The 57,671-nt window shown below is 57.7% G+C and carries 51 protein-coding genes (1 of these 51 only partly in view); 22 read left to right on the top strand and 29 right to left on the bottom strand.

Annotated features, from left to right (window positions below):
* The first annotated feature begins 114 nt into the window (after positions 1-114).
* Positions 115-1,155, top strand: a complete 1,041-nt coding sequence (locus G5367_RS18110) for an NAD(P)H-quinone oxidoreductase (protein WP_421244704.1) — start codon at positions 115-117, stop codon at positions 1,153-1,155.
* A gap of 268 nt (positions 1,156-1,423) precedes the next feature.
* On the opposite strand, the gene G5367_RS18105 is transcribed toward G5367_RS18110, so the two are convergent.
* The gene (locus G5367_RS18105; protein ID WP_041201823.1) at positions 1,424-2,095 is read right to left on the bottom strand and encodes a DNA-methyltransferase; all 672 of its coding nucleotides are present in this window, start codon (positions 2,093-2,095) and stop codon (positions 1,424-1,426) included.
* A gap of 536 nt (positions 2,096-2,631) precedes the next feature.
* Positions 2,632-4,623 (bottom strand): transketolase, encoded by a 1,992-nt coding sequence (gene tkt / locus G5367_RS18100; RefSeq protein ID WP_421244705.1) that lies wholly within the window; start codon positions 4,621-4,623, stop codon positions 2,632-2,634.
* Positions 4,624-4,972: 349 nt separating this feature from the next.
* On the opposite strand from tkt, the gene metK reads away from it, so the two are divergent.
* The 7 genes from metK to ruvX all read left to right on the top strand — a co-directional run bounded on the left by metK (position 4,973) and on the right by ruvX (position 10,636).
* Positions 4,973-6,124, top strand: a complete 1,152-nt coding sequence (gene metK / locus G5367_RS18095; RefSeq protein WP_005338519.1) for a methionine adenosyltransferase — start codon at positions 4,973-4,975, stop codon at positions 6,122-6,124.
* Between the two features lie 68 nt (positions 6,125-6,192).
* Complete coding sequence (locus tag G5367_RS18090) at positions 6,193-6,720, top strand: SprT family zinc-dependent metalloprotease (protein WP_421244706.1); 528 nt, start codon at positions 6,193-6,195, stop codon at positions 6,718-6,720.
* A 74-nt stretch (positions 6,721-6,794) separates the two neighbouring features.
* Positions 6,795-7,499 carry an endonuclease gene (locus G5367_RS18085; RefSeq protein ID WP_127006408.1) on the top strand — a complete coding sequence of 235 codons (705 nt, stop codon included), beginning with the start codon at positions 6,795-6,797 and terminating at the stop codon, positions 7,497-7,499.
* Positions 7,500-7,618: 119 nt separating this feature from the next.
* Positions 7,619-8,350 carry a 16S rRNA (uracil(1498)-N(3))-methyltransferase gene (gene rsmE / locus G5367_RS18080; protein ID WP_127006407.1) on the top strand — a complete coding sequence of 244 codons (732 nt, stop codon included), beginning with the start codon at positions 7,619-7,621 and terminating at the stop codon, positions 8,348-8,350.
* Positions 8,351-8,464: 114 nt separating this feature from the next.
* Positions 8,465-9,415, top strand: coding sequence for a glutathione synthase (gene gshB, locus G5367_RS18075; protein ID WP_111899961.1), 951 nt, complete (start codon positions 8,465-8,467; stop codon positions 9,413-9,415).
* Between the two features lie 200 nt (positions 9,416-9,615).
* Positions 9,616-10,170, top strand: a complete 555-nt coding sequence (locus G5367_RS18070; protein ID WP_005349793.1) for a YqgE/AlgH family protein — start codon at positions 9,616-9,618, stop codon at positions 10,168-10,170.
* A 43-nt stretch (positions 10,171-10,213) separates the two neighbouring features.
* Entirely contained in the window at positions 10,214-10,636 is a 423-nt protein-coding gene (ruvX, locus tag G5367_RS18065) for a Holliday junction resolvase RuvX (protein ID WP_005343821.1), read from the top strand.
* Between the two features lie 57 nt (positions 10,637-10,693).
* Here the strand turns inward: ruvX and dtpB are convergent, their stop codons facing one another.
* From dtpB to G5367_RS18050, 3 genes are all read right to left on the bottom strand, one after another.
* Positions 10,694-12,199: a dipeptide/tripeptide permease DtpB gene (gene dtpB / locus G5367_RS18060; protein WP_421244707.1), complete on the bottom strand. Its 1,506-nt coding sequence runs from the start codon at positions 12,197-12,199 to the stop codon at positions 10,694-10,696.
* A gap of 697 nt (positions 12,200-12,896) precedes the next feature.
* On the bottom strand, positions 12,897-13,859 hold the full coding sequence (gene yidZ, locus G5367_RS18055; protein ID WP_421244708.1) for an HTH-type transcriptional regulator YidZ: 963 nt from the start codon (positions 13,857-13,859) through the stop codon (positions 12,897-12,899).
* 18 nt (positions 13,860-13,877) lie between these two features.
* The gene (locus G5367_RS18050) at positions 13,878-15,050 is read right to left on the bottom strand and encodes an MFS transporter (RefSeq protein WP_421244709.1); all 1,173 of its coding nucleotides are present in this window, start codon (positions 15,048-15,050) and stop codon (positions 13,878-13,880) included.
* 359 nt (positions 15,051-15,409) lie between these two features.
* On the opposite strand from G5367_RS18050, the gene G5367_RS18045 reads away from it, so the two are divergent.
* The 3 genes from G5367_RS18045 to G5367_RS18035 are packed head-to-tail and all read left to right on the top strand — an operon-like array spanning position 15,410 to position 19,336.
* Positions 15,410-16,339, top strand: coding sequence for an AAA family ATPase (locus G5367_RS18045; protein ID WP_421244710.1), 930 nt, complete (start codon positions 15,410-15,412; stop codon positions 16,337-16,339).
* A complete protein-coding gene (locus tag G5367_RS18040; protein ID WP_421244711.1) occupies positions 16,339-17,334 on the top strand; it encodes a DUF58 domain-containing protein in 996 nt (331 codons plus the stop codon). Before G5367_RS18045 ends, G5367_RS18040 begins: the two co-directional genes overlap by 1 nt.
* Entirely contained in the window at positions 17,321-19,336 is a 2,016-nt protein-coding gene (locus G5367_RS18035) for a transglutaminase TgpA family protein (protein WP_421244712.1), read from the top strand. The genes G5367_RS18040 and G5367_RS18035 overlap by 14 nt, the downstream gene beginning before the upstream one ends.
* Positions 19,337-19,397: 61 nt before the next feature.
* Here G5367_RS18035 and G5367_RS18030 read toward each other — a convergent pair whose 3' ends face one another.
* Complete coding sequence (locus G5367_RS18030) at positions 19,398-20,828, bottom strand: alanine/glycine:cation symporter family protein (RefSeq protein WP_041234090.1); 1,431 nt, start codon at positions 20,826-20,828, stop codon at positions 19,398-19,400.
* 701 nt (positions 20,829-21,529) lie between these two features.
* Here G5367_RS18030 and tal point away from each other — a divergent pair.
* Positions 21,530-22,480 (top strand): transaldolase, encoded by a 951-nt coding sequence (gene tal / locus G5367_RS18025; protein ID WP_139443195.1) that lies wholly within the window; start codon positions 21,530-21,532, stop codon positions 22,478-22,480.
* 159 nt (positions 22,481-22,639) lie between these two features.
* Complete coding sequence (locus G5367_RS18020) at positions 22,640-22,822, top strand: DUF3545 family protein (RefSeq protein WP_337072520.1); 183 nt, start codon at positions 22,640-22,642, stop codon at positions 22,820-22,822.
* Positions 22,823-23,110: 288 nt separating this feature from the next.
* On the opposite strand, the gene accA is transcribed toward G5367_RS18020, so the two are convergent.
* From accA to rpsB, 17 genes are all read right to left on the bottom strand, one after another.
* Positions 23,111-24,061 (bottom strand): acetyl-CoA carboxylase carboxyl transferase subunit alpha, encoded by a 951-nt coding sequence (gene accA / locus G5367_RS18015; protein ID WP_005343800.1) that lies wholly within the window; start codon positions 24,059-24,061, stop codon positions 23,111-23,113.
* Between the two features lie 15 nt (positions 24,062-24,076).
* Complete coding sequence (gene dnaE / locus G5367_RS18010) at positions 24,077-27,556, bottom strand: DNA polymerase III subunit alpha (protein WP_421244713.1); 3,480 nt, start codon at positions 27,554-27,556, stop codon at positions 24,077-24,079.
* 38 nt (positions 27,557-27,594) lie between these two features.
* A complete protein-coding gene (gene rnhB, locus G5367_RS18005; RefSeq protein ID WP_227341172.1) occupies positions 27,595-28,185 on the bottom strand; it encodes a ribonuclease HII in 591 nt (196 codons plus the stop codon).
* Between the two features lie 119 nt (positions 28,186-28,304).
* Complete coding sequence (gene lpxB / locus G5367_RS18000; protein ID WP_216979322.1) at positions 28,305-29,444, bottom strand: lipid-A-disaccharide synthase; 1,140 nt, start codon at positions 29,442-29,444, stop codon at positions 28,305-28,307.
* Positions 29,437-30,228: an acyl-ACP--UDP-N-acetylglucosamine O-acyltransferase gene (gene lpxA, locus G5367_RS17995; protein ID WP_216979323.1), complete on the bottom strand. Its 792-nt coding sequence runs from the start codon at positions 30,226-30,228 to the stop codon at positions 29,437-29,439. Before lpxA ends, lpxB begins: the two co-directional genes overlap by 8 nt.
* Before the next feature lie 5 nt (positions 30,229-30,233).
* Positions 30,234-30,695, bottom strand: coding sequence for a 3-hydroxyacyl-ACP dehydratase FabZ (gene fabZ / locus G5367_RS17990; protein ID WP_005338559.1), 462 nt, complete (start codon positions 30,693-30,695; stop codon positions 30,234-30,236).
* A gap of 24 nt (positions 30,696-30,719) precedes the next feature.
* A complete protein-coding gene (lpxD, locus tag G5367_RS17985) occupies positions 30,720-31,739 on the bottom strand; it encodes a UDP-3-O-(3-hydroxymyristoyl)glucosamine N-acyltransferase (RefSeq protein WP_005343790.1) in 1,020 nt (339 codons plus the stop codon).
* A 3-nt stretch (positions 31,740-31,742) separates the two neighbouring features.
* Positions 31,743-32,255, bottom strand: a complete 513-nt coding sequence (locus G5367_RS17980; protein ID WP_005338563.1) for an OmpH family outer membrane protein — start codon at positions 32,253-32,255, stop codon at positions 31,743-31,745.
* A 149-nt stretch (positions 32,256-32,404) separates the two neighbouring features.
* Complete coding sequence (gene bamA, locus G5367_RS17975) at positions 32,405-34,936, bottom strand: outer membrane protein assembly factor BamA (RefSeq protein WP_216979324.1); 2,532 nt, start codon at positions 34,934-34,936, stop codon at positions 32,405-32,407.
* Positions 34,937-34,970: 34 nt separating this feature from the next.
* Positions 34,971-36,323, bottom strand: a complete 1,353-nt coding sequence (gene rseP, locus G5367_RS17970; protein WP_421244714.1) for a sigma E protease regulator RseP — start codon at positions 36,321-36,323, stop codon at positions 34,971-34,973.
* Positions 36,323-37,516, bottom strand: coding sequence for a 1-deoxy-D-xylulose-5-phosphate reductoisomerase (gene ispC / locus G5367_RS17965; RefSeq protein ID WP_005343786.1), 1,194 nt, complete (start codon positions 37,514-37,516; stop codon positions 36,323-36,325). Before ispC ends, rseP begins: the two co-directional genes overlap by 1 nt.
* A complete protein-coding gene (locus G5367_RS17960) occupies positions 37,516-38,373 on the bottom strand; it encodes a phosphatidate cytidylyltransferase (protein ID WP_041234088.1) in 858 nt (285 codons plus the stop codon). Before G5367_RS17960 ends, ispC begins: the two co-directional genes overlap by 1 nt.
* A gap of 27 nt (positions 38,374-38,400) precedes the next feature.
* Complete coding sequence (uppS, locus tag G5367_RS17955; RefSeq protein ID WP_005343784.1) at positions 38,401-39,177, bottom strand: polyprenyl diphosphate synthase; 777 nt, start codon at positions 39,175-39,177, stop codon at positions 38,401-38,403.
* 72 nt (positions 39,178-39,249) lie between these two features.
* Positions 39,250-39,807 carry a ribosome recycling factor gene (gene frr / locus G5367_RS17950; RefSeq protein ID WP_005343783.1) on the bottom strand — a complete coding sequence of 186 codons (558 nt, stop codon included), beginning with the start codon at positions 39,805-39,807 and terminating at the stop codon, positions 39,250-39,252.
* A gap of 48 nt (positions 39,808-39,855) precedes the next feature.
* The gene (gene pyrH / locus G5367_RS17945; RefSeq protein WP_005343782.1) at positions 39,856-40,590 is read right to left on the bottom strand and encodes a UMP kinase; all 735 of its coding nucleotides are present in this window, start codon (positions 40,588-40,590) and stop codon (positions 39,856-39,858) included.
* 71 nt (positions 40,591-40,661) lie between these two features.
* The gene (tsf, locus tag G5367_RS17940) at positions 40,662-41,543 is read right to left on the bottom strand and encodes a translation elongation factor Ts (RefSeq protein WP_005343781.1); all 882 of its coding nucleotides are present in this window, start codon (positions 41,541-41,543) and stop codon (positions 40,662-40,664) included.
* Positions 41,544-41,647: 104 nt separating this feature from the next.
* Positions 41,648-42,376, bottom strand: a complete 729-nt coding sequence (gene rpsB / locus G5367_RS17935; protein ID WP_005343780.1) for a 30S ribosomal protein S2 — start codon at positions 42,374-42,376, stop codon at positions 41,648-41,650.
* Between the two features lie 372 nt (positions 42,377-42,748).
* Between rpsB and map the strand changes: the two genes are divergently transcribed.
* From map to G5367_RS17915, 4 genes are all read left to right on the top strand, one after another.
* Positions 42,749-43,537, top strand: coding sequence for a type I methionyl aminopeptidase (gene map / locus G5367_RS17930; RefSeq protein ID WP_216951883.1), 789 nt, complete (start codon positions 42,749-42,751; stop codon positions 43,535-43,537).
* 84 nt (positions 43,538-43,621) lie between these two features.
* Positions 43,622-46,270, top strand: a complete 2,649-nt coding sequence (gene glnD, locus G5367_RS17925; RefSeq protein ID WP_421244715.1) for a bifunctional uridylyltransferase/uridylyl-removing protein GlnD — start codon at positions 43,622-43,624, stop codon at positions 46,268-46,270.
* Between the two features lie 174 nt (positions 46,271-46,444).
* Positions 46,445-47,272 (top strand): 2,3,4,5-tetrahydropyridine-2,6-dicarboxylate N-succinyltransferase, encoded by an 828-nt coding sequence (gene dapD / locus G5367_RS17920; RefSeq protein WP_005338581.1) that lies wholly within the window; start codon positions 46,445-46,447, stop codon positions 47,270-47,272.
* A 126-nt stretch (positions 47,273-47,398) separates the two neighbouring features.
* Positions 47,399-47,782, top strand: a complete 384-nt coding sequence (locus tag G5367_RS17915) for a DUF3461 family protein (protein WP_005338583.1) — start codon at positions 47,399-47,401, stop codon at positions 47,780-47,782.
* Positions 47,783-48,051: 269 nt separating this feature from the next.
* On the opposite strand, the gene ptsG is transcribed toward G5367_RS17915, so the two are convergent.
* The 6 genes from ptsG to G5367_RS17885 all read right to left on the bottom strand — a co-directional run bounded on the left by ptsG (position 48,052) and on the right by G5367_RS17885 (position 54,508).
* Entirely contained in the window at positions 48,052-49,482 is a 1,431-nt protein-coding gene (gene ptsG, locus G5367_RS17910; RefSeq protein ID WP_005338586.1) for a PTS glucose transporter subunit IIBC, read from the bottom strand.
* Between the two features lie 423 nt (positions 49,483-49,905).
* Positions 49,906-50,877, bottom strand: a complete 972-nt coding sequence (locus tag G5367_RS17905; protein WP_216951886.1) for a MalM family protein — start codon at positions 50,875-50,877, stop codon at positions 49,906-49,908.
* 91 nt (positions 50,878-50,968) lie between these two features.
* Positions 50,969-52,330, bottom strand: coding sequence for a maltoporin (locus G5367_RS17900; protein ID WP_108612675.1), 1,362 nt, complete (start codon positions 52,328-52,330; stop codon positions 50,969-50,971).
* A 541-nt stretch (positions 52,331-52,871) separates the two neighbouring features.
* Positions 52,872-53,312, bottom strand: a complete 441-nt coding sequence (locus G5367_RS17895) for a flavodoxin (RefSeq protein ID WP_236344960.1) — start codon at positions 53,310-53,312, stop codon at positions 52,872-52,874.
* Positions 53,313-53,402: 90 nt separating this feature from the next.
* Positions 53,403-54,176: a tRNA pseudouridine(65) synthase TruC gene (gene truC / locus G5367_RS17890; RefSeq protein WP_041234083.1), complete on the bottom strand. Its 774-nt coding sequence runs from the start codon at positions 54,174-54,176 to the stop codon at positions 53,403-53,405.
* The gene (locus G5367_RS17885) at positions 54,173-54,508 is read right to left on the bottom strand and encodes a YqcC family protein (RefSeq protein ID WP_005338596.1); all 336 of its coding nucleotides are present in this window, start codon (positions 54,506-54,508) and stop codon (positions 54,173-54,175) included. Before G5367_RS17885 ends, truC begins: the two co-directional genes overlap by 4 nt.
* Positions 54,509-54,784: 276 nt before the next feature.
* Between G5367_RS17885 and G5367_RS17880 the strand changes: the two genes are divergently transcribed.
* The 5 genes from G5367_RS17880 to G5367_RS17860 all read left to right on the top strand — a co-directional run.
* Positions 54,785-55,825 (top strand): DUF3549 family protein, encoded by a 1,041-nt coding sequence (locus G5367_RS17880; RefSeq protein WP_005343761.1) that lies wholly within the window; start codon positions 54,785-54,787, stop codon positions 55,823-55,825.
* Positions 55,826-55,930: 105 nt separating this feature from the next.
* A complete protein-coding gene (locus tag G5367_RS17875; protein WP_337072509.1) occupies positions 55,931-56,230 on the top strand; it encodes a DUF3301 domain-containing protein in 300 nt (99 codons plus the stop codon).
* Positions 56,231-56,304: 74 nt separating this feature from the next.
* Positions 56,305-56,541, top strand: a complete 237-nt coding sequence (locus tag G5367_RS17870) for a DUF2789 family protein (RefSeq protein ID WP_337072508.1) — start codon at positions 56,305-56,307, stop codon at positions 56,539-56,541.
* A gap of 83 nt (positions 56,542-56,624) precedes the next feature.
* Positions 56,625-56,921, top strand: coding sequence for a DNA-binding protein (locus tag G5367_RS17865; protein WP_216979330.1), 297 nt, complete (start codon positions 56,625-56,627; stop codon positions 56,919-56,921).
* 3 nt (positions 56,922-56,924) lie between these two features.
* On the top strand, positions 56,925-57,671 hold the 5' portion of the coding sequence (locus G5367_RS17860) for a Zn-ribbon-containing protein (protein ID WP_216979331.1). It continues 39 nt past the right edge of the window; 747 of the gene's 786 nt are visible here — the first part of the coding sequence; it begins with the start codon at positions 56,925-56,927; its stop codon lies beyond the right edge, outside the window.

The following is a 57,671-nucleotide window of genomic DNA, read 5'->3' as shown; positions in this document are numbered from 1 at the left end:
ATTTTTGCATTACAGGTGAGGGATAATACTGCGTTTATTCATCAGTAATCTCCACTATCTTGGTGCTCATCCCACTCGGGGAACCTCATATCACCTCGTTACAAGGAGCCGCTGATGCCTAACGCCTATTCCATTCCCGCCACCATGAGCGCGGTAGAAATTACCCAACCCGGTGGCCCCGATGTCTTGCAACTGACCACCCGCGCCACACCAGAGCCCAAGCCCGATGAGGTCTTGATCCGGCACTATGCGACCGGCATCAATGGGCCGGATGTGATGCAGCGCAAAGGGCTCTACCCGCCTCCGGCAGGGGCATCGGATATTCCCGGGCTGGAGGTCGCCGGGGTCGTGGTCGCCAAGGGAGAGCAGGTGGAGCATCTCAAGGTTGGCGACAAGGTCGCCGCGCTGATTTCGGGTGGCGGCTATGCCGAGTACAGCGTCGCCCACCAGAGCAATGTCCTGCCCCTGCCGCCCGGATTGAGCTTTGTCGAAGCCGCGGCGCTGCCGGAAACCTTTATGACGGTCTGGTCAAATATGTTTGAACGGGGTCAGTTTAAAAAAGGGGACATTATCTTGATCCATGGCGGTGCCTCCGGTATCGGCACGACAGCCACCATGCTGGCCAAGGCATTTGGCGCCGCCAAAATCATCACCACGGTCGGCTCACCCGAGCAGCAGGCCGCCAGCATCAAGCTGGGCGCGGATGTGGCCGTGCTCTACAAGGAGGAGGATTTTGTCGAGGCAGTGCATGCAGCCACCGATGGCCATGGCGCCGACATCATTCTCGATATCATTGGCGGAGAGTATGTCGCGCGCAACTATGCGGCGGCCGCCATCAATGGTCGCATAGTCCAGATCGGCATTATTGCGGGCGCCGCCCCCAATCTGGATCTGTTTCCCATGCTGCAAAAGCGGCTGACCCATATCGGCTCCACCCTGCGCTCGCGTACTCCGCAGGAAAAAGCCGAGCTGATTGCCCAGCTGCAAACTCATGTCTGGCCATTTATCGAACGCGGCGAGGTCAAACCGCAGGTTTACCAGACCTTCCCGCTGCATGAGGCCGCCGCAGCCCACCATTTGCTGGACTCAGGCCGCCATATCGGCAAGCTGGTATTAACCATGGTGCCCTTGTCATCAGATAAATTAGGCCCATAGCAGACTTGGTTGAGGTGGGTGCGGTGATATCCAACGCGGAAAGTACCCCGCCGCAGGTGTAATGTTGTGGTAAATAAAAAAGAGACCGGCTGATGGCCGGTCTCTTTTTTAGGTAACAGTAAGAGCATTATTTTTATGCACCGTCTAAAAGAACGCGAACGTTCGATTATGCTTCGCTAATCGAACCTACTAGCTACGTTCAATAATTAAAAACGCACCAGCTTAGGCCGGTGCTTTTTCTGAAACGAAAAGAGAACAACAATATATTTTAATTGTCATTTGAATGATTTTTCATTCGTTCATAGACATGTTCATGGGCTGCACTTGAAATATCACACCCCATAGTCCTCCTTCCAAGGTTTTTGGCTGCAACCAGGGTTGAACCTGAACCAAAGAATGGATCTACAACCAAATCATCATGACTGGAGCTCTGAGATATAAGAGTCTCTAATAATGCAACAGGTTTTTCAGTAGGATAGCCACGATGCACTCGTTTACACTCCAGAACATCAGGTATACCCAAGTCGTTTAGTTTTCTTTTCCCTTTCTCAAAGAAAAGAATAAATTCATACTTGGCCCGATAATGATACCCCATACCAATTGCCATTTTATTCCAAACGATTGGTTTCCAAAATTTAAAACCAACTTTCTCCGCAATTGGTTTTACATAAAACATCGTTTCTTGATCGCAGAAAAGATAGAAATGTGAGTTTTTCTTTAACACTCGATAAAGCTCTAAAAATAAGCTTTCGAAACGTTCATTAGGGAAAATATCAAACCATTGATTACTTGATCCTTCACTTACTTTAAGACGAGTTGTCGTTCCTATTTTCCGATGCTTCTCAAGAGATTCATAAGGAGGGTCAGTAATAACAAGATCAACGCTTGCATCCGCAAGCGTCGACAACCATTTCACAGCATCATCACAAAATAGATTCATTTTATCTGCTTAATAAAGAACTACAGGGTCTACCATTCGAGTATACCGTTGATGGAGCCCCAGGGTCTAATGTCCGGCAATCGACACAATAGCTCTGATCACCCTGAGGATTAGCAGGTGTCCTACGTGCAGGTGTTTGTCCAAAAGCCTCCGGATGACGATGAAATACATGCTCCTGCCCATTGGTAGCAGAGCAACGAGGACATGACTTGTACTCATTACCCAATTCATCATACTTATGTAAAACACCAACATTTAAACGCTGGCCACAACATTGGCAAGGCATATCGAAGCTCCTTATTCTAGCTTTCAAGTCTAAGAGTAAATAAACACTCTAATTTAACAGTATTGACACATAACATATCAGCACTAAGACTCAAACTAACTCCAGCTAAGGGCTATATGAAGCCTCTCACTCTTATTTTGAGATCCTCATCATTGGCGGAGCAATATATATACAGCTGTGTGTTCCGATACACCTAAAAAAGCGCCTCCCAAGGGAGGCGCTTTTCAGTTCAATACAAAGCAATCAGGGATTACAGGGATTCAGCGGTCGCAACCACGTTTTCCACGGTAAAGCCAAATTCCTTGAACAGCAGCTCGGCCGGTGCGGACTCACCGAAGGTGGTCATACCGATGATCTTGCCGCCGAAACCGACGTACTTGTACCAGTAGTCAGCGATGCCGGCTTCGATGGCCACACGCTTGGTGACGGAGGACGGCAGGACGGACTCTTTGTACTCGGCAGACTGGGCGTCGAACACATCGGTAGACGGCAGAGAGACCACGCGCACGGCACGGCCCTTGGCTGTCAGCTGCTCATAGGCGGCAACGGCCAGTTCCACTTCGGAACCGGTGGCGATCAGGATCAGCTCCGGAGTACCGGCGCAATCCTTCAGCACGTAGCCACCCTTGGCGGTATCAGCCAGCTGCTGGGCAGTACGGTCCATCTGGGCCAGGTTCTGACGAGAGAAGATCAGAGAGGTCGGGCCGTCGGTACGCTCGATGGCATGTTTCCAGGCGATGGCAGATTCAACCTGGTCACACGGACGCCAGGTGCTCATGTTCGGAGTCAGACGCAGGGAGGCGATCTGCTCAACCGGCTGGTGAGTCGGGCCATCTTCACCCAGACCGATGGAGTCGTGGGTGTAAACGAAGATAGCGCGCTGCTTCATCAGGGCGGCCATGCGCAGGGCGTTGCGGGCGTACTCCATAAACATCAGGAAGGTAGCGCCGTAGGGGATGAAACCACCGTGCAGGGCGATACCGTTCATGATGGCGGACATGCCGAACTCGCGTACACCGTAGTGGATGTAGTTGCCGGAGGCATCGTCGTTGGTCAGAGACTTGGAGCCGGACCACATGGTCAGGTTGGAAGGCGCCAGGTCGGCAGAGCCACCCATGAACTCCGGCAGCACCTTGCCGAACGCTTCCAGAGAGTTCTGGGACGCTTTACGGGTCGCAATCTTGGCCGGGTTGGCTTGCAGGGTTTCGATGATCTTGGCGGATTCAGCAGCCCAGTTGGCCGGTAGTTCGCCAGCGGTGCGGCGCTTGAATTCGGCAGCCAGAGTCGGGTGAGCGGCTTCATAGGCGGCGAACTTGGCAGCCCAGTCGGCTTCCAGTGCAGCGCCCTTCTCCTGAGCGTTCCACTCGGCAGCGATATCGGCCGGGATAACGAACGGCGCGTGATCCCACTTCAGGAATGCGCGAGCAGCGGCGATCTCGTCGTTGCCGAGCGGTGAGCCGTGGCAGTCGTGAGAACCGGATTTGTTCGGAGAACCGTAACCGATGATGGTGCGGCAGCAGATCAGGGTCGGCTTGCCGGTCTCGGCCTTGGCGGCTTCGATGGCGGCATTGATGGCTTCCGGGCTGTGACCGTCAACAGCCGGGATAACGTGCCAGCCGTAGGCTTCGAAGCGCTTGACGGTGTCGTCGGTGAACCAGCCTTCTACGTGACCGTCGATGGAGATACCGTTGTCATCCCAGAACGCGATCAGTTTGCCCAGTTGCAGGGTACCTGCCAGAGAGCACGCTTCGTGGGAGATACCTTCCATCAGGCAGCCGTCGCCCATAAAGGCATAGGTGTAGTGGTCAACGATGTCGTGACCCGGCTGGTTGAACTGCTCAGCCATGGCTTTTTCGGCGATCGCCATACCAACGGCATTGGTGATGCCCTGACCCAGCGGGCCAGTGGTGGTTTCAACGCCCGGTGCATAGCCGTACTCCGGGTGACCCGGGGTGCGAGAGTGCAGTTGGCGGAAGTTTTTCAGATCGTCGATGGAGAGGTCATAACCGGAGAGGTGCAGCAGGGAGTACAGCAGCATGGAGCCGTGGCCGTTGGAGAGAATGAAACGGTCGCGGTCGGCCCACTTGGGGTTGTTCGGGTTATGTCTGAGGTGGCTACGCCACAGCACTTCGGCGATATCCGCCATTCCCATGGGGGCGCCCGGGTGACCGGAGTTGGCTTTTTGAACGGCATCCATACTCAATGCACGAATGGCATTGGCAAGCTCTTTACGAGAAGGCATCTGAATCTCCTGCGATTGCTTCATTTGATGGCCAAGATTAAGGCGCGTTATTGTCCCAGCAGGGCGCGCGGCGTGCAAATATTATCTGGATGAATAAAGTGGCTTTGGGAGGACAATCGCTTTTCTTGCCCTCTATTGACCAAAGCAACCAGAGAAAAACGTTTGATTTCCATCCCTTTCGGGATAGGAGAGCACCGCTTGTGACCCATTGGACACTGCGCGACAAAATAGTGCTGGCAATCAGGGGGGGCGCTAATTAAAATAGACGTCCAGATGTAGATACCTCTACACCATCCCATTCATCCGGTTATTGCTATGGCGATAACCCAGACAAGCTGAGACTCTTATCATGGCAAAGCTGTTTACTTCCGAGTCGGTCTCCGAAGGCCATCCCGACAAGATTGCGGACCAGATCTCCGATGCGGTACTGGACGCCATCCTCAAGCAAGATACCAAGGCACGCGTTGCCTGTGAGACTCTGGTCAAGACTGGTATGGTCATGGTGGCCGGTGAAGTAACCACCTCTGCCTGGGTTGATATCGAAGAGATCGTGCGTGATACCGTACGTGAAATCGGCTACACCCACTCCGACATGGGCTTCGATGCTGACTCCTGCGCCGTGCTGAACGCCATCGGCAAGCAGTCCCCGGATATCAACCAGGGTGTTGACCGCAGCGATCCGCTGGAGCAGGGCGCTGGCGACCAAGGCCTGATGTTCGGCTACGCCACCAACGAAACCGACGTGCTGATGCCGGCCCCCATCACCTACTCTCACCTGCTGGTGAAGCGTCAGGCTGAAGTGCGCAAGAACGGCACCCTGCCGTGGCTGCGTCCGGATGCCAAGAGCCAGCTGACCTTTGCCTACGACGACGCAGGCAAGATCATCGGTGTCGATGCCGTTGTACTGTCTACCCAGCACGCTGAATCCATCAGCCACAAGGATCTGGTTGAAGCGGTACGCGAAGAGATCATCAAGCCGGTGCTGCCGGCCGAGTGGGTCAACAAGGACACCAAATACTTCATCAACCCGACCGGCCGTTTCGTTATCGGCGGCCCGATGGGTGACTGCGGTCTTACCGGTCGCAAGATCATCGTCGACACCTACGGCGGCATGGCCCGTCACGGTGGTGGCGCCTTCTCCGGCAAGGATCCGTCCAAGGTTGACCGCTCCGCAGCCTACGCCGCCCGCTACGTTGCCAAAAACATCGTGGCCGCCGGTCTGGCCGATCGCTGTGAAATCCAGATCTCCTACGCCATCGGCGTGGCCGAGCCGACCTCCATCAGCGTCGAGACCTTCGGCACTGCCAAGGTCGCCGAAGAGCTGCTGGTCAAGCTGGTGCGCGAGCACTTCGAACTGCGCCCGTATGGCCTGATCGAAATGCTGGATCTGAAGCGCCCGATCTACCAGGCTACCGCTGCCTACGGTCACTTCGGTCGTGACGAGTTCCCGTGGGAGCAGACCGACAAGGCCGAACTGCTGCGTTCCGCCGCTGGCCTGTAAGGCTCGCTGTTGTGATAAAAGGGGAGCCTGGCTCCCCTTTTGCTTATCCGCCATTTGACGAGATGTTGATGTCTGCCACTCCTGCCCAGCTTGTCGCCCTGCTGCAACAACGTGTAGAAGCCTGCTTTGTGCAGGCCGAGGCGCGCCTTGGCCGCACCTTCCCACGCCCGCGGATCTACTGCAATATGCGGGGCCGGGCGGCGGGATCGGCGCGACTGCAAACCTGGGAGCTGCGCTTCAATCCCGCCCTCTATCAGGCCAACCAGCAGGCGTTTCTGGATGAGGTGGTGCCCCACGAGGTGGCCCATCTGCTGGTCTATGCCCTGTGGGGTGAAGGGCGCGGCAAAAACCGGGTGCTACCCCACGGCCGCCAGTGGCAGTCGGTGATGCGGGAGGTGTTCGGCCTTGAGCCCAGAACTACCCACAGCTTCGATCTGGCGGTATTGGCCCAGCGCACCGTGCCCTATCGCTGCCTCTGCCAGCAGCATCAGCTCTCTACTCGCCGCCACAACAAGGTGGTACGTGGCGAAGCCCGCTACCACTGTCGTCGCTGCAAGCAGCCGCTGGAGCGGGAACGGCCGGAGCCAGAGCAGTAAGCCAGCTTGTGTCGCGCCCCTGTGGTAGGGTGCCCGCCATCGTTCGTCAATCACCCTGTTTTGCAAGGAATCCCATGCGTTTCATCTCCTCCCTCGCCCTGACCCTGCTGGCCGGTTTACCGCTCCTCAGCGCCCCCCTGCACGCCCAGACCTTTCGCGAAGCCAAGCAGGATCTGGTGAAGCTCTATCGCAGTCAGCCTGCTGTCACCACCTTCTACTGCGGCTGTGACATCAATTATCAGGGCAAGAAAATGAGCCCGGATCTCGCCAGCTGCGGCTATGAGCCGCGCAAGCAGGCCAAGCGCGCCGCCCGCATCGAGTGGGAACACGTGGTCCCGGCCTGGGAGTTCGGCCACCAGCTGCAATGCTGGCAGGATGGCGGTCGCAAGAACTGCGAAAAAGCGAGCCCCGAGTTCAACAAGATGGAGGGGGATATGCACAACCTCTTCCCCGCCATTGGCGAGGTGAACGGCGATCGGGCCAACTACCGCTTCTCCGACTGGAACGGCAAGCCGGATCAGTACGGCCAGTGCCAGATGCTGGTGGATTTCAAGGATCGTCGGGTGCAGCCGCCCAAGGGGCCGGTACGGGGTCAGATTGCCCGCGCCTACCTTTACATGAGCCAGCAGTATGGGCTGCGTCTGGCAGCGCAACAGCGTAAACTGTTTGAAGCTTGGGATCGCCAGTACCCGGCAGAAGGCTGGGAGTGCGAGCGCAACCGCCGCATCGGCAAACTGCAGGGCAATACCAATCCCTTTATTGAAAAGCAGTGCCAATAACCCCATTTGACCAGGGAGGGGGATCGCCCCTCCTATCATGAGGCCCTTCCCCACTGCCGCGTGAGCCTTGCTCGCAGCAGGATATGAAGGGTTTCCAAGCAAGAGACTGACAAGCAGCCATGCGCATTCCACGTATCTATGAACCGGCCACCCTGCAAGTTGGCCAGACCATCGCCCTGTCGGAAGACGGCGCCAACCATATCGGCCGGGTACTGCGCATGCAGCCGGGCCAGCAACTCGAGCTGTTCAACGGCGATGGCAATCAATATCCCGCCACTATCTCCAGCGTCGGCAAAAAGTCGGTGGAAGTGACCATCGACAGTTGTGACGCCCAATCGGTGGAGTCACCGCTGGCCATCCACCTCGGTCAGGTGATCAGCCGTGGTGACAAGATGGACTTCACCATCCAGAAATCGGTGGAGCTGGGCGTCACCTGTATCACCCCGCTCTTCTCCGAGCGCTGCGGCGTCAAGCTGCCAGCCGATCGACTGGAGAAAAAGCGCGAACAGTGGCAGAAGGTGGTGATCAGCGCCTGCGAACAGTGCGGCCGCAACGTGGTGCCCGAAGTGCGTATGCCAATGGAGCTGGACGCCTGGCTGGCGGAAGAGACCAAAGAGCTCAAGCTCAACCTGCACCCGCGCGCCGAGTACAGCATCAACACCCTGCCCGTTCCCGAGCATGGCGTGCGCCTGCTGATTGGCCCGGAAGGGGGATTGTCGAGCGACGAGATCGCCCGTACCGTGCAGGAAGATTTCAAAGAGATGCTGCTGGGGCCGCGGGTGCTGCGCACCGAAACCGCCGCCCTGACTGCGATCACTGCGCTGCAGTGCCGCTTTGGCGATCTCGCTTGATACTATCGGCCGCATCAATCAGCCTCATGGCTGCATCGACGCCGCCGCAAGCGGCCGATTACGCTGCGCTAATCGACCCTACAACCCTATCGAGCCATTAAAAAGGAACAGCGGATGACCATTAAACTCGGCATCGTGATGGACCCCATCTCAGCCATCAACATCAAGAAAGATTCCAGCTTTGCCATGCTCGAAGAGGCGCAAAAACGCGGCTATGAGCTCTTCTATCTGGAGATGAAGGATCTCTACATGGAAGCCGGTCGCGCCTTTGGCACCATGCGCCCGCTCACCGTCAAATATGACTATGCCGACTGGTACACCCTGGGCGAGGTGGTGGATCAGCCCCTCTCCAACCTCGATGTGATCCTGATGCGCAAGGATCCGCCGTTCGACACCGAATTTATCTACGCCACCTACATGCTGGAGCGGGCCGAGGATGAGGGTTGCCTTATCGTCAACAAGCCGCAGAGCCTGCGTGACGCCAACGAGAAGCTCTACACCGCCTGGTTTGCCGAGCACACTCCGACCACGCTGGTCACCCGCCGCGCCGACAAGCTGCGCGCCTTCCACGCCAAGCACAAAGACGTGATCTTGAAGCCCTTGGACGGCATGGGCGGCGCTTCCATCTTCCGCATGAAGGAAGATGACGCCAACGTCGGCGTGATTATTGAAACCCTGACCGCCCACGGCAGCCAGTACTGCATGGCGCAGACCTATCTGCCCGCCATCAAGGATGGCGACAAGCGGGTGTTGGTGGTGGACGGTGAACCTGTTCCCTACTGCCTCGCGCGCATTCCGGCGCAAGGTGAGACCCGTGGCAATCTGGCGGCCGGTGGCCGTGGTGAAGCACGTCCCCTGAGCGAAGCCGACTGGGCCATCGCCCGCGCGGTGGGCCCGACGTTGAGAGAGAAAGGCCTCATCTTCGTCGGTCTCGACATCATCGGCGATCGGCTGACCGAGATTAACGTCACCAGCCCGACCTGCATTCGCGAGATTGAAGCCGCCTTCGATGTGCACATCACCGGTATGCTGATGGATGCCATCGAGCGTCGGCTGGGCAAATAATCGCCTGGCAGGCTAACCGGCCTGTTGAGGGGTAACCGCCCCCGACAAGCCCGGAAACAGAGAGGGTGGCCCGGCGCCACCCTCTCTGTTTCAAGACAATCCGGAAAGGGGCGGGATCTCGCCCAGCCCAAAAAGCGGTTTTTCCCATGGGGATCAACTGCCATAATTGATCTCAAATACCTTTGCACTATTTGGCCTCTATGCAAACACTGCAAAATCACTTCCTGCTTGCCATGCCAAGCCTGACGGATCCCTACTTCGAGCGTTCGCTGGTCTATCTGTGCGAGCACAACGAAGAGGGCGCCATGGGACTGGTCGTCAACATTCCGGTGGAGATGTCGCTGGAAACCATGCTAACCCAGCTCCAGCTCAATCCGCCCAACAACCCGGAGCTCAAGCAGCCGGTGCTGCAAGGGGGGCCGGTTCACGCCGATCGCGGCTTCGTGCTGCACAGCTTCCGCCCCGGTTTCAACTCCACCCTGCAAGTGGGGGATGAGATGATGGTGACCACCTCCAAGGATATTCTGGAAACTCTGGGTACGAGCGAGGCTCCTGCCCATTGGCTGGTGGCCCTTGGCTATGCAGGCTGGAGCGCAGGTCAGCTGGAGCAGGAGCTGGTGGATGGCGCCTGGCTGGTGATCCCCCCCAATCCGGCTCTGGTGTTCAAGACCCCCATTCACAAACGTTGGCAGCAAGCTGCCGCCAGCATAGGGGTGAACCCGGTTCACCTCTCCAGCGACATCGGCCACAGCTGATCGGCTGGCCCGCTCCGCTCTCTATTTCGAGGATTTATCAGTTATGTCATCACGCAGCATCATGGGCTTTGACTATGGCACCAAGAGCATTGGCGTCGCCATCGGTCAGGAGCTGACTGGCACTGCCCAGCCTCTGCGCGCCCTCAAGGCCAACGACGGCATCCCCAACTGGGACGAGATTGAGAAGCTGCTCAAGGAGTGGCAACCGGACCTGCTAGTGGTCGGTCTGCCACTGAACATGGATGGCACCGATCAGGAGATCACGGTACGGGCCCGCAAATTCGGCAACCGGCTGCATGGCCGCTTCGGCAAACCGGTGGAGTTCAAGGATGAGCGACTCACCACCACAGATGCCCGCGCCCGGCTGTTTGAGCGAGGCGGCTATCGCGCGCTGGAAAAAGGCAGTGTGGACGGGGTATCGGCGCAGTTGATCGTCGAAGCCTGGATGGAAGAGCAGTACAACTAAGCCATCAACAGCAAGGCAAGGGTCGCCGCCCTTGCCTTGTCTCGCACTATCCCCTCATTACGCCTGTGACTGACCTGGCACCAGCCCTTCGGCCTCTGTCGGCGTCGCATTCATCATCCGGTTGAGCCAGGGCACCATCAGCCCCATCACTACCGCAATCAGCAGGGTCGCCATCCCGATCTTGCCAAATACGCCGGTGTAAATGGGCAAAGTTTGCAGCGGATCCGTCATCCCTTGCGGCACGGCGGTAAAAGTCGCCACATAGCCACCCAGCAGGGACGCCATCGCTTGAGTCAGGAACCACATTCCGAGAATGAAGCCCATCAGGCGTTGTGGCACCAGCGCGGCGACCATCGCCAGCCCCAGGGCGCTGATCATCAGCTCACCCAAACTCTGGAACAGGTAGATAAGCACCATAAACCAGGGGGAGGTAAGCCCCTGCTCATCGGCAAACCACCAGCCGGATGCTGCCGCCGTCAGAAAGCCCAGCGAGCAGAAGAACATCCCGAGGGTGAACTTGAGCGGCATGGTGAGATCCCGCCCCTTGCTGCCCATTCGGGTATAGATCATCGCGAGTACCGGGCTACCCACCACCACCCAGAAGGGGTTGAGCGCCTGGAAGCTGACCGGGTTGACGCTCATGCCCAGCATCTCGTGGTGCATGTTGTTGATGGCAAAGAAGTTCAGAGACGTCGGCATCTGGGCGTACAGCACATAGAAGAGCACCGCCTCCAGCATCAGCACGAAGGCCACATACATCTTGTTGCGGCCCACGGTGTCGAGCCTGAATGCCTCGCGAAAAAAGAAGATCACCACGGCGATGGTCACCGTCATCAGCACCATGTTGGCGATCACCACGTGGTGCATCAGCCAGGCGCAGAAGAAGACCATGGCTACCGAACCCAATATAACCAGCAGCAGCTTGCTGTAATTAAGTGGCAGGTGATCCGGCTCGGAGCCAATATCCTTGACCATATTGCGGCAGGCAAAGAAGGTGAGCAGCGCAATAATCAGCCCCACCCCGCACAGGTTATAGGTCACGGTATAGCCGTAATGATCGGCAATCACCGGCGCGAGCGAGAGGGAAATAAGGGAGCCGATATTAATCGACATATAAAACAGGGTAAAAGCCCCGTCCAGCCGCGGATCTTTTGGCTGGTAGCATTTTGACAGCAGGCTGGCCGGATTGGCCTTGAACAGACAGTTACCGACTGCAATGGTGCCCAGCGCATAGAAAATCAGGTCGGGATTATAGATAGAGAGGCCGGTCATAAAGTAGCCTATCACCAACACGATAGCCCCGAGCACCATGGTGCGCTTGGTGCCGAGTACATGGTCGCCTACATAGCCACCGACCGAGATCAGGCCATATACCAACGCCGAGAAGGCACCGAAAGTAATAAAGGATTGCTCTTGGGAAAATCCCAGTTGCTGTACAAAGAAAACCGCCAGGATCCCCTGCACGCCGTAATAACCGAAGCGCTCCCAGAGTTCGACGAAAAATATCATAAAGAAGGGTTTGGGTTGTTGTAACAACCCGGTCGGTGCTGTTGCTGAACGCATATCAACCTGCCTTTGCTGAGATTTATTTTTATTAATCTGGTGGTGGCTACCGCACTATTTTTTTGCCCGCCATTGCCATAACGGGGAGCACAGTCAGCCTGCCAATCTGGCTATTTTCGGGTGCACAGGCCCCGTTCGATGAAAGGTGTTTTTCATCTAGCCGGTTTCAATTACGGGTTATCGGGGGATGGTGAGTGGCGTCTCCCAGTACAGTTACCGGCTCCGGGTTCTACCTTTGCTGCATCCCTTCACTCAAGCCGGTTTATCAACCTTGATGCTTATTCCCCTCTGCTCCATCACTCATGGCTGGTGGCCATGATATGGCCACAGACGACCTGTGGGGCTGGCTCACGCCGCGCTCTACTGGCAGTCACCTACGCAGGCGATATCTAACCCCACCATTCCAAGGGGTGTCATGCTATATCACTGCAAATACAGGAACTTAATGGTCGATCACACTTTAAAAGTGACCATCAGTGAAGTTTTCTAATGAAACCACATGAATTTTTTTCGTGAAAAGAGCTTCACTCGAGACGTGCAACCAAGGCCAATCTGTGCATAAAGAGAGTTGAATGGCACACAGTTGAACCCGAACTCGGTACTTAAGTCGTGCAAAAGCACACTCATCCGGGCGATACGACAACAAAAAGCCGGAGCAGATGACTCCGGCTGATCGATAGGCACCGTCACGGCCACATTAGCGTGGCGATTCATCGTTGTAGAGTCGCCGGATCTCGTTGCGCAGCCACATCACCTTGGCATCCTGATTGTGCCGCTTGTGCCACAGCAGGATGAAGGCGATCTCCAGCTGGGCGTAGAGCTTCTCGGGTAGCGGCAGCGGCATGGCGATCAGATTGCCGTGATGCCGACTGGCATAACCACCGCAGTAGGAGGGAGCCACCGCAATCAGCTCATGGCTCGACTGGGAGGCAATATGCAGCGCCTGCTCGAAGCTGGAGACCATGATGGGCACCTCCCGCTTCAGCCCCTCGTCCTCCAGCAGGCTGTCGAGGGCCCAGGTATCGTTCGCCTCCCACACCATGCTGATCTGGGGGCAGGCCAGAAAGTTCTCCAGCGACCACTTCTGCTCGAGCAAGGGGTGATCCTTGCGCAGAAAAACCACCGGTCGATCGGTGAACAACTCCTCATGATCGATGTAGTAGGGCAACCGATTGACCTTGGCTTGGGAGCGGCCATGGGTCTCGCGGGCGCAGAAGCCGAGATCCGCATCGCCATTGACGATGTCGTTGAGGGAGTGGTGATCCCACCCCAGCATCCTGACCACCGAGTTGGGGTACTTCTGGTAGATGGTCATGGGCAGATCGCTCAGGAAGCTGATGTAGAAGGGGGACTCCATCACCAACGTGAAGCGGGCACCGTCGGGGATCGCCTCGCTATTGAGCGAGGTGATGCTGTCGGTGAGCTGGAACCAGACCTTCAGCTCCTCCTCCAGAGTCAGGGAGAGGTTGGTGGGCTGCAACCCCTGCCGCACCCGCACAAACAGGGGATCGTCAAACCACTCCCGCAATTTGGCCAGAGACTTGCTCACCGCCGACGGAGTGACACAGAGCTTTTTCGCTGCCCCTGCCACACTGCGCTCCTGCATCAGGTACTTGAACACCACCAGCAGGTTTAAATCGAGTTCACCCAGATTGCGCATATCCCCTCTCATCTTCCATCAGCCCTGCGACCGCGCTTCACGAAGCGCGAGCCATGGTAACAGCCCTTTGACAGCCAGGTAACTGAGCAGTGCCAGCAGCAGAGCGCAGATCAACATCTCGGTCGGGGCAAAGCCAAGTTGGCCCAGCAGCCAGATATAGAGGCCGGAGAGGCTGATCTGCATGATGCAGAGCACCGCGCTGGCGAACGCCACATTGTGTGGACAACCGTCAAGCGCCTCCCCCATCGCCACCCCGAAGCCACAGGAGAAGCCGACACAGACAAGCGCAAACACCGGCAGCAGCAGATGGATATCGCCCCCCGTCTGCCAGCTGCCGAACAGTGAGCACGCCGCCAGCAGATAGGAGAGATGAGACACAGCCAGCACCTTCTGTTTGCCCAGCCAGCGCAACAGCAGAGGGGTCAGAAAAGAAGTAGACATACTCACCCCGGCCATCACCATCATCACGATGGAATACTGCTCGGTGGTGAAACCAAACTCCTTCATCAGGATCAGCGGTGAGACGCTGACATAGACCAGAATGGCGGTCACGCTGGCACTGGTCAGCAGGGATAGCAACATAAAGCGCGGGGAGCGCAGCAGGGCAAAGGGCAGCGCCGCGCTACTCCCCGGTTGCCGGGCCGGACGGGTCTCCTTGAGCAGCAGCAGGTTGACCAGACCGCTGACGGCCGCCACCAGCGCCATCGCCACGAAGATCGCGCGCCAGTCAAAATGGGACAGGATGAGGTAACCGAGTACCGGCGCCAGCACCGGGATCACGCAGATCACCCCGTTAATCATTGAAAGTGCCATCGCCAGCCGCTCCTGACTAAACACATCCCGCAGGACGGTAAAGGTCATGATATAGAGCGCACCGGCCCCGACCCCTTGCCAGAAACGGCCGAAGTAGAACTGGTTGATCCCCTCCGCATTGCCTGCCACCAGCGAAGCAAGGATAAAAATCAGCGCGCCCCCGAGCACCACCCAGCGCCGCCCGTAGCGATCAGCAATCACTCCCCCCAGTAGCACGGTCGCCGCCATACCGAACAGATAGATAGAGAAGGCGGTGTGGATCTGCGCTTCACTCGCCTGCAGGGTATCGGCAATCCGGGGCACGGCGACCAGATAGAGATCGATCCCGACCGGATAGAGGATAATCATCAGAAAAGTGCACAACAGGAAAACAAACATGGGTGCTCCATAACAGATGGCCCTGCCGATACCTGCAAGATGACAGCGACAGGCGAACAGTGGCGGGGCCAAGGTGGCCATAAAGGTAGCAACGCAGCGCGTCGCAATGGGGGCAACTATATGGGCACCTACCGCCCCCACCTAGTGAAGAGATGGCGATCGGTACATTCCAATCAGGAAATATTGTATTGGGCTACGTGCCTGAGCAGCCATATTGAATTGACCAGACCACAGCAATGAACCATGTCGCCTCCCGTTCATAACCATCCCTGCGCTGCATTTTTACCGCCCGTTAGTTATCCGCCTTCGCCCTTGCGGGCGTATTAAGCTGTAGGGGCGACGCAACACAGGGAGTGTGTATGAAGGGAATGAAAAGAGAAGAGCAGATTGCCGGGCTGCTGGCAGCACTGGAGAGCGTCATTCTGGGAAAGCCGCGGCAACTGAAAATCGCGCTGGTGACCCTGCTGGCACGTGGTCATCTGCTGATCGAGGATCTGCCCGGTATGGGCAAGACTACCCTGGCCCACGCGCTGGCGCAGGTGCTGGGGCTTGCATGCAGGCGGATGCAGTTCACCGCTGATCTGCTCCCCGCCGACCTGCTGGGGCTGCAGATCTTCGACCCCCAACAGCAAACATTTCGCTTTCACCCCGGCCCCATCTTTACCCAGGTGCTGCTGGCGGACGAGATCAACCGCGCCAGCCCCAAGGTGCAGAGCGCCCTGCTGGAGGCGATGGCCGAGGGCAAGGTGAGCATCGAGGGACACACTCACCCGCTGCCAACGCCCTTCTTCGTCATCGCCACCCAGAATCCGGCGGATCAGGCGGGCACCTATCCACTGCCGGAGTCCCAACTCGACCGCTTCGCCGTGCGACTCTCGCTGGGTTTTCCGCCGCGAGAGGCGGAGCGCCAGTTGCTGCGCGGCCACCAGCCGAGCGGCCCATTACCCGCCATGCTGGATGCCGCCGAGCTGGCTGCCCTGCAAGCGGAAGGTGATGCTATCCATGTTTCCGATGCCACCCTCGATTACCTGCTGGCGCTGGTGCACCAGAGCCGCTTTGATGGGGATCTGCCACAGTCCCTCTCCCCCCGGGCAGCCCAGACCTTGCTGGCGGTGAGCCGGACCTGGGCACTGGTTGCGGGGCGGCGCTTTGTCACTGTAGAGGATGTGCAGGCGGTCTTTCCTTATGTAGCGGAACATCGACTGCGGGGCAGCTTTGGCGTGCAACACGGCGAAGCCTGTCCCCTGAGCCAGCGGTTGCTGGCCAGGGTCGATCCGGACCATCCCTGATGAGCAAATGGCTAAACCGTTGGCAGCAGTGGCGAGACCGCTGGCAGCGGCGCTGGCTCGATCGCCGCATTCCGCCGGCGCGCCAGATAACGCTGGGGCCGAGAACCCTCTTTATTCTCCCCACCCGCATGGGGTTACTCTATCTGCTGGTGCTGCTCGCCATCTATCTGCTCGGCACCAACTACCAGAATAATCTTGTGCTGCTGGTGGCCTACTGCCTCGGCAGCCTGTTTATGGCCGCCATGTGGCTCACCCACCGTAACCTCCTGGGGCTGGAGCTGCTGGGGGGCACGCTGGTGCTCGGGGAAGCGGGTAGCCAGCTGCCTATCCGTATCTTGGTACAGAGCCCGCGCCCGGTGCAGGCACTTCACTTTAGCCTCAACGAAGGCACCCTCTGGCTGGCACAGGCCGACGCTCTGCCCAGCACAGTTATCCTGCCAGTATCGGGCTCACGCCGCGGGCCACTGCCCCTTGGCCGATTGCGGGTCGAGAGCCGCTACCCCCTCGGTCTGTTTCGCTGCTGGACGCTTCTGGACTTGCAACTGGAGGGCTGGCTCGCCCCCAAACCGGCGTTCGGGGCGCTAAGAGGGGCACATGCGACCGAAAGCGAAGGGCATCAGGGCCAACCCGCTCCAGCCCCTCTCGGTGACTTTGACTCTCTGCGGACACATCAGGCCGGTGAGCCACTGAGCCGGGTCGCCTGGAAGCAACTTGCCCAGGGGCGCGGCCTGCTGACCAAACAGTTCCATGAGCCACAGCAGGATGACACTCACCTCACCTTGCAGCGGATCGCGGGTGGGGATCTGGAGCAGCGGCTGGCAGTGCTGGCCTGGTGGTGCGTCGATTACGGCAAGCGGGGCATCCCCTTTACCCTGACGCTGGCAGGTCAGACGCTGGGGCCCGAGAGTGGTGCCGCCTTTGTGCAGCGCTGCCTGCTGGCACTGGCCCGATTCGATGGCAAGCCACAGGAGAGCTGGTCAGATGCTGCTCGATAACCGCCGCCTGCTGCCAATCATCGCCCTGCAACAGCTGCTGCTGGTCGCGGCGCTCTGGCCCCAGTTGCAACTCTGGGTAGTGGCAGTGGGCGCCATCACTCTCGGCGTCCGGGCCATGATGCTGTGGCACGGCTGGCCGCCCCTGCCTACCCGCTGGTTGGCGCTGCTGGCCATCACAACCGTGGTGTTGCTGGGGTTGCAGTGGCGCACATTGGGCACCCTGCCCGCCCTGATCAATCTGCTCTGGCTCGGCTATAGCCTGAAGATGATCGAAGTGCGGCGCGAGCGGGATATCGAGCAGGTACTACTGCTCGCCTTCTTCCTCATCGCGCTGGCGCTGGTACAACGCCAAAGCATCGGCTGGACGGCCGGAATGACAGTAGCACTCTGGTTAGCAGTGACCGCGCTGGTGGCCGCCATCGCTCCCGAGCAGAAACGGCCTTGGCGCAGTGCGGGGAGCGCCCTGCTGCTGGCGCTTCCCCTGCTCATCACTCTGTTTCTGCTGCTGCCAAGGCTCCCGCCCCTCTGGCAGATGCCCACCACCAGCCGCGCCCTGTCGGGGCTCTCGGAAGAGCTGGCCCCCGGCGATATCAGCGAACTGGTCAACTCCTCGGAACTGGCCTTTCGGGTCACCTTTGCCGATGGCCCGCCCCCGGCCCGCGAGCGCTACTTTCCGGTGATGCGCCAAGAAATTTTCGATGGCCAGCGCTGGTTACTGAGCCCCGAGGTCAGGGCATGGCAGCAGACAGTGCCGGTGCAAACCGGGCTCCCCCTTCTGGCATCCTCTTCTCAGACCAACTCTCAACTGGCAGATAGTCCGTTACCCGCCGGGAGCTACGAGGTGATCGCCGAGCCCCAGCGCCACCGCTGGGCCTTTGCTCTGAGCGAACCGCGCCTGCTGGCGGGACCGGTAATGCTCGCGCCTCTCGACACCCTCTATCGGCAGGGGAGCGGCGAGATGGCGATACGCTATCGCATTGGCCGCGGCGAAGCACAGATCGAGGATGATAGCCAAGCCGCCCAGCGCAACCTGCAACTGCCAGCCGGGGGCAACCCGAGAGCGCGAGCTCACGGCCAAGGGTTGGCAGTGCGCTATCCAGAACGTGCAAAGCTGGTCGCCGCCCTGCTCGCACAGTTTCGCAGCCAATCCTATTACTACACCCTGAGCCTGCCACGACTTGGCAGTGACGGGGTGGATGCATTCCTGTTCGATACAAAGCAGGGCTTTTGCGGCCACTACGCCATGGCGACCGCTTTCGTGCTGCGCGCTGCCGGTATTCCTGCACGACTGGTCACCGGTTATCTCGGCGGCGAATGGAATCCCAGGGGCAACTATCTGGCGGTACACCAGTTCGATGCCCATGCCTGGGTGGAGTATCTCGATGAAGGGGGCTCATGGCGGCGAATCGACCCCACGGCGGCAGTGGCACCTGAGCGCATTGAAGACGGCGTGAGGGAGGCCCTGAGCGACGAGTTTACCGCCGCCGACCCCCTCGCTTTGCAACGTTATCGCAACTGGGCCCTGCTCAATCAGCTGCGCTGGTGGGGCAACAATATCGAATACCAGTGGAGTCGCTGGGTGATTGGTTACGATGCGGGCCAGCTCTGGCAGCAAATCGGTCTGCGCTGGCCTGCACTGGCAGCGCACACTCCCTGGTTGATCCTCGCGAGCCTGATGCTGGTCGCCCTGCTGGTGAGCCTGCCCCTGCTGTTGCCCGCGCGCCTGCCGCCAGCGCGGCGCATCTGGCAGCCCCTGCTCAAACGGGGCAAACGCAGCGGCTACTCACCCCAGCCCGCCGAGAGCATGGGGGCATGGTGCGAGCGACTGGCGCGGCTGCGTCCTGACCTTGCCCATCCTCTGCTAAAGAGTGCGTGGCTCTATCGCCGCTGGCGTTATGCCCCTCTCAGCGACCGACAACAAAGGCGCTGCTGGCGCCAGTTGCAACTGCGTATAAAACAACTCACCCTGCTCTGGGATCAACCGCAGAAGAGCAAGCCATAAAAAGGGGGGAGTCACTGGCTCCCCCCTCAGGTTTTAATCAAGAGGTTTGACTCACCGCTTGTTATTTTTTGGTCGGATTGTCCCAAATTCCCTCTTCCAGCTGGGAGCGGATCTCCGGGTACTTGTTGGCATCAAAGGTGGGCACCTTGCCCAGCTTGAGCTGGTCGTTGTAATCCTTCGCCAGCTTGATGGCTACGCCGGAGAGCAGCAGGATCGCCACCAGGTTGACGATGGCCATCAGTCCCATGGAAACATCCGCCATGGCCCAGACAGTGGGTAACTCGCCCACAGAGCCGAACATCACCATGCCCAGCACAAACATCCGGAACAGCATCAGGCCGCCCTTGTGGTTGTGCTCGAGGAACACCAGATTGGTTTCGGCATAGGAGTAGTTGGCCACGATAGAAGTGAAGGCGAAGAAGAAGATGGCTGCCGCGATAAAGATGTTGCCTCCACTGCCAATCTGGGAAGAGAGCGCACGCTGGGTCAGCTCGACACCGGTCACACCGGAGCCCGGCTCAAACTGACCGGACATCAGGATGATGGCGGCGGTACAGCTGCAGATGACGATGGTGTCCATAAAGACCCCCAGCATCTGTACATAGCCCTGAGAGGCCGGGTGCGGCGGATAGGGGGTGGCAGTCGCCGCCGCGTTGGGTGCAGAACCCATCCCCGCTTCGTTGGAGAAGAGACCGCGCTTGATACCGTTGATCATCGCCTGGGAGATGGCATAACCCAGCGCACCCGAGCCTGCCTGCTCAATCCCGAAGGCAGACTTGATGATCAGCATGAAGACATGGGGCAACTCGGTGATGTTCATCGCTACTATCACCAGCGCCAGCAGGATGTAGGCCAGTGCCATAAAGGGCACCACCAGCTCGGCAAAACGGGCAATGCCACGAATGCCGCCGAAGATAATCAGGCCGGAGAGCGCCACCAGCGCCAGACCGCTGACCCAGTCAGGAATGCCAAACGCCACCTTCATCGCCAGACTGATGGAGTTGGCCTGCACCGCGTTGAACACCAGACCAAATGCCAGGATCAGGCAGAGCGAGAAGACCACCCCCATCCAGCGCATGCCAAGGCCTTTCTCCATGTAGTAGGCCGGGCCACCACGGTAGTTGCCATCCTCATCCTTGACCTTGTAGAGCTGGGCCAGGGTGCTTTCGACGAAGGCGGTCGCCATACCGATAAAGGCAATCAGCCACATCCAGAAGATGGCGCCGGGGCCACCCAGATAGATAGCGACAGCCACACCGGCCAGGTTGCCGGTGCCGACACGGGCGGCAAGGCTGGTACAGAGGGCCTGGAAGGAGGAGATGCCCGCGTTGTCCGATTTACGACTGTTTTTCAGCACGGAAAACATGTGGCCAAAGTGACGGATCTGGATAAAACCCAGGCGGAAGGTGAAAAAGATACCGACCCCGATGAGCAGGTAGATGAGCACGGCTCCCCACATCAGGTCGTTTAGCATCGCAATCAAGGTGTCCATAATTCTCTCGTTGTTATTCACATCCATGGTCAGTCTGCGCTGACCGTTTTCTGTCTGTCGTTTAATTAGCGTTTCGCTAAAGGGGCGGAATCTAGCACAGCGGGAGAGCCCGGAATAGTGATCCCGGTCACGCGAGACACAAAAAACGAACGGTAAAAGCCCATAAAGCTCCATTTAAATCGCAAACTTTCAACAAACTCAATAATTCAATCAGACAGGCCACCATTAAGCCCCATAAGAGAACCATTTTGATATATCCCTGATGAGCTATCCGAAAACGCAAACGCTTGCATGAAATGGCTTTCAGACGGCGACATTTCGCCAAACGTTTTCTCTGTAATTAAATTTCAAGTACGTAGCGAGATAATTTATGTGATCGACGACACAAATATCGATATTGGCTAAAAAAGTTCAGCTGAAAGCAAACCGGAGCGAGGTCGAAGGGAAATGTAAAAAACCTTACTAATCATATAGTTTCACGCCATAAAACGGGATAACTCAACAGCCTGAATGTTTAACAACCAAGCGCCCCTATTGCAGGATGCAGCACATCAGTATTAATTAGGCAGGCAATGACGATGGGCCGCCCCCATCGCGCTTTTCTGAGCCTGAGGCACCAAGATCCTGTAATTTTATTTCAGAACCACCGTCTCAAGCCCGCAACCCAGGGATTACTCCCTCATTAAGAGATGATATTCGCTATGGCCGATAAATTAACCCAGCTGAAAGCCCTGACCACTGTTGTTGCCGACACCGGTGATATCGAAGCCATCAAACGCTATCAGCCCATCGATGCCACCACCAACCCCTCTCTGGTTCTGAAGGCCTCCGAGATCCCCGAGTACGCTCCGCTGATCGAAGACGCCATCAAATGGGCCAAAGCCCAGAGCCAGGACAAGGCACAGCAAATCATCGACGCGGGCGACAAGCTGGCCGTCAACATCGGTCTGGAAGTGCTGAAGATCGTTCCGGGCCGTATCTCTACCGAAGTGGATGCCCGTCTCTCCTTCGATACCGAAGCCAGCATCGCCAAGGCCCGCAAGCTGATCCGTCTCTACAACGAAGCGGGTATCAGCAACGACCGCATTCTGATCAAGCTGGCCTCCACCTGGGAAGGGATCCGTGCCGCCGAGGTACTGGAGAAAGAGGGTATCCAGTGCAACCTGACCCTGCTGTTCTCCTTCGCCCAGGCCCGTGCCTGTGCCGAAGCAGGTGCCTTCCTGATCTCCCCGTTCGTGGGTCGCATCCTCGACTGGTACAAGGCCAAGCACAACCGTGACTACACCGCCAGCGAAGATCCGGGCGTGGTCTCCGTCACCTCCATCTACAACTACTACAAGCAGCACGACTACCCGACCGTGGTGATGGGCGCCAGCTTCCGCAATACTGGCGAGATCCTGGAACTGGCTGGTTGCGACCGCCTGACCATCGGCCCGGCCCTGCTGGAAGAGCTGAGCAAGACCGAAGGGGCCGTGGTACGTAAACTGGACTACACCGGTGAGCGCAAGGCCAAACCGACCCCGATGACCGAGGCCGAATTCCGCTGGGAACTGAACCAGGACGCCATGGCTCACGAGAAGCTGGGCGAAGGTATCCGCATGTTTGCCATCGACCAGGGCAAGCTGGAAACCATGCTGGCAAGCCGCCTGTAATCGATTAATTTTTATGAAAAAAACCGGGCCCCTACCAAGGGGCCCGGTTTTTTTCATGGGCTTTTTTAGCGCAGTCATAGAGTCGTCACGAAAACGTTTTAATTTCAGATTCGTTATGTTATACGGGTGGTGAAAACGATAAAAGCCAAGGAGGGAGCCATGGAAATGTTCAACTTCGATTATGACGAGGTAGTTGAACTCGGTTCACGTAGCCGCGGGACAACGGGAAAAAAACGTAAATGGCGCGAGATCGAAGCGCTGAAAGACAAGCACCGTTTGCAGAAGGAGCTGCAATCCATTGATATCGCCTACGAGGGTCTGACAGACGACATTGATCTGTAAGACTGCCTAATACCTGTAAAAGCGCCCCGTACATCCGGGGCGCTTTTTTATGCCGCAATCGGATGATCACGTGGCTTGTCATGCCATCGCCAGCGATGCCAAAGGATGCTGTAGGCTACTGGCAGCCATCACCAACAGCATGGCATACCAACCATGCACCTCACTCGCGAAGACTGAACTGCGCCATTCCAGGGCGCGTTGGGGCACTCATCTGAATGGCAGATCAACCGCAATAAAAAGCCCCCGTCGATGACGGGGGCCTGGATCTCGGGATTCACGATTGCGAGCTTAGCAGTAGCCGTAGCCCAGCAGACGCTGGTAGCGCTGCTCCAGCAGTTGTTCGGTATCAAGCGGACGCAGAGCGTCCAGATCCTGCTTGATGCGGGCCTTGAGGTTTTTAGCCATCTTTTCCACATCGCGGTGGGCACCGCCGAGCGGCTCTTCGACGATGTTGTCGATGAGTTTCAGCTCTTTCAAACGCTGGGCAGTGATACCCATCGCTTCAGCAGCCACAGAAGCCTTCTCGGCGCTCTTCCACAGGATGGAGGCACACCCTTCCGGCGAGATGACAGAGTAGGTGGAATACTGCAGCATGTTGACGCGGTCACCCACGCCGATAGCCAGCGCACCACCTGAGCCGCCTTCACCGATTACGGTGCAGACCACCGGCACGGTCAGGCCGGCCATGACTTTCAGGTTGCGGGCAATCGCTTCGGACTGGCCACGCTCTTCGGCACCGACGCCGGGGTAAGCGCCCGGGGTGTCGATAAAGGTGATGATCGGCATCTTGAAACGCTCGGCCATCTCCATCAGACGCAGGGCCTTGCGGTACCCTTCCGGACGCGGCATGCCGAAGTTACGCTTGATCTTCTCTTTGGTCTCGCGACCCTTCTGGTGACCAATCACCATCACCGGCTCGCCGTCGAGACGGGCAATACCGCCGACGATAGCCTTGTCATCGGCATAGGCACGATCACCGGCCAGCTCGTCGAAATCGGTGAAGATCTGCTCGATATAATCGAGGGTGTAAGGGCGCTGGGGATGACGCGCCATCTGGGATACCTGCCAGGCCCCCAGATCACCGAAGATCTTCTTGGTCAGCTCTTCGTTTTTCTTCTCCAGCCGGCGGATCTCGTCTTTCAGATCCACGGCGTGATTGCCTTCACTCACATGTTTGAGCTCATCAATCTGCGCCTGCAACTCGGCAATCGGCTGTTCAAAATCCAGAAAAAGACTCATAGGGCCTTAGAACCTCTAATCAAAAACCAACTCGACCCGCTCTCGTCCAAGCAGGACGCGCAAGTCATCTAACAGTTGATCGGTGGGCGTCACCCGCCACTCGGTACCGAGCGTCAATCGCACCCGGGAACCGGGGCGACGATAGTTTACCTGAACCGGACAGACTCCGGCACGGGCGGGCTCCAAAATCTCGCACAAACGCGGAAAAAAGCGATCATCGATACGCTGTTCATCGAGGGAGATGCGGATTGCTCTGGCAAAACGCTCCCTCGCATCATTGATATCCAGTAATTCCCGGGCCGACATTTTAAGGCCACCGGAGAAGTCATCAAAGCTGACCTGTCCAGAAACCACCAAAATGCGGTCTTTTTGCATCAATTCTTCATATTTTTCCAGCGCTTCACTGAACAGGGTCACATCGAGGCGACCGGAACGGTCGTCCAGGGTGAAGATCCCCATTTTGTTGCCACGCTTGGTCACCATGCTGCGAGCGGCAATCACCAGCCCAGCCGCCGTGGTCACGGTATCGCGGGAGGTGGGGTGCAGATCGCACAGGCGACCCGAGGTATAACGACGCAACTCGCTGCTGTACTGGTTGATGGGGTGACCGGTGAGATAGAGCCCGAGGGTCTCGCGCTCCCCTTCCAGCCACACCTTGTCAGGCCAGTGTGGCACGTTGGCAAACGCCTTCTTGACGTCGTCAATCTCTTCGGTGAGCACGCCAAACATGTCGACCTGCCCCACCGCCTGCGCCTTGGCGTGCTGCTCGGCGGCACGCATCGCCTCCTCCAGCGTCGCCATCAAGGCGGCACGGTGTGGGCCGAGCCGGTCCATGGCGCCGGAGAGAATAAGCTTCTCCATCACCCGCTTGTTAAGCTTCTTGATGTCGACCCGGTTGCAGAAGTCGAACAGGTCGCGGAACGGGCCGTCCTGATCCCGGGCGCTCAAGATCGCATCGATGGGGCCTTCACCAACCCCCTTCACCGCCCCGATGCCGTAGACGATATGACCATCTTCGTTGACCGAGAAGCGATAGCGACCGGTGTTCACATCCGGCGGGATCACCGTCAGCCCCATCCGCTGGCACTCGTCCACCAGGGTTACGATCTTGTCGGTGTTGTCCATATCGGCGGTCATCACCGCTGCCATGAACTCGGCCGGGAAGTGGGCCTTGAGCCAGAGGGTCTGGTAGGAGACCAGCGCATAGGCGGCGGAGTGGGATTTGTTGAAGCCGTAGCCGGCAAACTTCTCCACCAGATCGAAGATCTTCATCGCCAGCTCGCCGTCGACGCCATTCTTGATGGCGCCCTCCTCGAAACCGGCCCGCTGCTTGGCCATCTCCTCGGGCTTTTTCTTACCCATCGCCCGGCGCAACATGTCCGCGCCACCCAGCGTATAGCCTGCCAGGGTCTGGGCAATCTGCATCACCTGCTCCTGATAGAGGATGATGCCGTAGGTCGGTTCAAGAATCGGTTTCAGGCTCTCGTGCTGCCACTTCTCGTCCGGATAGGAGATCGCTTCATTACCGTGTTTGCGGTCGATGAAGTTATCCACCATGCCTGACTGGAGCGGGCCCGGTCGGAACAGGGCCACCAGTGCGATCATATCCTCGAAGCAGTCGGGGCGCAGCCGCTTGATGAGATCCTTCATGCCGCGGGATTCCAGCTGGAATACCGCTGTGGTCTCGTAGCGCTGCAGCAGGTCAAACGACTTCTTGTCATCGATGGGGATGGCGGCGATGTCCACCGGCGGCTTGCCCTCTTTGGCAAGACGCGGGTTTATCATGCCGAGCGCCCAGTCGATGATGGTGAGCGTTCGCAGACCGAGGAAGTCGAACTTCACCAGACCGGCGTATTCCACATCGTTCTTGTCGAACTGGGTGACCGGGTGATGGCCTTCGTCATCGCAGTAGAGCGGCGCAAAGTCGGTGATCTTGGTAGGCGCGATCACCACGCCACCGGCGTGTTTACCAGCGTTGCGCACCACCCCTTCAAGGCGGCGGGCCATGTCGATGAGGTCTTTGACCTCCTCATCCTGCTCGTAAAGCTCGGGTAGCTTGGGCTCGGCCTCGAACGCCTTGGCCAGCGTCATCCCCGGATCCGGCGGGATCAGCTTGGAGATGCGATCGACAAAGCCGTAAGCGTGGCCCAGCACCCGGCCAACGTCTCGCACCACCGCCTTGGCCGCCATGCTGCCGAAGGTGATGATCTGGGAGACCGCATCCCGGCCATACATCTCGGAGACGTGCTCGATCACTTCATCCCGTCGGTCCATGCAGAAGTCGACGTCGAAGTCGGGCATGGATACCCGCTCCGGGTTCAGGAAACGTTCGAACAGCAGGTCAAATTCCAGCGGATCGAGGTCGGTGATCTTGAGGGCGTACGCCACCAGAGAGCCCGCCCCCGAGCCCCGGCCCGGACCAACGGGAATGCCGTTGTCCTTGGACCACTGGATAAACTCCATCACGATGAGGAAGTAACCCGGGAAGCCCATCTGGTTGATCACTTTCAGCTCGATGTCGAGACGCTCGTCATACTCGGGACGACGCTCGGCCCGCACTGCCGGATCCGGGAACAGGAACTCGAGACGCTCCTCCAGACCCTCTTTCGACTTGGCCACCAGAAAATCTTCGGTAGTCATGTCGCCGGTCGGGAAGTTGGGCAGGAAGTATTCGCCGAGACGCACCGTCACGTTGCAGCGCTTGGCGATCTCCACCGTGTTTTCCAGCGCTTCGGGGATATCGGCAAACAGCTCCGCCATCTCCTCCTGACTGCGCAGGTACTGCTGGGGGCTGTAGCGACGGGGACGGCGTTTGTCCATCAGGGTATAGCCATCGTGGATGGCCACCCGGATCTCGTGGGCGTCGAAGTCATCGGCGTTAAGGAACACCACCTCGTTGGTGGCGACCACTGGCAGCTCGAACTCGGTAGCAATGGCCACTGCCATGTGCAGATAGACCTCTTCGTCGGGTCGACCGGTACGCAGCAGCTCGAGGTAGTAGGCATCGGGGAAATGGGTCTGGTAGAAGGCGAGGCACTGCTCGGTCATCTGCCGGTTACCCTTGAGCAGGAACTTGCCCACATCCCCTTCACGACCGCCGGAGAGGACGATCACCCCCTTGGCATGCTCGGCGAGCCAGCTTTTGTCGATAACCGGGCGCCCCTGCACGTGGCCGCGCTGGTAGCCGCGAGAGATAAGCAGGGTGATGTTCTGGTAGCCGTCGTTGTCCATAGCGAGCAGAGTGAGGCGGAACTGCTCGTCGCCAAGCTCGTCGCTCTGCACCCAGAAGTCGGCACCGACGATGGGTTTGATCCCCTTGCCGTGGGCAGCACCATAGAAGCGCACCAGACCGCACATGTTCATCTGATCGGTCAGCGCCAACGCCGGCATGTTGTTGGCCGCTGCAGCCCCGACGATGGGGTTGATCTTCTGCAGGCCATCGACCATGGAGAAGTCGGAGTGGACTCGCAGGTGGATAAAACGGGGTTCAGCCATCGTCATCTCCTCTCGCTGCTCAAACTAAATGGCATGGTCTACTCGATCCCCAGTGCGCGGCGCACCGGTTTGAAGCTCTTGCGATATTCGGGCAGCGGGCCACGCTCGGCCAGAATGGCGAGGTGCTCAGCAGTCGGATACCCCTTGTGGCGGGCAAAACCATACTCGGGATGACGGCTGTCCAGCTCGGTCATCTCCGCATCGCGGGTTACCTTGGCAAGGATCGAAGCGGCACTGATGGCGGCCACCAGGCTATCACCCTTGACCACGGCGCGCGATTCCATCGGCAATGCCGGGCAGCGGTTGCCATCGATAAAGACCAGCTCGGGCGTCACCTTCAGCCCTGCTACGGCGCGCTGCATCGCCAGCATGGTGGCATGCAGGATGTTGAGCTCGTCGATCTCTTCCGGAGTGGCGCGACCGATAGCCCAAGCGAGCGCTTTCTCTTTGATCTCGTCAAATAGCGCCAGCCGTTTCTTCTCGGAGAGCTTCTTGGAGTCAGCCAGTCCGACAATCGGGTTGGCGGGATCGAGAATGACCGCGGCGGTGACCACGTCACCCACCAGCGGGCCGCGACCCACTTCATCCACACCGGCAACCAGCTTGTCGTCAGGAATATCGATCATCATCTTGTAGCCTTGAATCAAAACAGGCCCCGTGGGGCCTGACAGGGGTCGACTGGCGCGACATCACCACTCGGAAAACGGATTAACGGGTAGCGCGGCGCAATCGACGGTCCGAAATAGCGTTATCTGCCGAGCAGATCCACCACCGCGTCGGCGGCCTGCGAGTCGGCATTACAGCGGATCAGCTGGTGCAGCTCGGTGAAGGTGTTGACCAGCACACTGTTGTCGTGCTCGAAGTACTTGCTCACCTCTTCCACCAGATTCTCCGGGGTGCACTCGTGCTGGATCAGTTCCGGCACCAGCATGCGACCCGCGAGCAGGTTGGGCAGAGAGACAAATTCAGTCTTCACCAGTCGCTGTGCCAGCCAGTAGCTGAAGGGCTTGAGCTTGTAGCCCACCACCATCGGCTTTTTCACCAGCATGGCTTCGAGCGCCGCGGTGCCAGAGGCCAGCATCACCACGTCGGCAGCGATCATCGCCTCGCGCCCCTGCCCTTCCAGCAGCACCATCTCGAGATCCGGCGCCAGCTCGGCCTTGATGGCCATGAATTGCTCGCGCCGTTTCTGGTTGACCAGCGGCACGATGAAACCGAGATCCGGATAGCGCACCGTCAGGTGCTTGCAGGCCTCGAGAAACAGGGGGGACATAAAGCCCACTTCTGCGGTGCGGCTGCCCGGCAGCACCGCCAGCCAGCGGCGATTGGCATCGATACCGAGATTGCGACGCACGGCGGCCTGATCCGGCACCAATGGAATATCGTCCGCCATGGTATGACCGACAAAACGGCAAGGGGCGTCGAAGCGGTCGTAGAAGGCTTTCTCGAAGGGCAGGAAGGCGAGCACCATGTCGGTAGCGGCCTTGATCTTGTGAATGCGGTTCTGGCGCCAGGCCCACACCGAGGGGCTGACATAGTGAACCGTCTTGATACCGGCGCGGCGCAGTTTCAGCTCCACTCCGATATTGAAATCCGGTGCATCCACGCCGATGAAGATATCGGGCGGATTGGCAATAAAGTGACGCAGCAGTTCGCGACGGACCTTGAGAATACGCGGCAGACGGCCAAGCACCTCGGTGATCCCCATGACGGAGAGCTCTTCCATCTCGAACAGCGCCTTGACGCCCAGCGCCTGCATGCGCGGCCCGGCGATCCCTTCAAACTGCGCGTCCGGGTAGCGGGCTTGCAGCTCCCGCACCAGGCCGGCAGCCAGAATGTCGCCGGATACTTCTCCGGCGACGATACCGATGCGAACCGGATCAGGCACGGATGATCCCGCGCTCGTTGTCTTTGAGGAAGTCCACATAGAGCTGGACGGCCGGTTCGGCTTGCGCCATATCGATCAGCACCGGCAGCACCTCTTCGATGGTCTTGCCAGAGCGGAAGATCTCTTTGTAGGCGCGCTTGACAGCAGAGATAGCCTCGGCGCTGAAACCACGGCGACGCAGCCCTTCGGAGTTGACCCCGAACGGCTTGGCGTAGTTTCCTGCGGCCATCACATAAGGCGGCACGTCCTTGTTGAGGGCGGCGCAGCCACCGACGAAGGCGTGGGAACCGACGCGGCCGAACTGGTGAATGGCGGAGAGCCCCCCAAAGATCACGAAGTCACCGATCACCACGTGACCCGCCAGGGTGGCGTTGTTGGCGAAGATGCAGTTGTCACCGATGATGCAGTCGTGGGCAACGTGGACGTTGACCATGAACAGGTTTCCGCTGCCCACCTTGGTCAGGGATTGATCCTGAATGGTGCCACGGTGGAAGGTGCAGTTCTCGCGAATGACGTTGTTGTCGCCAATTTCGAGGAAGGTGCGCTCACCGGCGTACTTCTTGTCCTGACAATCCTCACCGATGGAGGTGTGCTGGAAGATCTTGTTGCCACGACCAATCTTGGTCGGGCCCTTGATCACCACATGGGAACCTACCCAGGTGTTGTCACCGATTTCCACCTCGGCGCCGATGACAGAAAAGGGGCCGATTTCAACCCCTTTACCGATCACGGCAGACTCATGGACGATGGCAGTATCGTGAATGATGGCAGTCTGGTCGATCACGTGTGTTAAACCTCGCGTTTGGCGCACATCAGCTCGGCGGTACAGACCACTTCACCGTCGACGGTAGCGACTCCGGTGAATTTGGCAATACCGCGACGCTCTTTCAGGAACTCCACGTCGAGCACCAGCTGGTCACCGGGGCCGACTGGACGCTTGAAGCGAGCATTGTCGATTGAGGCAAAATAGTAGAGTTCGTTGGGAGACGGCTTGCCCACCATGGTAAAGGCCAGGATACCGGTGGCCTGTGCCATCGCTTCCAGGATCAGCACACCCGGGAACACCGGCTTGGCCGGGAAGTGCCCCTGGAAGATCGGCTCGTTGAACGAGACGTTCTTGATGGCACGCAGGGTTTTGCGCTCATCGCTGATCTCGTAGTCGTCTACACGATCCACCATCAGAAACGGATAACGGTGGGGCAGCAGATCCATGATTTCCTGGATACCCAGGCTCTTCTTTTCAGTAGTCAAAACAGTACCCTATACCAATCGTGATTATTCTTGATCCAGCTTCTTCTCAAGCTTGCTTAACCGCTTGTGCATCTCTTCGATACGCATCACCCGGGCGGCGGTCTTGCGCCACTCTTTATTGGTTTGCAGAGGGATGCCGGAAGAGTAGACACCGGGCTCGGTAATGGGTCGCATCACCATGGCCATACCGGTGACGGTGGCCTGGTCGCAGATCTCCATATGCCCGTTAAAGACGGAAGCGCCGCCAATGATACAGTATTTGCCGACCTTGAGACTACCAGCCATCACGGTGGAGCCCGCCACGGCGGTGCCGTAGCCGATCTCAACGTTGTGGGCGATCTGGCACTGGTTGTCGATGATGACGTTGTCAGCGATGCGGGTATCTTCCAGCGCACCGCGGTCAATGGTGGTACAGGCACCGATCTCGACCCGGTTGCCAATGGTCACGCCGCCGAGCTGGGGGATCTTGATCCACTCGCCACGTTCATTGGCATAACCGAAACCATCGGCCCCGATCACTGTGCCGGATTGAACCAGACAGTCGGTGCCCATGGTAACATTGTGATAGAGGGTGACGTTGGCCCACAGCCGGGAGCGCGCTCCCAGCCGGGTATTTTTGCCGACAAAACAGCCCGGGCCAATGCGTACATCATCACCCAGCACGACACCGGATTCGATCACCGCATTGGCGCCGATGGCCACTCTCTCGCCCAGTTGCACGTCAGCCGCGATGACGGCACTCGGATGGATATCCATGGCCGGCTGCGGGGTGGTGTCCAGCAGTTGGGCTACCCGGGCAAAACCCACGTAGGGATCCTTGAGCACCAGCGCATTGGTGGGACAGAAAGGGAGATCCGCCTCTGTGATGAGCACGGCAGTCGCCTTGCTCTGCTCCAGATAAGAGCGGTACTTCTTGTTGGACAGGAAGGTAATCTCACCCTCCCCGGCCTTTTCCAGTGTCGCTACCTTGCGGATTTCCAGGGTTCCGTCGCCATGGACCTGGGCCCCCAGTTGCTGGGCCAGCTGTGCGAGAGTGAATGCCATCAATTAGTTGCTCTTGCTTACCTGAGAAATAACCTGGCCGGAGATGTCCAGCTTGCTGGCGGCATACGGGGCGGCATTGCGCTCCAGCACCAGATCGTAACCATTGCTCTTGGCGATGGAATCGATGGCAGCCTGCACTTTGGTCAGGATCTTGTTGCGTTCTTCGGACTGACGGCGGCCGTTGTCCTGCTCAAAGGCTTGACGCTTCTGATTGAACTCCATCTGCAGCTTGGCCAGTTTCTCCTGGTTCTGCTTCTTCTGCTCGGCGCTCATGAAGGCTTCATCCTTACGGAACTTCTCGACCAGCTTCTGGCCTTCCTGTTCCAGCTTCTGCAGCTCACGCATGCGCGGCTCGAATTCGCCTTTCAGCTTGGCTGCAACGGCTTCACGCTGGGGCAGCTTTTGGAAGACTTCGCCCATATCAACCACGGCGATCTTGGTCTCAGCGAAGGCAGAACCCATGCCGGCAGCCATCAGTGCAAAGCTCAAACCAGCTACTTTCAACGCTTTATTCACACTTACTCCTTGTTCCCTCATGGCGAGGGCTACCTGATTTACCCGATTATGCAAGCGGCATTGACACCGTCTTGTTACCTGGTGAGGCACGCATACCGCGCGTCCCATCATTGAAGACCCCCACCGCATGGGTGGGGGCGATATTCTGCTTAGAAAGTACGACCGATGTTGAAGGAGAAGACTTCGGTACGATCCCCTTCGTATTTCTTGATTGGCTTGGCCAGGGCGAACACCAGCGGTCCCATCGGTGAGAGCCACTGCAAGGAGACACCTGCAGAGACACGGATATTACCCGGATTGGAGTAGTCCTGACTCAAATAGTTGCAATCCGAACCGGCAGCACAGGGGTAGGCACCATTGGCAAAATCGGTGCTCCAGACGGTACCCGCATCAACAAATGCCGTGGTCCGGATCTGCGGACGATAGGTCTCGGAGACGAACGGGGTCGGGAAGACCAGTTCGAACGAGGCCACCGCCAGTGCGTTACCACCCACCGAGGTGTCGGAACCTTCGTAATAACCGGTCTCGCATGGCTGATTGCCGGTACAGCTGCCAGAGCCCGGCTTGTTGTAAGTTTTGTAGATGGCCTTGGGACCAATGGTATTGCTCTTGAAGCCACGTACCGTATCGAAACCACCGGCATAGTAGTTCTCGAAAAACGGCAGCATGCTGTCATCACCATAACCATTGCCGTAGGAGACCCGCCCCTTGCCGATCACTACCCAGCTGTGATCTGCATCGAGCGGGAAGTAGTGGGCATCTTCGGCGGAGAGCTTGTAGTACTGCAACTCCATGCCCGGCACGGTCACCTTGGCGTTGATACGCTGACGATCACCAGAGGTCGGGAACATCCCCTTGTTCAGGGTGGAACGGGTCCAGCCTGCGGTCATATCGACGGTGACGAAGTCGAGGTTGGAGCCGTCCTGGGAGTAGATATTCCAGAACTGATCCATCTGCACCGACTGGCGATTATCGTTCCACTGATCCCAGCAGTAGGTGTTGCCATTGGTATCCGGGTTGTCTTTCAGACACTCCTGATAGTTCTGGGCATTGAACGACGGGCGGCTCAGTTTGGTACTCTCGATACCGGTACTGAAGTCAAGTCGATTGAACTCGTTGACCGGGAAGCCACTGGAGAGACGGAAACCGATGGTTTCGTTCTCGTAATCGACGATATCGGCGTCATCGGCACGGAACTGGTTGTAGTAGAGTCGCCCACCCAGGCTAACGCCGTCCACAGTGAAGTAGGGATCGTTGTAGCTCAGATCAACGTTCTTGGAGTAGTCGTTGGTACTGGCGTTGATGGAGACCGTCTTCCCGGTCCCCATAAAGTTATTCTGAGAGATCCCGGCCTGCAGGCTTAGACCCGATTCGGTACCGTAACCGATACCGGCGTTGATGGAACCTGCAGGCTGCTCCTTGACCTTGAAGTCGAGATCAACCAGGTCATCGTTGCCCGGCACCCGCTTGGTGTCCACTTCGACGCTCTCGAAGTAGCCAAGGCGATTGAGGCGGCTCTTGGACTGTTCGATGTTGTCGGAGGAGAGCCAGGTGCCCTCCATCTGGCGCATCTCGCGACGCAGCACCTGATCCTCAGTGGTGGCGTTACCGCTGAAGTTGATGTTGCGCACATAGACACGGGGGCCAGGCTCTACGTTGACGATCAGCTCAACTTCCTTGGTCTTGTCATTGACCTGCGGGAAGGTGACCACTTTCGGATAGGCGTAGCCGTAACGACCAAGGAACTTGGAGAGCACTTCTTCGGTGTGAGTCACCTGGCTGGCGGAGTAGGTGCTGCCAGCAGCGATCGGGATCAACCCCTTCATCTCGCCACCGCGATCAATCAGGTCGCCCTTGAGCTGGACACCGGAGACCTTGTACTGATCCCCTTCCTTGATGTTGAGGGTGACATAGACTCCCTTCTTGTCCGGGGTCATGGAGACCTGGGTGGACTCCTGCTGGAAGCGGATGTAGCCGCGATCCATGTAGTAGGAGCGCAGCGTTTCGATATCACCGGCCAGCTTCTGCTTCTGGTAACGCTGATCGGCGGTGAAGTTCCACCAGGGTACTTCGTCACGGAGGGAGAGTTGGGCCAGCAGCTTCTCTTCCGGGAAGACGCTATTACCGACGATGTTGATCTGCTGGATTTTTGCAGCCTGACCTTCGACAAAGGTAAACTTCAGATCAACCCGGTTGCGCGGCAACGGGGTGACAATGGCCTTGACCTTGGCAGAGTATTTACCCACGCCATAGTAGAAATCTTCCAACCCCTTTTCGAGGGAGGTCAGTACGGTGCGATCCAGCGGGTCGCCGACACGGATACCGGAAGACTCCAGACTCTGGGTCAGTTGTTCTTCCTTGATATCCTTGTTGCCAGAAAATTCGATGCTGGAGATGGTCGGACGCTCCTTGACCATCACCTGCAGCACCTGGCCGTCACGGTAAACCTTCACATCCTCAAAGTTGCCCGAGGCGTAAAGCTTCTTGATGGCACTGGCCAGCGCCACGGAATCGACGGTATCACCGACCCGGATCGGCAGGTTCAACAGTGCGGCACCCAGGGTCACCCGTTGCAGACCTTCGACCTGGATATCTTGCACCACAAAAGAGGCAGGGGCCGCCTGGGCCAGGAAACTGGCACCCAGCAGGCAACTCAACACCAATGCTTTTTTAACAGCCATTTTGTTCTTATGTGTCCTTGTTGATGCTCTGGCCTCAGAGGCGAGCGAAATCGTTAAACAGCGCAATGCCCATCAATAACATCAGAATGGCGGCGCCGATCCTGAAACCCACTTCCTGTATTTTCTCTGATACCGGCTTGCCGGTGACCGCTTCGATCAGGAAATAGACCAGATGGCCACCATCGAGCACCGGCAGGGGGAACAGATTGATAATTCCCAGGTTGACGCTGATCAGCGCCAGAAAACTCAAGAAATAGACCAGACCATAGTCGGCACTGCTGCCGGCGCCCTTGGCAATGGAGATGGGGCCACTCAGGTTGTCCAGCGACACGATGCCACCGATCAACTTGCCAATCATGTCAAAGGTGAGCGTGATCAGGCTCCAGGTCTTGTCGGCCCCCTGCCACAGCGCTTGCAAAGGCCCATACTGTAACAGAATTCGATATTCATCCGGTAATGGAACCAGTTGCGGCGAGAGACCGACGAATCCAACCAGCTTACCCTGCACCTTGCGACTATCCGGGGTCAGAGTCACGTTGAGATCACTGTTGTTGCGCTCAACCACCACTTGCAGAGGTTCGCCCGGTGCCTGCTGCACCAGCTCGACAAACTGGGTCCAGGCGGTGATTGGCTGATCGCCGACCTGTTTGATACGGTCACCAACCTGCAGCCCCGCCTTTTCACTGGCACTCTTGGCCACCACGGCAGCCACGACTGGCAGCACTTTACCACTCAGGGGAACGATCCCCAGACTCCCGATGGGCGACTCTTTATCCGGATCGAAGGTCCAGCCGGTCAGCGACAAGGTTTTGTCAGTGGCATAGCTGGTATTGGGCGCTTGCACCTTGAGGGTGACTGCATCGTCACCCAAATGGCTGATAAGGGCGTAGGTGACGCTTTCCCAGTCACCAGTCTGTTCATCGCCGACCCCGACAATCTCCATCCCGGGCAGCACACCCGCCTCGGCCACGATGGATGCCGGACGCACTTCACCTATCACCGGCTTGACGCTTGGCACCCCGATGATAAACATCAACCAGAGGGCAACCAGAGCAAACACGAAGTTGGCCATGGGACCGGCAGCCACGATTGCCATCCGCGCCCAGACACTCTTGTGATTGAAAGCGTACTGCTCGTCACCGGGCTTGAGCTCGTCCACCCGGCCGTCCAGCATCTTGACGTAACCGCCGAGGGGGATCAGGGCCAGCACGTACTCGGTGCCATCCTTGCCCATCCGGCGCCAGATGGCCTTGCCAAAACCGATGGAGAAACGCTCAACCTTGACGCCACAACGACGGGCCACCCAGAAGTGGCCAAACTCGTGCACTGCGACCAGCAGGCCCAGCGCAACGACAAAGGCGCCGATATTCCACAACACACCACCCATCAGCCAAGCTCCTCAATCAAAGTGTGAGCACGGGCTCTTGCCGCACCGTCCAGGGCAAACAGATCATCGAGCGAGCCGACGGCGCTGCTCTCCAGCGCCAGCATCACAGCCTCGTTGATCCGGGCAATATCCATAAAGCCGATGCGCCCGGCCAGGAAGGCGGCAACCGCCTCCTCGTTGGCTGCATTGAGCGCAGTGGTCGCCGCTTGTCCCTTCTGGCAGGCATTGATGGCCAGCGCCAGACAGGGGTAGCGTTCGTAATCAGGCCGGATAAAGCTGAACTCTCCGACACTGAAGAAATCCAAAGGTTCCACACTGGAGGGGATGCGATTGGGATAAGCCAGCGCATGAGCGATGGGGGTACACATATCCGGATTGCCAAGCTGGGCCAGCACGGAGCCATCCTTATACTGCACCATGGAGTGGATCACAGACTGCGGGTGGATCACCACCTGGATCTGCTCGGGGGCCGCATTGAACAACCAGCGCGCCTCGATGTACTCCAGACCCTTATTGATCATGGTGGCGGAGTCGACCGAAATCTTGGCCCCCATCGACCAGTTGGGATGCGCGATGGCTTGCGCCGGCGTCACCTTGGCCAGCTCGCTGATCTCGGTGTAACGGAACGGGCCGCCGGAACCGGTAAGCAAAATCTTGCTGATCCCTGCCGCCGCCAGATCGCAAAAGCCGGGCTGACGCTGCACAGCGGTCGGCAAACACTGGAAGATGGCATTGTGCTCGCTGTCGATGGGCAGCAGCTCGGCGCCATGCTCGCGCACGGCCTCCATGAAGAAAGCACCGGACATTACCAGCGCCTCCTTGTTGGCCAACAGAATGCGCTTGCCGGCGCGCACCGCAGCCATGGTCGGGGCCAGGCCTGCCGCACCAACGATGGCTGCCATCACGCTATGGGCATCGGGATGAGCGGCTACTTCGCACAGTGCTTGAGCACCACAAAGCACTCGGGTGGCACTGCCGTGCGCTTTCAGGCGGACAGTCAGTTCACGGGCGGCATCCTCATCGACCATCACGGCAAAACGGGGAGAGAATTCGAGGCTGTCCCGCAACATGGCATTCACGTTGCGGGCAGCGGTCAACGCCAGCACTTGCCAACTGCCCGGATTGTGGCGCAGCACCTTCAGGGTACTCTGACCGATGGAGCCGGAAGCCCCCAGAATAACCAGGTTGCGCATCAAAACTCCTGACTGAGTAGCAGATAACTGAGGAGAAACACTGGCAGAGCAGCAGTCAGACTATCAATCCGATCTAGCACCCCACCATGACCTGGCAGCAGGGTGCCGGAGTCCTTGATTCCCGCTTCACGCTTGAACATACTCTCGGTCAGATCGCCGAGTACCGAAGCAAGCACCGCCAGCAAGGAGCAGAACAGCACGATAACCATCTTGGCAGGAACAAACCCCATCCACCAGGTGACGCCGATGGCCAGCAGGCTGGCGGTAAAGAGCCCACCGCACATCCCTTCAATGGTTTTGCCCGGACTGACGGCCGGTGCCAGCTTGTGTTTACCAAACGCCCTGCCAAAAAAATACGCGCCAGAATCTGCCGCCCAGACCAGCCCCATGACGAAGAGCAGGATCCAGGCTCCCATCATGGGGTCATGGTAAAAGTTGTAACCACGAATGGCGACCAGCGACCAGAAGAAGGGAACCAGGGTCACCAGACCAAACAGGGACTTGAGCCAGATTGACTCCTTCCACAGCTTGGCGCTCTGGGGATAGCGCAGCACCAGCAGCAGACCCAGCAGCCACCAGCTTACCGCGGTCCAGAGCACGCCCATCACCAGCGGATGCAGATGGGGAGTCCAGAGCTGCTCCACCGGCAACCAGAACAGGCTTGCCCCGAGCAACAGGCAGAATACGATGGGTAACCATTGTTGCGGGGCGGCAGAGACAAAGCCGCTCCATTCACGGCTGGCCAGCAAAAAGACCAGCGCAGCCAACAGGGCAAAAAACTTCAATGGCAGAAAGAAAAGCGCCCCCAATACCAGGGGGATCAACATCAAAGCAGTAATAATTCGTTGTTTTAGCAAAAGAAACCTCTCTCTTGGGAGCGGGGTTTAGCCGGTCTGCTGCTCGGCGATCAATTCCCGGATCTGTTCACCCGTGCAGCCGAAGCGGCGTTCGCGGGCAACAAAGGAGGCAACGGCCTCACTGAACTCGGCCTCGTTGAAATCGGGCCACAACACCGGGGTAAAGTAGAGCTCGGCATAGGCGAGCTGCCATAATACAAAGTTGCTGATGCGATGGTCACCACCGGTGCGGATCAACAGGTCCACGGGTGGCAGATCGGCCATGCAAACCTCGCGGGTCAACATGGATTCATCAATGTCGTCAGCGGCCAGTTCACCGGCCGCCACTGCTTTAGCCAGCTTGCGGGCAGCCTGAGCGATATCCCACTGGCCACCATAGTTGGCCGCAATATTCAGGGTCAATCCCTTGTTATTGGCGGTCAAGGCTTCTGCCTTGGCAATTTTGGCCTGCAACCGCTCACTGAAGCGAGCAGTATCGCCAATTACCTTGAGCCGGATCCCGTGACTGTGAAGTTTGTTCACCTCACGGCCCAGCACGGTAACGAACAGTTCCATCAAAGCGCTGACCTCCCCTTCCGGGCGGCGCCAGTTCTCGCTGGAGAATGCAAACAGGGTCAATGCCTCGATTTTGGCGCGCGCAGCAAAGGTAACGGCCTCGCGCACTGACTTGACGCCAGCCTTATGACCATAAACCCGCATCTTGCCACGGTTCTGTGCCCAGCGACCATTGCCATCCATGATGATGGCGACGTGACGGGGTAAAGACGAGTTGGCACAATCACCCAACGCAGCCAAAAGCGACATGGTTTTCTCCCACAAAGACAAAAGCGCCGTGCAGGGGCACTACACGGCGCTCGTAATATACCTTTCAGGCGCTTAGATTTCCATTAGCTCCTTCTCCTTTGCAGCAAGGGCCTCATCGACCAGCTTGATGTAGGAGTCAGTCAGTTTCTGGATCTCTTCCTGGGCGCGACGGTCATCGTCTTCTGAGATCTCTTTCTCTTTCAGCAGCGCTTTCAGATCAGCGTTGGCATCGCGGCGAATGTTGCGCACGGCAACACGGGCATTTTCTGCTTCACCACGCACAACCTTGGTCAGGTCACGGCGACGCTCTTCAGTCAGCGGCGGCAGCGGCACCCGCAGGGACTGGCCATTGCTGGAGGGGTTCAGGCCCAGATCGGAGGTCAGGATCGCCTTCTCGACCGCCTGGATCATGGAACGGTCAAAGACGGAGATGGAGAGGGTGCGAGAATCTTCAGCCACGACGTTGGCCAACTGTTTCAGCGGAGTGGCCGCACCGTAGTACTCAACCTGGATGCCGTCGAGCAGGCTCGGGTGAGCACGGCCAGTACGGATCTTGGACATCTGGGTCTTGAGTGACTCGACACTCTTGCCCATGCGCTCCTTGGCGTCGTTTTTAATCTCGTTGATCACAGCGGTTTTCCTTTTGGCGAACGAGCCGCCATGCGGCTCGCATCTATTTTATTTGCTGACGTAATGGATCAGGGTACCTTCCGGCTCACCCATGATAACCCGGCGCAGGGCGCCCGGCTTGTTCATGTTGAACACGCGGATCGGCAGATCGTGGTCACGTGCCAGAGTAAAGGCAGCAAGATCCATCACCTTGAGCTCTTTTTCAAGAACTTCATCATAACTCAATTCGTGGTACAGGACGGCATCCGGATTTTTGACCGGATCCTCGTTGTATACACCATCTACCTTGGTGGCTTTCAGCACCACGTCGGCTTCGATCTCGATCCCGCGCAGGCAGGCTGCCGAGTCGGTAGTAAAGAAGGGATTGCCAGTACCGGCAGAGAAGATCACTACCTTGCCAGCACGCAGCTGGCTGATTGCCTCGGCCCAACTGTAGGAGTCACAGACCCCCTGGAGGGAGATAGCAGACATCAGACGGGCATTCACATAAGCACGATGCAGGGCATCACGCATGGCCAGACCGTTCATCACGGTTGCCAGCATACCCATGTGGTCGCCCACCACGCGGTTCATGCCCGCCTTGGCAAGACCGGCACCACGGAACAGGTTGCCGCCACCGATGACCAGACCGACCTGAACACCCAGCTCAACCAGCTCTTTGATCTCTTGGGCCATCCGCTCCAGCACTGCCGGATCAATGCCGAAACCCTCGGATCCTTGCAGGGCTTCACCACTCAACTTCAGAAGAACACGTCTGTATGCAGGTTTGGGATTGGTACTCATGTCACTGATTCCTGGTCATATAAAGACCGCGACATAAGTCGCGGTCTGGGGAAACGGAAAAACCGGTTCGATTAGGCCTTTTGAGCGGCCGCGATTTGAGCTGCAACTTCAGCAGCGAAATCGGTCTCTTGCTTCTCGATGCCCTCGCCCACTTCGAAACGGGTGAAGGAGACAACGTCAGCGCCTTCTTTCTTCAGCAGCTCGGCAACAGTCATGGAAGGATCTTTCACGAACGGCTGACCAGTCAGGGAAACCTCACCGGTAAACTTCTTCATGCGACCTTCAACCATCTTCTCGGCGATCTCTTTCGGCTTGCCGGAGTTGATGGCGATGTCGATCTGGATTTCGCGCTCTTTGGCAACGACTTCAGCAGATACGTCTTCAGGCTTGACGAATTGCGGGCTGTTGGCAGCAACGTGCATGGCCAGATCTTTAGCCAGTTCGTCGGAACCACCGGTCAGCTTGGTGATAACACCGATGCGGGAACCGTGAACGTAGGTGCCCAGGTTGTCACCTTCAACCAGCATCACGCGACGCAGGTTCATGTTCTCACCGATCTTGGCGATCAGGTTGGTGATGGTCAGCTCGACGGATTCGCCGTTGCCGAAATCAGCGGCTTTCAGCGCGTCAACATCAGCGATCTTCTGGGTAGCAGCGATCTCGACGATCTTCTGACCCATGGCCAGGAAACCGGCATCCTTGGAAACGAAGTCAGTCTCGCAGTTCAGCTCGATCATGACAGCAACGTTGCCTTCGGTACGGGCGAAGATCACACCTTCAGCAGCGATACGGCCAGCTTTCTTGGCAGCTTTGGCCTGACCGGATTTACGCATGTTCTCGATGGCCAGCTCGATATCGCCGTTGGCCTCTTCCAGTGCTTTTTTGCAATCCATCATGCCAGCGGCGGTGCGCTCGCGCAGTTCTTTTACCAGGGCGGCAGAAATGTTTGCCATGTCCAGTATCCTCGGTCTTGAATTGACAAGAAACAGGGGCCACAAGGGCCCCTGCTAACCAATTACATCAGCTTGGTTAATAAGGGCTTTGCAGACCTTATCAATTACTCAGCTTCAACGAAGCCATCTTGTTCGGCTTGAACAACGATGTCCTGCTCGCGAGCTTCCAGTACGGTGTCAGCAGCAGCATTCAGGTACAGCTGTACGGCACGGATAGCGTCGTCGTTACCCGGGATGACATAGTCAACGCCGTCCGGGTTGGAGTTGGTATCAACGATGGAAACTACCGGGATACCCAGGTTGTTGGCTTCTTTGATAGCGATGTGCTCGTGGTCTGCATCGACAACGAACAGAACGTCAGGCAGGCCGCCCATGTTCTTGATACCACCCAGGCTCTTCTCCAGCTTTTCCATTTCGCGAGTACGCATCAGCGCCTCTTTCTTGGTCAGCTTGTCGAAGGTACCGTCCTGGCTCTGGGTTTCCAGATCTTTCAGGCGCTTGATGGACTGACGAACGGTTTTCCAGTTGGTCAGCATGCCGCCCAGCCAGCGGTGGTTAACATAGAACTGGTCGCAACGCTCAGCGGCTTCTTTTACGGCTTCAGACGCGGCACGCTTGGTACCTACGAACAGTACCTTGCCTTTCTTGGCAGCTACGGAGCTGATGAAGTTCATGGCATCGTCAAACATCGGAACGGTTTTTTCCAGGTTGATGATGTGAACTTTGCTGCGGGCACCGAAGATGTAGGATTTCATTTTCGGGTTCCAGTAACGAGTCTGGTGACCGAAGTGAACGCCGGCTTGCAGCATGTCGCGCATAGAAACTTTAGCCATTTTATACCTCTGTATTGGGGTTAGGCCTCCACACATCCCATATAACCGACCCGTTAAGGCACCCCGGCATATGTGTCGATGTGTGTGTGTTGTTTAAGTAAGGGTGATGAAATGGTGGACGCAAGTTCCCCATTCCGGCGCGCTTTATACCATAACTTTGTTCCGGACACCACCGGCCGACACTCTAAACAGGTGTAAATCTGGATCCCTCCAAAGGAGGTTGCGACTGCCATTTGACGCTGTGATGACAATCACACTGGAAGTACGCGGGGGTTGCGGATAAAATTTTGGCCTGATTGCAAACGCATCTATTTTTCATTACCTGTCCTGTCTGCCCTCGCAGGCCCAGCGGCAGGCCGCAAGAGAGATCCCATGTCCATTAAAATCAAGACACCGGAAGAGATTGAAAAGATGCGCGTTGCCGGCCAATTGGCCGCCGATGTGCTGGTCATGATTGCGCCCCATGTCAAAGCTGGCGTCACCACTGACGAACTGAACACCCTCTGCCACAACTATATTGTCGACGTGCAGCAGGCCATCCCGGCCCCGCTCAACTATCACGGTTTCCCGAAATCCATCTGTACCTCGGTGAACGATGTGATCTGCCACGGCATCCCGAACCACAAGAAGCTGCGTGATGGCGATATCATCAACCTCGACATCACCGTTATCAAGGATGGCTACCACGGCGATACCTCGGCCATGTTCATCGTGGGGGAAACCACCCCGCTGCGCCGCCAGCTCTGCAAGGTTGCGCAAGAGAGCCTCTACGCTGCCATCAAGAAGGTGCGTCCGGGTGCCTGCATCACCGAAATTGGCGCCGTGATCCAGCCCATCGTCGAGAAGGCCGGCTTCTCCGTGGTGCGTGACTACTGCGGCCACGGCATCGGTGCCGAGTTCCACGAAGAGCCGCAGATCCTGCACTACCGCAACAGTGGCAAGCTGGAGCTGAAAGCAGGCATGTGCTTCACCATCGAGCCGATGGTCAACAGCAAGAAGTATCACTGCAAGGTCAATCCGAAGGATGGCTGGACCGTGACCACCAAGGATGGCGGCGACTCCGCCCAGTGGGAACACACCCTGCTGGTGACCGAGGATGGCTGCGAGGTACTCACCCTGCGCCCGGACGACACTATCGACCGCTTCATCAAACACAGCTAACATCGAACCCCGGCCCTTGTGAAAAGCGCCGGGGTTTTTACTGCCTGTTTCAGCCAGATGCCTGCCACTTGTGTGTGAGATGCCATGGACGCCAGCCTACTTTCCCCTCATCTGTTACCCGACGACCAGCTCACCCGCGATAACTGCAAAGAGTACCTGAGCCGCTTTCTAGGCTGGCTGCACGCCCGTTTCGATGCCGGTGACAACATCATCGAGCTGGTTGCCACCCGCTCCGAATACATGGATCAGTTGCTCTGCCGCCTGTGGCAGAAGTTTGGCTTCGACAAGAGCGACCTGACCCTCATCGCGGTGGGGGGCTATGGCCGCGGCGAGCTGCACCCCCACTCCGATATCGACCTGCTGATCCTCTATGACGGCGACGAACTGGACGAAGTGTTGGGACTACGCATTGGCGAGTTCATCACCCTGTTGTGGGATCTCAAGCTGGAGGTGGGTCAGGCGGTGCGCAACGTGGCGGAGTGCCTCGAGCAGGGGCGCGCCGATATTACGGTCGCCACCAACCTCATCGAGGCCCGCTACATCACTGGTCGCCAAGAGGGCTTTCGGCAACTGAAAGAGGCCACCGGCCCCCAGCACTTCTGGCCAAGTGAAGCCTTCTTTCGTGCCAAGCGCCAAGAGCAGGCGGAGCGGCACCAGCAGTTTCTCGGTACCGCCTACAAACTGGAGCCGGATCTCAAGTGCAATCCGGGCGGCCTGCGCGACATTCAGACCCTTGCCTGGGTCGCCCGTCGCCACTTCGGCGCCACCACCTTGTTCGAGATGACCAGCCACGGCTTTCTCAACCGCGCCGAGTACCGCGAGCTGCTCGACTGCCAGAACTTCCTCTGGAAGGTGCGCTTTGCCCTACATATGGCCATCAACAAGGGGGACAACCGCCTGCTGTTCGACCGCCAGCGCACCGTGGCCCAGATGCTGGGCTTCGAGGGGGAAGGGAACGCTCCGGTCGAGCAGATGATGAAGCGCTTCTACCAGACGGTGCGGCGGGTCGCCGAACTCAACGAGATGCTGCTGCAACTGTTTGACGAGGCGATCCTCGGCAACAGCGCCATGGATGTGCGCCGCCTCTCCGACGAGTTCCAGCTCCGTGGCCGCCTCATCGATGCGGTCGATGCCGAGCTGTTTGCCCGTGAACCGGTCGCTATTCTGCGTCTCTTCTATCAGATGGCCCAGCATCCCGAGATTGCGGGCATCCACTCCGCCACCCTGCGCCAGCTGCGCGAGGCGCGCCGCAAGCTCAACTGCTGGCTGCAGGAGTTGCCGGACTGCCGCCGCCTGTTTATGGCGCTGCTGCGCCATCCCAACGGCATCGGCCTGCCGCTTACCCTGATGCACAAATACGGCATCCTCGCTGCCTATCTGCCGCAATGGAACCTCATCGTCGGCCAGATGCAGTTTGACATGTTCCACGCCTATACGGTGGATGAGCACACCCACCGGCTGCTCAAGAACATTCACGGCTTTCCCAACCCGGCCAATCGCCAGAGCCACCCGCTCTGCCATGAAGTGTTCACCCGACTGCGTAAACCGGAGCTGCTCAGCATCGCCGCCCTGTTCCACGATATCGCCAAGGGGCGGCGCGGCGATCACTCGGAACTTGGCGCCGTCGATGCGCTGGAGTTCTGTCAGCTGCACGGCCTCGATCGCTACGAGAGCCGGCTGGTCGCCTGGCTGGTGCGCCACCACCTGCTGATGTCGGTCACCGCCCAGCGCCGCGATATATACGATCCCGACGTGGTTACCGACTTTGCCCAGAAGGTGCGCGACGAGCAGCATCTCGACCTGCTCTACTGCCTCACCGTGGCCGATATCTGCGCCACCAACGATAGCCTGTGGAACGACTGGAAGGGCACCCTGCTGCGCGAGCTCTACTTCGCCACCCAGAAGGCGCTGCGTCAGGGGCTGGAGAACCCGCCCGACATGCGGCTGCGCATTCGCGAAAATCAGCGTCAGGCCAAGCAACTGCTGGCACAACGGGATGTATCGGAAGAAGCGATCAATCAGCTCTGGGGCGACTTCAAGGCTGATTACTTCCTGCGTCACAGCCCGGAACAGATCGCCTGGCACTGCCGCCACATCATCGAGCATGGCGACAATCCGGCTCCGCTGGTGATCATCGGCAAACACCCGACCCGCGGCGGCAGCGAGGTGTTCATCTACTGTCGCGACACGCCGAACCTGTTTGCCACCGTGGCCTCGGCGCTGGATCAGAAGAACCTCAACATCCACGACGCCCAGATCATGAACTCGCGCAGCAACTTCGTGCTCGACACCTTCGTGGTACTGGAGCCAAGCGGCGAACCCATCAGCCCCAACCGCACCGCTACCATCAAGAAGGCGCTGGAGAAAGCACTGCAGGAGCCGGGCAAGCTGGTACTGCGCAACAAGCCGTTGTCGCGGCGCCACCGCCAGTTCAGCGTGCCGACCCGGGTGGTCTTTCTGCCCCGCTCTTCGCCCACTAAAGGGGAGAGCCGTCACACCCTGATGGAGCTGACTGCCCTCGATACCCCCGGCCTGCTGGCCCGGATCGGTGCCGTTTTCCAGCAGTGCGGGCTGTCGTTACACGCCGCCAAAATTGCCACTTTCGGTGAGAGGGTCGAGGACTTTTTCAGCCTGACTAGCCTCGATGGCGAACCATTGACCGCCGAACAGCAAAAACAGCTGGAAGAGCGACTGGTACACCAACTCAACCCCCAGCAGTCGGTACTGGATTAAGCGAAGAGTGATTCGAAAGAGGCTGGTTGTCGGGCGTTTTTTGCCATGCCAAACAACTGGTTGGCGCACATCGGATGAAGAAATGGTCGCTGGCCGGAAGAATTCCGGTCAACCCCTTAAAAAGGGTCGGAAAAGTGTGATACAACAAACAGAATTTTTTAAAGGAAACCTGTCATGACCGAGTTGCAACAGATCATTGAAGCGGCCTTCGAGCGCCGCGACACCATTACTCCGGGCTCCGTGGATAGCGCCACCAAGTCCGCCATCCTGCAAGCCATCGACCTGCTGGACTCCGGCAAGGCGCGGGTTGCCGAGAAGATCGCCGGTGAGTGGGTTGTCCATCAGTGGTTGAAGAAAGCGGTACTGCTCTACTTCCGCATCAACGACAACGGCATCATCAAGGGCGACGATGCCCAGTACTACGACAAGGTTCCCCTCAAATTCTCCAACTACACTGCCGAGCAGTTCAAGGAAGCGGGTGTGCGCGTGGTGCCGCCGGCAACAGCCCGCAAAGGCTCTTTTATCGCCCCAAATACCGTGCTGATGCCCTCCTATGTCAACATCGGCGCCTTCGTTGATGAAGGTACCATGGTCGATACCTGGGCCACTGTCGGCTCTTGCGCCCAGATCGGTAAGAACGTCCACCTCTCCGGCGGCGTCGGCATCGGCGGCGTACTGGAACCGCTGCAGGCCAACCCGACCATCATCGAGGACAACTGCTTTATCGGTGCCCGCTCCGAAGTGGTTGAAGGGGTGATCGTCGAGGAAGGTTCCGTCATCTCCATGGGCGTCTTTATCGGCCAGTCCACCCGCATCTATGACCGTGAAACCGGCGAAATCCACTACGGCCGCGTACCGGCTGGCTCCGTAGTCGTCTCCGGCTCCCTGCCCTCCAAGTGCGGCAAATACAGCCTCTACGCGGCGGTGATCGTCAAGAAGGTGGATGCCAAGACCCGTGCCAAAGTCGGCATCAACGCCCTGCTACGCTCCATCGACGAGTAATCAGCATTGCTGTGATGAAAGGGCGCCTGATGGCGCCCTTTTGATTTTGGCGCCCCTGTCACAGGCAAGCCATGAGGCATCGGTTAAGATGGATGGGACAGGATCGTTTCAAACCGAGGAAGCCCGATGTACGAGAATCTGAAGAGCCTGGGGATCCAGGATCCCGCCTCCGTCGATAGCTACACCCTGCGCCAGGAGGCCAACCACGACATCCTCAAGATCTACTTCAAGAAGCAGAAGGGCGAGTTCTTCGCCAAGAGTGTCAAATTCAAGTATCCCCGCCAACGCAAGACCATGCTGGTCGACTCCGGTACCCATGAGTACAAGGATGTCACCGAGATCAACGCCAACCTCAAGTATGTGGTGGATGAGCTGGACAACCTGACCCAGGGCGTCCATCAGCAGGCCGACCCGGACATCAAGCAAAAGATCCTGCGCGACCTGCGCCATCTGGAAAAAGTGGTACAAAACAAGATCAGCGAAATCGAACGGGATCTGGAGAAACTCTAACCCTCCCCCTCTTGCTTAAAGAGCGCCCAATGTGGCGCTCTTTTTATTGGCTGACTTTATATAGGTTTATCAGGTGATGACATGCGATAAGTCGAGCGAGGCACACCAGCGGTTGTGCCGACATAGGGCATCCCGTTACACATCGCATCTTGGGTAACGAGACTCCTGCCGAGCTCGACCTGCTGTGACTCGCACGCTCCATAACCAGAAATAGCAAGAGGGAGGCTTTCGCCTCCCTCTTCAAACACGCTGATATTCAGGCAACAGAATTAGTTGCTCTTCATCCAGATGTCCATGTCGGTTTTCAGGTTGTCGGACTTGGTACCGAAGATGGCTTGAACGCCGGAACCAGCCACTACCACACCGGCAGCACCCAGTTTCTTCAGACCAGCCTGGTCAACCTTGGCAACATCTTTCACACCAACACGCAGACGGGTGATGCAGGCATCCAGAGAAGCGATGTTCTCTTTACCACCGAAGGCGGCAACCAGAGCAGCAGACATCTCGTCTTTGCCTTGGCCAACGGCCTCTTCAGCAGTCTCGTCTTCACGACCCGGGGTTTTCAGGTTCATGGCACGGATAACGAAGCTGAATACGACGTAGTAGATAGCCGCGTAAACCAGACCCAGACCAACCAGCAGCAGCATGTTGTCGGCACGCGGTGATTGCACCACGAAGTCGATGAAGCCGTTGGAGAAGGTGTGACCGTGTACGATACCCAGAGAGTTGGTCAGCACATAAGCCAGACCAGCCAGTACAGCGTGGATTGCGTACAGAACCGGAGCGATGAACAGGAAGGAGAATTCAATCGGCTCGGTGATACCGGTCAGGAAAGAGGTCAGGGCTGCAGAGGCCATGATACCAACGATCTTGGCGCGGTTTTCCGGCTTGGCAGCGTGAGCAATGGCGAACGCAGCAGCAGGCAGACCGAACATTTTGAACAGGTAGCCACCAGCCAGCTGACCAAAACCGTTACCGGCAGCGCGGGAAGCGTCATCAGCAGTCAGGAAGCAGGTCATGATACCGTGAACAGTTTCACCGGCACCGTTGACGCAGGTACCAGCCTGATAGAAGAACGGTACGTTCCAGATGTGGTGCAGACCGAACGGGATCAGAGAGCGCTCAACCACGCCGTAGATACCGAAGGCCAGTACCGGGTTCTGGTTGGCAGCCCAGTCAGAGAAGGCACCGATGGCGCCACCCACTGGCGGCCAAATCACGGACAGGATCACACCCAGACCGATGGAGAGGAAACCGGTGATGATGGGTACGGCACGTTTGCCCGCGAAGAAACCCAGGTACTCTGGCAGCTGGATCTTGTAGAAGCGGTTGAACGCCCAGGCAGCGATACCACCGGCTAGGATACCACCCAGCACGCCGGTTTCGATGGTTTCAACACCCATCACAGGTGCCATGACCTTCAGGGTTGCGACCATGATGCCGTAGCCAACGATGGCTGACAGACCGGATACACCGTCGTTATTGGTAAAGCCCAGAGCAACACCCACTGCAAACAGCAGGGCCATCTGGCCAAATACAGAACCACCGGCTTGCTCCATCAATTGGGAGACAATTTCCGGCATCCAGCTGAAATGGGCAGCACCCACCCCCAGCAGAATACCTGCGACTGGCAAGACTGATACTGGCAGCATCAGCGCCTTACCAACCTTTTGCAGATTAGAGAAAGCATTTTTGAACATTGTGTGCGCTCCTGAATGGATTGTCGTCCCTGAACGATCTATCTGGATGAAATAAGCACTGATTCATTCAGATATCTTCGAGTCGGGCTTGTTTATTTTGACCATCAGAATATAACCCAGCGGGTCATAAATTGCTGCTTTCGAAGGCGGGGGAATATTGAATTTGGAGGGAAGATCACAACTTGTTTAGCGGCTAAAAAACGCATCTAATATAAGTTAATAATCCGCATTGTCACTCTATTACAAAGACATATAAATAGCAGTTTCACTTTGTATTTTAATAATACCATTTACATCAAACGGCAACCTATTGTAACCAAGTGTAACGGCGTGACTTTTATTTATTACAGTCTACCGATTAAAAAGGCCTCCAACAAGGGAGGCCTCAACAAATATATCTGACCAGCAAACGGTCGTATTACTCTATTTTTGCGAGCGCTTGACCGCATCAATAAACACGCTTTTTGCCTTGGTTGAACCAGCCCGTTCAGCCTCGTTCACCAGCTTCATCGCCTTGTCGATATCCCCCGCCTTGACCGCTTTTTCGATCTGGCTCTGGTAGAAGGCTTCTGTTTCACTCAGCATGGCAGGAGCAGGTTTGGCTGCGACCGCAGCTGTTGTAGTTGTGGTAACGGCTGCAGTCGTCGCTATCGCGGCAACCTGCTGACCCTGGCTCATGGCCACCTTATCGGCATATTCGGGTTTGAATACCGCTTCAAGACCACTTCCACGGGCCATATCTTTGACTTTGATCTGCACCAAACCCCAAGGGGAGTGCGGGATCACCGGATCCTTGATATCAGGCTCAACGGTACCATTAGCACGAGCAAACGCTTTTGATGGATGAAGGATTGTTGTGCTGCCAGAGAGTTGGTCCGCAGGCGCATAGACGATCATGTATGTTTCGCTGGCCGGGTTGCCAGGCATGCTGCGGTCAACAAAGAGACGCCCTTCGATACGGTCGTTATCGAGCAGGTGAGCAGGCTGATAACTGAATACAGACTCACCCAGTACGCGAGTCACCTTGAACTCGGCATCCAGCATAATGACTTTGGGCACCATCACGGTTTTGCTCACCTGTGATGCCAGGCTGATCGCCAGATTACCGGTGTTGGCCGGCAGGCGATAAGCCGCAAAGTAACTCATCCCCTCATCAAACTGAAAAGTGGGTTGCTTGCCATCGATGGCCAGCAAGGTCTCACCTTCAGGCAAGGGGGCATAACTGAAATCTTTAAACGCCACACAGCAGCTGGAGGCTTTGGCCAACGCTTGCTTGGCTTGATCTGCATCGCTCAAGATCGAGCCATGTTCTTGCAGAGGAACAACCATGTTTCCGGCACAACCGGTTAATAGCGCAGTGATTACGGCTGCAATAGACATCTTTACCCGTTTCATTTTTCTTATCTCCATAATCCGGTGGCCGTGATCCGGCGAAACAAAACTGCCCCCATAAGGGGGCAGTCACTAACTTAACTTAAACTTTTGCTTACCACCAAGCTTCTGCTTGAACACCGAACTGGTAGGTGTCTTTGGAGGTATTGCCTTCGAAGACTTTCTTGTCTTCGTCGTTAGCCAGATAGGAGGCGAACACACGGATTTCCGGACGGGCCCAGAAGCTGGAACCGGCAGACCAAGCTTGTGCCAGAGTCAGCTTGTAGCCAGCATCTTTGTCTTCGCTACCATTGGTAGACTTGTTGTTGTCCTTGAAGTAGCCGCCTTCAAAGATGGTCTTGTTGAAGTCATCCCACTTGTACATCGGACGGATAACAGCAGACATAGTTTCATACTTGTCGTTGCCATCCCACATTTCGTTGCCTACACCGTAGACCAGCTGGTGACCCATCTCCCAGGAGTTGCCCATCGGCACCACACCCCAGTTGATGATACGGAAACCATCGGCACCGTCTTTCGCTTCAGCACCGTACCAGGAACCATCACCGTAGAAAGCCATGGTCTTGGAGTAGCCTTCAGTACCGTATTGCAGCACGGTTTTGTTGAAACCGCCGAGGATGCCTGCGGTCAGTTCAGCAGTCAGCATAACGCCGTCTTTCGGGTCTTTTTTCAGTGCTTTCTGATCATTGGTCTCATTGACCAGAGCGTAATCCACGCCCAGCTCCAGAGAAGCATCAGTCCACAGCGGGATGCCGGCATAACGCAGATCCAGAGTATTGACGTTCAGGTCTTCGTTCTTGGTGTAAGTAGGCTCTTCGATGTAATTACCGGTCGGATTACCATTGGCATCCAAAACGGGTTTCTTAGTTACACCTGTTTTGGTGTATTGGCCAAACACATCGGCAGCGCTGCGATCGTTACGTACCCATGCGAAAGAAACTTTACCCGGACCAGCCTGGATGCCTTCGATACCAGCACCAGCACCGGAGATGTTCCAGTAGTAGAAGTCGGAGATGTGGATGTCATGGCGTTGATAGTAACGCTTACCAGCCCACAAGGTTGCTTCAGGAGCAAAGTTCAGCAAACCTTTGGCTTGTACGTTGAACTGACGCAGAGCGAAGTCGGAATCACCATTGCACTGCTTGGCATCGAAGTTACAAACAGTACCGGTACCTTCCCAGTCATTTGAACCGTTGGAAGCCATGGCAAACATGGAATCAACATAGAAAGTCTTGCCATCTTTGTTGAACACTTCCTGACCTAGTTGCACTTCACCGTAGGTATCATTTTCGTTACCCAGACGGCCAACTTTATTGACGTTGTATTTAACCATGTCGCCGTCGCCGGAAACACCGACACCGGAACGGAAGTAACCGTGGAAATCTACGGCAAAGGCGGCTTGGGAAGCCAGGGCGGCAGTAACAGCTGCTGCAATCGGGAGCCACTTCATTTTCATTGTCATATTCCTTATTTCCCGCAGTGAGGAGTGTGATCCTGAATATTCAACGTTTTATCACCACGTAATCCTGTTGGTGATAATCGAGGTTGATTATAGGGAGCGTATTTCGCGACAAATATGAAGCGACTCACAAAATGGCGACAAATCGCTCGGCGAGCTATCGTGGCGACAATGACAAGTAAACAAACGCCAAAATAGGCAATAAAAAACCAATAAACGAAGACAACCAGCAATGAGAACCAACCTGAAAGCGTTATCATTGATTAATTTGCGATAGAACCAAAGTCATTATTTTACGTTCGGATGACAAAAACATGACTGAGATCGCTTTCAAGATTGAACTTTTATTTGGATGAGGGGTCTGTGGTGCGCTTGAAACCGTTACGATGAGGAAGTGCTAAAAAGGGAGAATACCCCTCAGTTACTATCGACAATAAACATGGGAAATATACTTACTGAATGAGATGGTTTTGTGCCAATAACAATCTCCTGCTGGTTAAGGAACAGGAGATTGATATGGCTCTATTTCAGAGAATATTCAGGGCTGAATATCCCACTTTTTCAACCAGCTGAGTGCCACCTGTTCGGGTTCATCGTGCACGGTCGCATCCAGTTCCAGCAGGGGAATCACTCGTGTGGCCCCCAGCTCTTGCAACAGGCCATCAAGCCGACGGCCTGCTCCGCAGAAGATTTCATAGCTGCTGTCACCCATGGCAATCAGGGCATAACGCAGTCCCTTGAGCCAGGGTGCCTTGTCAGCCAGCTCACTGGCAAAGGGCTGCAAATTGGGAGGAATGTCCCCCTGCCCGGTGGTGGCACTGACCAGCAATAAAAAACGGCCGGGGTCAATGTCCGCCAGCCGTGCTTCTTCGTGCAGAGAACAGTGATGCCCCTTGCGTTCCAGCTCATCTGCCAAGGTCTCGGCCACCAGCATGGCTGCGCCGTAGACAGTTCCTACCACGATATCGATCTGTGCCATTCTCTGCTCCCCGCGTGAGTCACTCTTTTGAGCAACTCTATCAGCAAGCTGGCGTCAGATGCCACCGGTTCAGGGCTGAGGATCAGGCGCTTAGTAGTCGCTCTCGCTGGCGGGCCAGCCCAGCTCGGCAAACAGGCGCAGCACATCCTGACCGAGCGGCGCCTGGATCCGCATCGGCACCTTGAGCACCGGATGGGTAAAGCTCAAGGTGCGGGCCACCAGCAGCAGCCGTTCGCAGCCAAAGTGCTCGCGAAAGAAACGGTTGTGGCGCCCATCCCCGTGGGTGGTATCCCCGACAATGGGGTGGAACAGGTGATCCATATGGCGGCGCAGCTGATGCTTGCGGCCGGTCTTCGGGAACAATCTTACCAGGCTGTAACGACTGGTGGGGTGCTTCTTGGAGACTGCGTGGGGCAGCTCGACCTGATGCAGGCGACGGAAGGTGGTGACAGCATCCTGCGCCGGGCGATCCGGGTTGCTCATGGCATCGGCAATCTTGTCCAGCTGCTCCTTGAGGGGATAGTCGATCACCCCCTGCTCGGGCGCCCAGCCCCGCACCAGTGCCAGGTACTCCTTGTGCACCTGACGTTGGGTAAAGGCTTCGGTCAGTGCGCGGGCAATCACCGGATCGAGCGCAAACAGCAGCACGCCAGAGGTGGGCCGATCGAGGCGATGCACCGGATAGACGTGGCGACCGCCGATCAGATCCCGGGTCATCTGCATGGCAAAGCGGGTCTCGCCCTTGTCGAGCCAGCTGCGATGCACCAGCAGACCGGAAGGCTTGTTGACCGCTACCAGCCACTCATCCTGATAGAGCAGGGTCAGCTTCAGGTCACTCTCTTCTCGGGTTTGCACTGGCATCATTGTTCGATCACTTTGCCGGAGAGCAGCAGATCGAAGCGGGCGATCAGGCGCAGCAGTGCTTCTGCCTCGGCCAGATCTTCTTTATAGACTTCGCTGGCCATGGGATAGAGGGAGACACTGGTGGGCAGCGGCGCCTGCAACATCACCAGCTGCTCCATGCGCGGGATCAGCACGAACTGCAGCCACTGATCAAAGCTCAGGGTATCGACACAAAAAGGCAGGGTGCTTGCCAGGGCTTCGTCACCGGGATGGTCAGCTTGCCAGCGCTCAAGGCGCTGCAACTCGGCGGTGAGTTCCCCCAACAGGCCAGCTACCAGCAAATATTGATTCATCTCGCTATCTTCCTCATAACCACAGATTGATTTACCGACCCGACAGGATCAGTCAGGATGCAGATACATTCAGTCGCGTAGCACAGGCGGTTCAGCCACTTCATCGACATACACGGCAGCCAGTGCGGCCTGCTGCCGTTAAAAAAGGGCGATACTATACACCTCCGCCCGCATGCCTGCCATGTTGATATCTGCCGCAACGCGTGTCTGCTGCCACTGGCTATCCTCGGCAAGGGCCTTATAATCGGCCCGCATCACCATTAGCCGGATCTCACCATGTCTGCGACACCTACTGCCATCAATACCTTGACCGAATTTCTGACTCAGGCTGGCACCCAGTTCCAGCTATTTGACATGGGCCGCCAGGTGCGGCCACTGGCAAGCGATACCTTTGTGCGCATCGAGCAGCAGCAGGAGCCCTACCCCTGGCCGCTGCAACAGCATGCCTGGCTCGGTGTGCACTTCTTCCAGCCGAGCGAGTCTCGCCACTACCTCTGGTTCCTCAAATTCGCCCTCGATGAGCGCGGCCTGCTGATGTCAAACGGCCCCAAGCTGTTCATGGATCAGGTGGTAGAGACCCTGGGCTACAAGCTCACCGGCGATCTGGACGAGGAAAAAGCCCAGCGCTTGGCCGACAATCCCTACACCTTCCGTCCGGCGGAGGCCAAGATGGCCAGTCTGCACGCCAAGCTGGCGCGCCAGCTGGAACAGGCCCCTTCTGCCTATTACGATGCCCTCTGCCACTATCTGGCCGCACCAAACGACACCGGTTGGCAAACGCTGGGGCTGCAGGGCTTTGCCGATCTGGCCGAGCGACTGCATGATGAGCGTAATCTGGCGCTGATCTGCAAGGCGCTGCCCAAACTGCCGCAAGAGCCGCTCTACGCCCTCTGCCAGAGCCTTGAAAACGCCCCGCTGCCGCCGGCAGTACAAGGCGCCCTGCTCGAGCGGATCGGCAAGGAGCAGGAGTGCGCCGCCCCCAACCCGGAGACCCTGGCCTACCTCTGCCGCGCCATGGCCTCCTGCCCCGGCAGCACCTTGCGCACCAACAAGCTGCTGACCCTGCTGCAAACCCAGCCAAGCCCGGCGCTGCTGCTCGCCATTGCCGGTCGGCTCTGGCCAGATCTGAAAGATGCCAATCTGCTCAGCCACTATCTGGAACAGCTGGCGCTACAACCGACCCAGTTCTTCAATCAGGTTTTTGCCGAGTTGGTCACTTTACCGGCCCTGCGCAATGATATGCTGGCCAGACTGCGTGACCCCGACCGCAGCGAGGCGCTGGGCAAGGCTATCGGCCGTCTGTTTGCCTCGGCCTGATCCCTCGCCTCACGCCACGAGGCAACACAGCGGGAAATAGAAAAGAAGATCGGGAGTGCCGAGCAGGACTCCCGGTTATCGACCTCACAATAAGGAAGCCCGCCTATGGGAGAGATGCTCGGAATTTTGTTGCTGATTGCCGTAGCCGGCCTGTTCTGGCTGCAACGCCAACAGGCAGAAGTTGCCTGGCAATACATGCGCCGCTACTGCCAGCACCATGATCTGCAACTGCTGTCGCTGGCTCGCCATCGGCGGGAGCTGGCGCGCCATCCCCTGCGGCTGCTGACCCACTATCAGTTTGAATTCTCCAGCGATGGCGAGAGCCACTATCAGGGCATCCTCAAGATGCAGGGGCTGCACGTCGTGGGCGTTGATCTGCCACCCCATCGCATCCCCTCTGCCTGATCCCCAATCTCGTCTCTGCGCCCAGAGGCTGTGCCTGTCTATAATCTCAGGGATTAAACAAAGGGAGAGACGAGATGGAACCCCTTATCCACGATCTGCCAGCCCTGTTTGCCCAGCTAGGGATGGCAAATGACGAGCTGAGCCTGCACCGTTTTGTGCACGACCATCACCTCGACAATGAAACCCTGTTGCCGGAGGCCGGTTTCTGGAACGCCGCCCAAGCCAGCTTTCTGCGCGATGCCCTGTGGAACGACTCCGACTGGTGCGAAGCGATCGACCAGCTCGATGTGATGCTGCGCCAGCCCCGCTAGCCGCCCTCCCCTTTCCTCCCCTGTCGGCTTTGGTTAAGATCCCGCCCCGATATCGATCCCTCCTTCTCACCCAGAGCATGCTTATGTCCGCCCACGAGATCATCCGAATTGCCAACGAGCTGGCCGCCAAGGGCCTGACGCCCACTACCGCCATGATCAAGGCCCGCCTCACCCAGCCTGTGCCGATGGCCGAGCTGCTGAAAGTGCTGAGCCAGTGGAAGCAGCAGCCCGTCGCGACCTCCGAGAGCGAGAGCCTGCCCGAAGCGGCACCCCAGCCAGCACCGCCGCTCACCCTGCAGCAACTCGCCGAGCAGCTCGCGCGCATCGAACAGAAGGTGGATCGCCTGACCGATCTGCTCATCCAGCAGGGGCAAAGCTGAACCATGTATATCGTCGAACTCTGCTTTGAGTGTTACCGCGATACCTCCCTTGGCGAAGCCGAGCGGGCCATCGTCAACTACCTCGACATGTTGCGTTATCAGGGTCAGATCCTCGGGCGGGAGTTCCCCACCAGCATGCACGACGGCTATTTCGTCAGTCGGGTGGTCTGCCCGGAGCAGGATAGTTTGCATCCGGACAACCAGAGCGAGCAGGTCAAGCTGGCCGAGCATCAGCTCAACCAGGCCGGGCTGCTGGCGCCTAAACTCCAGCTGCAGGGGGCGGACCTGCTCTCCGACAGCACCGACCCTTGCGGCCAGCAGGGCGAGCGGCCGAGCTGGATGCTGCTCTATACCAGCTTCCTGCACACCTGCTCGCCGCTGCGCTGTGGCGACCACTTCGCCCCCATTCCGCTCTACCAACTACCCGCGGTCGCCAACGGCGATCAGAAACAGATCATCAAGTGGCAAGAGGATTGGGAGGCGTGCGATCAGTTGCAGATGAACGGCTCTATCGCCGAACATGCGGCACTGCACGAAATCGGCGAAGTGGGCAGCCGCCTCTACCGGCGCGGCAGCGATCTGGCCAAACGGCTGGAAGTGCTGAGCGGCATCCCCACCTACTACTACCTCTACCGGGTAGGCGGGCTGAGTGCCGCCGACGAGAAAGCGCGCCCCTGCCCAAGCTGTGGCGGTGAGTGGGCGCTGGCAGCGCCGCTGCACGAGATCTTCGACTTCAAGTGCGACAGCTGC

Origin of the sequence: Aeromonas sp. 604282 (genome assembly GCF_049170575.1) — a bacterium.
GTDB lineage: Bacteria > Pseudomonadota > Gammaproteobacteria > Enterobacterales > Aeromonadaceae > Aeromonas > Aeromonas veronii_A.
Note: the sequence above shows the minus strand (reverse complement) of the source record. Positions and strands in the feature narration are given on the sequence as shown.

What these genes read in the sequence shown, in the direction of transcription:
- G5367_RS18110 (WP_421244704.1), top strand. Translation starts at nt 115, where the DNA reads ATGCCTAACGCCTATTCCATTCCCGCCACCATGAGCGCGGTAGAAATT.
- G5367_RS18105 (WP_041201823.1), bottom strand. Translation starts at nt 2,095, where the DNA reads ATGAATCTATTTTGTGATGATGCTGTGAAATGGTTGTCGACGCTTGCG.
- tkt (WP_421244705.1), bottom strand. Translation starts at nt 4,623, where the DNA reads ATGCCTTCTCGTAAAGAGCTTGCCAATGCCATTCGTGCATTGAGTATG.
- metK (WP_005338519.1), top strand. Translation starts at nt 4,973, where the DNA reads ATGGCAAAGCTGTTTACTTCCGAGTCGGTCTCCGAAGGCCATCCCGAC.
- G5367_RS18090 (WP_421244706.1), top strand. Translation starts at nt 6,193, where the DNA reads ATGTCTGCCACTCCTGCCCAGCTTGTCGCCCTGCTGCAACAACGTGTA.
- G5367_RS18085 (WP_127006408.1), top strand. Translation starts at nt 6,795, where the DNA reads ATGCGTTTCATCTCCTCCCTCGCCCTGACCCTGCTGGCCGGTTTACCG.
- rsmE (WP_127006407.1), top strand. Translation starts at nt 7,619, where the DNA reads ATGCGCATTCCACGTATCTATGAACCGGCCACCCTGCAAGTTGGCCAG.
- gshB (WP_111899961.1), top strand. Translation starts at nt 8,465, where the DNA reads ATGACCATTAAACTCGGCATCGTGATGGACCCCATCTCAGCCATCAAC.
- G5367_RS18070 (WP_005349793.1), top strand. Translation starts at nt 9,616, where the DNA reads ATGCAAACACTGCAAAATCACTTCCTGCTTGCCATGCCAAGCCTGACG.
- ruvX (WP_005343821.1), top strand. Translation starts at nt 10,214, where the DNA reads ATGTCATCACGCAGCATCATGGGCTTTGACTATGGCACCAAGAGCATT.
- dtpB (WP_421244707.1), bottom strand. Translation starts at nt 12,199, where the DNA reads ATGCGTTCAGCAACAGCACCGACCGGGTTGTTACAACAACCCAAACCC.
- yidZ (WP_421244708.1), bottom strand. Translation starts at nt 13,859, where the DNA reads ATGCGCAATCTGGGTGAACTCGATTTAAACCTGCTGGTGGTGTTCAAG.
- G5367_RS18050 (WP_421244709.1), bottom strand. Translation starts at nt 15,050, where the DNA reads ATGTTTGTTTTCCTGTTGTGCACTTTTCTGATGATTATCCTCTATCCG.
- G5367_RS18045 (WP_421244710.1), top strand. Translation starts at nt 15,410, where the DNA reads ATGAAGGGAATGAAAAGAGAAGAGCAGATTGCCGGGCTGCTGGCAGCA.
- G5367_RS18040 (WP_421244711.1), top strand. Translation starts at nt 16,339, where the DNA reads ATGAGCAAATGGCTAAACCGTTGGCAGCAGTGGCGAGACCGCTGGCAG.
- G5367_RS18035 (WP_421244712.1), top strand. Translation starts at nt 17,321, where the DNA reads ATGCTGCTCGATAACCGCCGCCTGCTGCCAATCATCGCCCTGCAACAG.
- G5367_RS18030 (WP_041234090.1), bottom strand. Translation starts at nt 20,828, where the DNA reads ATGGACACCTTGATTGCGATGCTAAACGACCTGATGTGGGGAGCCGTG.
- tal (WP_139443195.1), top strand. Translation starts at nt 21,530, where the DNA reads ATGGCCGATAAATTAACCCAGCTGAAAGCCCTGACCACTGTTGTTGCC.
- G5367_RS18020 (WP_337072520.1), top strand. Translation starts at nt 22,640, where the DNA reads ATGGAAATGTTCAACTTCGATTATGACGAGGTAGTTGAACTCGGTTCA.
- accA (WP_005343800.1), bottom strand. Translation starts at nt 24,061, where the DNA reads ATGAGTCTTTTTCTGGATTTTGAACAGCCGATTGCCGAGTTGCAGGCG.
- dnaE (WP_421244713.1), bottom strand. Translation starts at nt 27,556, where the DNA reads ATGGCTGAACCCCGTTTTATCCACCTGCGAGTCCACTCCGACTTCTCC.
- rnhB (WP_227341172.1), bottom strand. Translation starts at nt 28,185, where the DNA reads ATGATGATCGATATTCCTGACGACAAGCTGGTTGCCGGTGTGGATGAA.
- lpxD (WP_005343790.1), bottom strand. Translation starts at nt 31,739, where the DNA reads ATGGCATTCACTCTCGCACAGCTGGCCCAGCAACTGGGGGCCCAGGTC.
- bamA (WP_216979324.1), bottom strand. Translation starts at nt 34,936, where the DNA reads ATGGCTGTTAAAAAAGCATTGGTGTTGAGTTGCCTGCTGGGTGCCAGT.
- rseP (WP_421244714.1), bottom strand. Translation starts at nt 36,323, where the DNA reads ATGGGTGGTGTGTTGTGGAATATCGGCGCCTTTGTCGTTGCGCTGGGC.
- ispC (WP_005343786.1), bottom strand. Translation starts at nt 37,516, where the DNA reads ATGCGCAACCTGGTTATTCTGGGGGCTTCCGGCTCCATCGGTCAGAGT.
- uppS (WP_005343784.1), bottom strand. Translation starts at nt 39,177, where the DNA reads ATGTCGCTTTTGGCTGCGTTGGGTGATTGTGCCAACTCGTCTTTACCC.
- pyrH (WP_005343782.1), bottom strand. Translation starts at nt 40,590, where the DNA reads ATGAGTACCAATCCCAAACCTGCATACAGACGTGTTCTTCTGAAGTTG.
- tsf (WP_005343781.1), bottom strand. Translation starts at nt 41,543, where the DNA reads ATGGCAAACATTTCTGCCGCCCTGGTAAAAGAACTGCGCGAGCGCACC.
- rpsB (WP_005343780.1), bottom strand. Translation starts at nt 42,376, where the DNA reads ATGGCTAAAGTTTCTATGCGCGACATGCTGCAAGCCGGCGTTCACTTC.
- map (WP_216951883.1), top strand. Translation starts at nt 42,749, where the DNA reads ATGTCCATTAAAATCAAGACACCGGAAGAGATTGAAAAGATGCGCGTT.
- glnD (WP_421244715.1), top strand. Translation starts at nt 43,622, where the DNA reads ATGGACGCCAGCCTACTTTCCCCTCATCTGTTACCCGACGACCAGCTC.
- dapD (WP_005338581.1), top strand. Translation starts at nt 46,445, where the DNA reads ATGACCGAGTTGCAACAGATCATTGAAGCGGCCTTCGAGCGCCGCGAC.
- G5367_RS17915 (WP_005338583.1), top strand. Translation starts at nt 47,399, where the DNA reads ATGTACGAGAATCTGAAGAGCCTGGGGATCCAGGATCCCGCCTCCGTC.
- ptsG (WP_005338586.1), bottom strand. Translation starts at nt 49,482, where the DNA reads ATGTTCAAAAATGCTTTCTCTAATCTGCAAAAGGTTGGTAAGGCGCTG.
- G5367_RS17905 (WP_216951886.1), bottom strand. Translation starts at nt 50,877, where the DNA reads ATGAAACGGGTAAAGATGTCTATTGCAGCCGTAATCACTGCGCTATTA.
- G5367_RS17900 (WP_108612675.1), bottom strand. Translation starts at nt 52,330, where the DNA reads ATGAAAATGAAGTGGCTCCCGATTGCAGCAGCTGTTACTGCCGCCCTG.
- G5367_RS17895 (WP_236344960.1), bottom strand. Translation starts at nt 53,312, where the DNA reads ATGGCACAGATCGATATCGTGGTAGGAACTGTCTACGGCGCAGCCATG.
- truC (WP_041234083.1), bottom strand. Translation starts at nt 54,176, where the DNA reads ATGATGCCAGTGCAAACCCGAGAAGAGAGTGACCTGAAGCTGACCCTG.
- G5367_RS17885 (WP_005338596.1), bottom strand. Translation starts at nt 54,508, where the DNA reads ATGAATCAATATTTGCTGGTAGCTGGCCTGTTGGGGGAACTCACCGCC.
- G5367_RS17880 (WP_005343761.1), top strand. Translation starts at nt 54,785, where the DNA reads ATGTCTGCGACACCTACTGCCATCAATACCTTGACCGAATTTCTGACT.
- G5367_RS17875 (WP_337072509.1), top strand. Translation starts at nt 55,931, where the DNA reads ATGGGAGAGATGCTCGGAATTTTGTTGCTGATTGCCGTAGCCGGCCTG.
- G5367_RS17870 (WP_337072508.1), top strand. Translation starts at nt 56,305, where the DNA reads ATGGAACCCCTTATCCACGATCTGCCAGCCCTGTTTGCCCAGCTAGGG.
- G5367_RS17865 (WP_216979330.1), top strand. Translation starts at nt 56,625, where the DNA reads ATGTCCGCCCACGAGATCATCCGAATTGCCAACGAGCTGGCCGCCAAG.